Consider the following 57,671-nt stretch of genomic DNA (forward strand, 5'->3'; position numbering starts at 1 on the left):
CCACTCGCCATGCTCTTCTTCCGCCTCTTCCAGCACCAGGCAGCGCCCGATGAGCTGGCGCTGCGCTTCGCGCTCCCCGTTCAGGTCGCGCCGCGCTTGCACGGCCCGGCCCGCCACGTCGGCAAACACGCTTTCGGCGCCGCTGCCCGGCGCGTAATAGGCACCATTGTCGAGCAGCGGGCGCACGAGAATTTGCATCTTCAAGCCTTGCTGATACGGCAGCAGGTGCACGTGCAGGCGGTGGTCGGCCGTGATGGCTTCCGCGTCCCCGGTGCCGCCGCCGATGTCCGACTGCACGGTGACCATGGACGAGATGGCGCCGATGGCCTGCATGACCTGTTTTTCCGCATGCAGCGGCACGGACAGGCCCAGGCCCACGATGGCGCCGATGCGCCGGTGTTCGTCGAGGATGTGCACCACGCGCAGGCGCGTCGGCGTCTCGCGCTGCACCACCACATTGCTGCCGCTGTCGGGCAATGGCGGTTGCATGCCCAGCCACAGTTGCCCCTCGTGCGACTTGATCAGGAGCTCGGGCGCGCCGGCGATCAGTTCCACGCGCGTGTCCGGGTGGTCGAGCCAGAACACGAGCGGGTGACCCACCAGCAGCACGGCGGCCTTGTCCAGCTCCACTTCATAGCGGGGCGCCGACGAATAATACTGTTTGAAGGGCGCGATGCTGCCCGCCGCGCGCGCGTCCTGCGGCGTGAGGAAATCGATGTCGCCCGCCTCTTCGGCCAGGCGTTTCAAGCCCATGGCGCGGCCCTTGCTCCAGCCGCCCCGCGCGTCGCGTTTCTGCTCGCGCACTTCGACGGCCGTCAAGCCAAAGCGCGGGTCGAACGCCACCAGCCACACGAGGCGCGAGACGCCGCCGATGGCTTCGGCGGGCGCGTTCTGCTGCAGGTTGATCAGGGCGCTCAGCTGGCGCTGCCACGCTTCCTGGCGCTCGAACCACGGCGCCATGTCTGTCAGGCCGTGTAGCGCCCGCTTGGCCGTCGCATAGCGCTCCTGCTGCGGCTCGCTCATCAGGCCCAGCAAGCCAGCCGCCTGCGCGGCAATCAGGTCGTAACCAGCCGCATCCGCCTGCTGCACCAGCGATCGCAGCTGCTCCTTGCGTTCGCTCAATTGCGGTAGCGCCAGCCAGTAGTACAGCAAGGCCTGGAACAGCTGCGCCTGCAGTCCCGTTTCCCAGCTGCGCGTGGGGATGCTCTCCGCCTGCAGCACGCCGGCGCGTACCAGGCGCAGGGTGTTGAGCTGCTGGTAGACGATGCTGTCGTGGTTTGGTTGCGCATGCAGCGCGATATCGAGGTAGGCTTCCGCATTTTTCAGCAGCTTGGCGTCGTTGCTGCGCAGCAGGGCCAGCACATACAAATGGCCGCCGATGCCCGTAAAGCACAGCTTGCGCTTGCCCGCTTCCTTGCGCAGCCCCTTCAAGGCCGTTTCGAAGCCCGCCACGGCGTGCGCATGTTCGCCGCGCAACAGGGCGATGCTGCTGTCGATAAACAGCACCTGCGGCCCCTGCTGGTCCGCCAGGTAGCGGGCTGCTGCGTCGAGTTCGCCGCACAGCAGGGCATCTTCGGCCAGGGCCAGCGGCAGGGCCGCGCCGATATGATCGCCGGCCGCCGCCTGGCGCGCGTGGTGGGCGCGCGCGTACGTGCGGATGGCGTGCGCCGTGGCCGGCTCGCGGGGCGCATTGCCCAGCAGCACGGCGAGTATGTCGTCCTGCAATTGCGGCATGACGAAGGACAACATTTCCGGCTCGAACGGACGGCCGAAAATCTCGATCAGCGGATGCAGCTGCTGCGCTTCATAGCAGGCCATGCAGGCGGCCAGGATGGCGGCCACGTGGCGCACCTCGTCGTTGCGCAGCAGGGAGATGCGCAGGCGGGCCACGCCCTGCCGGTAGCTGCGCAATTCCACATAGCCATCCCAGTTGCGGCGCACGGGATTGATCAGCTCGATGGCCTGGCACAGGTCGCGAAACACCAGGTGCTCAATGGCGGCGCGCATGGCGGACCAGCGCAGCCTCGCCTCGCAGGCAAAACCGCGTCCCACGATTTCCGACGCCAGCGCCAGGCGCGTCAGCCGCAGCAGCATGTTCGTCACCACCAGCAGGGAAAACGGCGTGCCGTCCGGCTCGACGATATTAGCGCGCTGCAAGTGTTCGTACACGGCATGCTTGCCCACCGGCTCGCCCGTGATCGCCAGCAAGGCGAGGATCATCTGCTCGTGCTGCTCCAGTGCGGCAAATTCATCGAGCAGGTGCTGGTCGGCGTGCGCGTCGGTCATGCAGGCAGATTATCGATATGCACGGGCGGCTCGCCGGCCGCCACAGGCAGGCCGAACACGCGCTGGTAGAAATACAGTTCCGCGTCCAAGGTGCGCACGATGTTTTCCGCCTTGCGGAAGCCGTGTCCCTCGCCTTCCAGCGGCACGTACGCGACGGGCACGCCGCGCGCCTGCAGGGCATCGACCATCAGCTGCGACTGCTGCGGCGGCACCACCTTGTCGTCGAGGCCCTGGAAGAAGATCATCGGGCGCGACAGTTTATCCGTGTGGTGGATGGGCGACCGCTCGCGGTACAGCGCTTCGGCTTGCGGCTGCGAGGCGATCAGGTAGTCCGTGTAGCGCGATTCGAACTTGTGCGAATCGTTGTCCAGGCCCTTCAGGTCGGACACGCCGTAATAGCTGGCGCCCGCCTTGAAGACGTCGTGGAAGGTCAGGGCGCACAAGGTCGTCAAGCCGCCCGCGCTGCCGCCGCGGACGATCAGGCGCTCGGGGTCGGCCAGGCCGCTGGCGGCCAGGTAGCGCGCGCCGGCGATGCAGTCTTCCACGTCGACGACGCCCCACTGGCCGCGCAGCGCGTCGCGGTATTCGCGGCCGAAGCCGCTGCTGCCGCCGTAGTTGACGTCGAGCACGCCGATGCCGCGGCTGGTCCAGTACTGCGTCGCCAATTTCAAGGTATTGCTGGCCATGCTGGTGGGGCCGCCATGGCTGATGACGATGACGGGCGGCAAGGTGCCTGCCGGCGCCTGCACGTCATCGTTTTTCGGCGCATAAAAGAAGGCGTGGGCCGTGCGGCCATTGCTGCTGCTAAAACTCAAGCTGCGGGGCACGGACAGGTAAGCGAGCGCAGGCAACTGTTCGATCGACTGCGCCAGTACTTCCAGCTCATGGTTAGACAAATCGATGCGCGCCAGTTCCAGCGCGATGGTGGGGCTGCCGCCCAGCAAGGCCACGAAGCCGGGACCCACGCGCAGTTCGCGGATTTCCTGGTACGGGTGCGGTATCGGTTCCAGCTTGGCCGTGGCCACGTTCAATTGCGCCAGATAGCTGATGCCGGCCTGGATATACGTGCAGACGATCTCGTCGCTGGACAGGAAACCGTACATGCTGCCGCCGAAAGTCCAGTGCGGCGTGGCAAATTCCGCTTCCATCGGGCACAGCGCCTCGATATCGGCGCCGTGCAGGCGGTACAGATTCCACCAGCCGCTGCTGTCGGAAACGAAGTGCAGCAAGCCGCTGGGCGACCATTCCGGCTGGCAGATGGACTCGCGCGCGCCGCCGGCGATCAGGCGGGGAGAACCCAGGCTGCCGTCCGGGTGCACGTCGGCCAGCCACAGTTCCGTGCCTTGCCATGGCAGGCGCGGGTGATCCCAGCTGATCCAGGCCAGCTGGCTGCCGTCCGGCGACAAGCGGGGTGCCGCATAAAAATCGTGGCCCCGCGCCAGCACCGTTTCGCGGCCGTCGAAACCGACGGCCGCCAGGCTGTTTTCCGGATGGGCATGGCCTTCGTCCGGATGCTGCTCGCGCACGGCGATCAGGCGGGAACGGGCCGCATCGACGACGAAGTCCGCATGGCGCGTGTTGCCGCCCGTGGTGAACGCTGCGGGCGCGCCGTCGCCGGCCACGCGGTACAGGCAGTTATCGGCGAAATGCGAGAAGACCACGGTATCGCCGGCAATCGCATACGCGCCGCCGCCGTATTCGTGCACGCGGGTGCGCACATTGAACGGCGCCGGCGTCAGTTCATCGACGCGCGCGCCGCGCTGGCGCAGCAGGGTATTGCGGCCCGCTTCGCTGGCGCGCCCGGCCAGCCAGTACACGTCGGCGCCATCCGCCCCCCCCAGGGCCAGTTGCGTCAGCGGCGAGGCGCCAGCGGCGACGATGGCCGCGCTGATCGGCGATGGCCAAATGCCATAAGGGGTGCTGGATGCGGTCGAGGTCATGCGGGCTCCGTGTCGTGGTGGAAAGAGGGGGCCTCCAGGCGGCGTCAGGCAGCGCGGCGGCGTGCATCATCATAATGGAAGGGCAGGCACAACGAAAGACATCGCTGTGCATGGCAAATGCTGCAAAGCGGCACTGGAATCAATGAAATGGCAGCGATTGGATGCGATAATACCGCTTCTCCAAGCTATTGATTGCCTTCCATGCCACAATTTGCTCCGCTCCAGAACGATACTTTCCTGCGCGCCCTGCTGCGCCAGCCGACCGAGCACACCCCTGTCTGGCTGATGCGCCAGGCGGGCCGCTACCTGCCCGAATACCGCGCCACGCGCGAGCGGGCCGGCTCCTTCCTGGGCCTGGCAAAGAATCCCGATTACGCAACCGAAGTGACCTTGCAGCCCCTGGAGCGCTTCCCGCTCGACGCGGCGATCCTGTTTTCCGACATCCTGACGGTGCCCGACGCCATGGGCCTGGGCCTGTATTTCGCCGATGGCGAAGGTCCGAAATTCGAGCGTCCGTTGCGCACGGAACAGGACGTGAAGGCGCTGCAGGTGCCGGACCTGGCATCGCTCGACTACGTCTTCAATGCCGTCACGCAAATCCGCACGGAACTGAACGGCCGCGTGCCGCTGATCGGTTTTTCCGGCAGCCCGTGGACCCTGGCTTGCTACATGGTGGAAGGGGGCGGCTCGAAAGAGTTCCATACCATCAAGAAGATGCTGTACAACCGCCCGGACCTGATGCATCACATCCTGGCCATCAACGCCACGTCCGTGGCGCAATACCTGAATGCGCAAATCGATGCCGGCGCGCAAGCCGTGATGATTTTCGATTCCTGGGGCGGTGCGCTGGCCGATGGCGCCTACCAGGAATTCTCGCTGGCCTACATGCAGCAGGTGGTGGCGCAGCTGAAACGCGACAAGGATGGCGTCAAGATACCCGCCATCGTGTTCACCAAGGGCGGCGGCCAGTGGATCGAGCAGATCGCCGACATCGGCGCCGATGCCGTGGGCCTGGACTGGACCGTCAACCTGACGCGCGCGCGCCAGCTGGTCGGGCATAAGGTGGGCTTGCAGGGCAATCTCGACCCTGCCATCCTGTTCGCCAGCCCCGAGCAGATCCGCGCCGAAGTGGCGAAGGTGCTCAATGCGTTCGGCGCGCCATCGGCCGGCACGGGCCACGTGTTCAACCTGGGCCATGGCATTTCCCAGTTCACGCCGCCCGAATCCGTGGCAGCGATGGTGGAAGCCGTGCACAGCATGAGCCGCGCCATGCGCAGCGGCCAGTAAGCCTTCATTTCCCCTGGCGCAGGGGCAGACAAGGCAGGCTTTCCAGCGAAAGCCTGCCTTTTTCTTTGCTGCGCCCCAGCAAGAAATACCGACTTATGCACAATTTTTTTTGCTGCGGAAATAAGAGGCAGTGGAAAAGCCATGCCCGGGGAGGTGTTGCAAGTGCTTGATTATTAAGACATAAAAAAGGCATTGTTCGGCGGATTTTGTTGCATTTGATATGGTTATTCTTGCGCTGGTCCGTCTTGTTCCTTCATTGTCCACAAAGTTATCAACAGATTCTGTGGATAAAATTGAAAAGTAATTTGTTAACCGATACTTAGCGTAGATGTTCAGGTTTCACCTGAAGTGTATGTTGCAGCGCATGATAATTGAACAATGTTTCGCCACACAACAGGCAAAAACGAACGCTTGCCCGGCAATTGTCAACTTTACCTCATGCGGCAGGCATTTTTGCCGATGGCGTGCATCAAAATGGTGCTGATTCCTGTATAAAATAATCAGAAATGGTTCAGTTATGCACAGCCGCGGAAACGCGGGACGGATTTGCTGCCTCCCGGGCATCAATTTTTAAGTCATTGATTTTAAATAGTTAATTTTTCTTGCGTGCCCCTCTTGACGGCGATCAAAATTTTCTATCCACATTTTTCTGAAAGTTAATTTTGCTTTGTCCACAAAGTTATCCACAGAATTTTCTTCAGGCTTCCGGACTCGCTGTCGCGTCCGCCGTTAGGCATTTGACGGGCGAAACAAGTATCATGGCCCGCTGGCTTGACGCCTGACATCGTGCCGCGCCCTGCATCCTGCGGCGCGCTTTTTTATTGAGATAGGCCCTACCTCCATGTCGCAGTGCATTTTGACGTCGTGCATCCTGAAAATCGCGCTCGACACGCCCCTGAACGCCCTGTTCGATTACCGCTGGAACGGGGCGGCGGAGGCCGGCGCGGACGCGCCGCTGCCGCACGTGGGGCAGCTGGCGCTGGTGCCGTTCGGCCGGCGCGAAGTGATGGGGCTGATCGTCGGCGTGTCCGACAGCACCGACGTGCCCGCCGCGAAACTGAAGGACGTGCTGGCCGTGCGCAGCCAGTTGGCGCCGTTGTCGGAACAGTGGCTGGCGCTGGCCGCCTTTGCCGCCGATTACTACCAGCGTCCGCTCGGTGAAGTGGCGCTGCCGGGTTTACCGAAGAATTTGCGCGTGCTGACCACCGTGGCGCTGGACCGCGCCATCAAGAAGCTGGGCAAGCTGGCCGACGCGCACGACGGCACGCCGCTGAACATGCCGGCGCTCAACCCCGCCCAGCAGGAAGCGGCGGACGCCATCGGCGGCGCCCAGGGTTTCAAGCCCACCTTGCTGTACGGCGTGACGGGCAGCGGCAAGACGGAAGTGTATCTGCAGGCCTGCGCCCAGGTGCTGGCGCGCGAGGACGATGCGCAAATCCTCATCCTGGTGCCGGAAATTAACCTGACGCCGCAGCTGGAAGGCAATATCCGTGCGCGCTTTCCCGGCGTCATGCTGGCTACCCTGCACAGCAGCCTGTCCGAAGGCGAACGCATGCTGCACTGGCTGGCCGCCCACCAGGGCCAGGCGCGCATCATCCTGGGTACGCGATTGGCCATCCTGGCCTCGCTGCCCAAGCTCAAGCTGATCGTCATCGACGAAGAGCACGACCCGTCGTACAAGCAGCAGGAAGGCTTGCGTTATTCTGCGCGTGACCTGGCCGTGTGGCGCGCCTGGCAATTGCAGATTCCCATCGTGCTGGGCTCGGCCACGCCGTCGCTGGAAAGCTGGCACCATGCACAGACGGGGCGCTACCGCAAGCTGGAATTGCGCGAGCGGGCCGTCAAAAATGCGGTGCTGCCGCGCGTCAAGATTCTCGACATGGAACGCGACCGGCCGAAAGATGGCCTGACTTCGCATTTGGTAGCCGCGCTAAAACTGCGCATGGAGCGGGGCGAGCAGTCGCTGCTGTTCTTGAACCGGCGCGGCTATTCGCCCGTCATCTGCTGCGAATCGTGCGGCTGGATCAGCAATTGCACGCGCTGCACCTCGTTCATGGTGCTGCACAAGCCCGAACACCGGCTGCGCTGCCACCATTGCAGCCTGGAACTGCGCATTCCCCGCCATTGCCCCACCTGCGGCAACGTGGACCTGCAACCGCTGGGACGGGGGACGCAGCGGGTGGAAGAGGGCTTGCAGCAATTGTTTCCCGAGGCGCGTATCTTGCGCATCGATGCCGATTCCACGCGCAAGAAGGGCAGCGCGCAGGAAGCGTTCGACACCGTGCACCGGGGCGAAGTGGATATCCTGATCGGCACGCAGATGGTGGCCAAGGGCCACGATTTCAAAAAGCTGACCCTGGTCGGCATCCTGAATCCGGATACGGCCCTGTTTTCCCAGGATTACCGGGCCAGCGAACGCCTGTTTGCCCAGCTGATGCAGGTGGCGGGCAGGGCCGGCCGCGCCGCGCAGACGGAAGGGGGCAGCGTTTCCGAAGTGCTGATCCAGACGCGCTATGCGCGCCATCCGCTGTACGACGCCGTCGTCAACCACGATTACGACCATTTCGCCACGACCCTGCTGGAAGAGCGGGCCCAGGCGGCGCTTCCGCCGTATCTGTTCCAGGCCCTGCTGCGCGCGGAAGCGCCGGAGCTGGCCACGGCCATCGAGTTCCTGCAGGCGGCGAAAGAGTGCATGGAACACCCGCAGGTGACCATCAACGATCCGATTCCCATGAGCATGACGCGCGTGTACAACGTGGACCGCGCCCAGTTGCTGCTCGAGTCCCCCTCGCGCCCGGCGCTGCAGGCGTTTTTAAAGGAATGGCTGGCGGAGTTGCGCGCCATGAAGACGCGCGTGAAATGGTCGCTGGAAGTGGACCCGCTCGATATTTAAATTAATTCAGTTCAGATAATTGCGCGCGGACTTGACGATCTGCTCGGACAGCAGCTTGGTAAACGGCGTGTCCAGGGTCCACGCGTGCCAGCTCAGCGGTACGTCCAGGGTACGGCCCGGCATCAGATCGACGAGCCTGTCCATCGCCAGCGCCTGCGCGGCCAGGCGCTGCGGCATCAGGCCGTAGGCCAGGCCATCGTGGACGCAGCCGCGGCGCGCCGCTTCCACCGGTAAAGTATGGTGGGGGAACGGTTCACGCATGCTCAATTGTTCCGCGAGGAAACGCGCCAGCAAGCCGTGCTGGCCCACGACGGCCGGCGCCAGCTGTACCGCCTCGCTGCTGAAGCCGTCGCCGAACCAGTGGCCCGCAAACACGGGCGTGGCCACGCAGACATAGCGCAAGGTGCCCAGCGGCGTGACGCTGGTGGCGGCCGCCGCGTCCAGCGCTGTGCCGGACTCGGCTGCCACGCAGCCAAACACGGAGCCGTCGCGCACCATCTGCAAGGCGCTGTCGCTGTCGGCCAGGCGCACGTCGAGCTGGCAGCGGGGCGGCGCCAGCAGCGCCGACAAGGTGTCGGGAAACCACGTGGCCAGGCTGTCGGCATCGATGGCGATGGCGATTTCCGGCATGCTGACGCTGTTGCCCAGGTCGATGTCGAGCGACGCTTCCATCAGCTTGACGTTGCGGTGATGCACGATCAGGCGCTGGCCCAGTCCCGTCGGCACGGCCGGCTGGCCACGGATGATCAGCAGGCGCCCGCTGGCGTCTTCCAGCGCCTTGATGCGCTGCGAGACGGCCGACTGGGTGATGCCCAGCGCCAGGGCAGCCTTGTCGAAACTGCCATGGCTGGCCACGGCGTCCAGCACGGCCAGCGCGCGATAATCGAGTGATCCCATTAGCTCAGCTTATAAATTTTGAAAATGATTAGTTATACTAATGCATATATTGCTGCAAAGTAAAACCTTATTTTCGGCAAACGGGTAGTATCGAATGCTGTGAGCAACCTCAAACGGATGGACAGCAGCATGAAGACGATACGAGTGGATGTGGCCGTGATCGGCAGCGGCACGGCCGGCATGACGGCGCACAGGGCGGCGCGCATGCAGGGCAAGCGCGTGCTGATGATAGAAAGCGGGCCGTACGGCACGACGTGCGCCAGGGTCGGCTGCATGCCCAGCAAACTGCTGATCGCGGCGGCCGAGGCGGCCCATGCCGTCGCTGCCGCGCCGGCTTTCGGCGTGCATCCGGGACCCGTGCGCATCGATGGCCGGCAAGTGATGGCCCGGGTGCGCAGCGAGCGCGACCGCTTTGTCGGCTTCGTGCTCGACGGCGTCAACGCCATTGCCGACGAAGAAAAACTGCGCGGCCATGCGCGTTTTATTTCCCCTGGCAAATTGCAGGTGGATGAACACACGATCGTCGAGGCGGCCAGCGTGGTGATCGCCACCGGTTCCACGCCCATCGTGCCGCCCGAGTGGCAGGCGGCGGGCGAGCGCGTCATCACTAGCGACGCCGTGTTCGAATGGACGGACTTGCCCGCTTCCGTGGCCGTGGTCGGCAGCGGCGTGATCGGCCTGGAGCTGGGCCAGGCGCTGGCGCGCCTGGGCGTGCGCGTGACCCTGTTTGCGCGCGGCAATAAAGTGGCGCAGCTGACGGACCCGCTCGTGCTGCAGGAGGCGGGCGCCGTGCTGGCGCGCGAACTCGACATCCGCTTCCAGACCAGCGTGGCGCACGTGACCACAAGCTCGGACGGCAGCGGCATCGTGCTGACCAGCCGCGATGGCGCGGGCCAGGAAAAAACCGAGCAGTTCGAGTATGTGCTGGCCGCCATCGGCCGCCGTCCGAACGTGGACAAGATCGGCCTGGAAACGGCGCAGATCGCGCTCGACCGCCATGGCATCCCCGTGCATGACCCGCACACCATGCAGTGCGGCAAGAGCGCGATTTTCATCGCGGGCGATGCCGACAACGCCTTGCCGCTGCTGCCCGAGGCGGCCGACGAGGGCCGCATCGCGGGCGACAACGCGGCGCGTTTTCCTGACGTCAAACCGGGCTTGCGCCGCACGCCGTTGACGATCGCCTTCACGGAGCCCCAGGTCGCCACGGTGGGCGCCACCTACCAGCAACTGTGCGTGAGCCATGCGGGCCGCTTTGCCGTCGGTGCCGTGTCGTTCGGCAACCAGGGCCGCAGCCGCGTGATGCTGCAAAACCAGGGTGTGCTGCGCGTGTATGCGGAGTTCGGCAGCAAGCGCTTTCTCGGCGCCGAGCTGATCGGCCCGCGGGCCGAGCACCTGGGCCATCTGCTGGCCTGGGCATGCCAGGCGCAGCTGACGGTGCCCACCATGCTCGACATGCCGTTTTACCACCCCGTCGTCGAGGAAGGCGTGCGCACGGCCTTGCGCGAACTGGCGCTGCACCTGGAAAAAGATCCGGAACACGCGCCCGGCTGCGCCGACTGCACGCCCGGTCCTTGAATGCAACTTTGCGATTTACATAATTTTGTAGACAAGCTCACATGATTGCGCGATCATCGCTGCCACATTGAAATATTAATTAAAAGCAAAAAATATTTCAATCGGTACATACCGCTGATGCCAGGATGGTAAAAACAGGCGGGTGCAGGCGATGATGGAGACGATGTGAAAATTCGGCGCATTTACGCAGGAGAACTCGCACTGGGTGTGGCCCTGCCCTGGGACGTGCATGGCGAAACGGGGGGCTTGCTGGCCAGGCTGGGCCATGTCATCAGCAGCGAGAACCAGATCGCATTGCTGCTGGCGCGCGGCGTCATCGCCGATGCCAGTGCGGACGTGCCGCGCACGGCCACGGAAGCGCCATCGGCCCTGCGCATGCTGAACCTGGTCACGGCAGGCCTGGCACTCGTCTTGCCGACGATTGCCGCCGGGCAAGCGGGCAGCCACCTGCCGCTGGCCGCGCTGGCGCAGCTGGTGGAAGAGGCTGTCGTGCTGGACGCCGACGTGGCGCTGGCCTGCATCCTGCACAACCAGGGCGCGGGCGATTTTGCCGTGCGCCACAGCGTCGATACGGCCGTCATCACGGCCCTGCTGGCGCGCGCCCTGAAACTCGATGAGGGCGTGATCCGCAGCGTGGTGCTGGCCGCGCTGAGCATGAATGTGGGCATGCTGGAACGCCATGCGGATTTCCAGCACAAGGCGGGGCCGCTGGATGCGCAGGAACGCGCCTACCTGCGCGCCCATCCGCAAGCGGGGGTCGACTTGCTGCGCGCGGCGGGCGTGACGGACGCCGTCTGGCTGCAAGCCGTGTTGCAGCACCATGAAAATATCGACGGCAGCGGCTATCCGCTGGGCACGCAAGGCGCGGCGATCGGCATCGGTGCCCGCCTGATCATGCTGGCCGACCGCTATTGCGCGCGCGTATCGAAGCGCAGCTACCGCCAGCCCTTGCTGCCGAACGTGGCCCTGCGCGAAATGCTGATGGCCGACAAGGCCACCCTGGATGCGCCGCTGGCCTCGCTGCTGGTGCGCGAACTGGGCATCTACCCCATCGGCACCTACGTCAAACTGTTGAATGGAGAAATCGGCGTCGTCACGCGCAAGGGCTTGAATGCCACCACGCCCCATGTGCAGTCGCTGATCGGCCCCCGCGGCGCGCGCCTGGACGTGCCCTTGCGGCGCGACACGCGCGTGGACTTGCACGCCATCCGCGAGGTGCTCAGCGCGGAGCAGGCGGGCTTGCAGTTCCGACCCGACCAGCTATGGGGCCGCAGCGCCAGAACGTAGAGCGCCGGGAAGTACGCCCATGGCGTTGTTGCATTGCCTAGCCCTGAGCGTTTTCCAGACACTCTCTACATGAATAGCTTAATTCAGCAAACCCGCATCGAGCCGTCCCTCGAGCGCCAGTTCGCGCATGATGCGCACCGTGTCGATGTCGGATTCCTGGTAGGCAGAGCGGCGGAAGTCGTCGTACAGGGCGTTGGCCGCATCGGTGGCCGCGTCATGGCCGTCGTCGTACTGGAAGCGCACCCACAGGCTGGCCTCGTCGGGCATCTCGATGGTCATCACCAGCGACGAGGCGCTGATGTCTTTCTGCGCCGGCACTTCGTAGCGCACCTGCAGTTGCGGCACCAGCACCACCTTGTCGTTGATGACCAGCTCGCCATAGCGCAGGCTGCGGGCGAAACCTGCATCGCTGCGTTCGCTGATCTGGCATTCGTCCAGGTGGGGCACGAACAGCTTGGGCGACTCGGCGCGCAAGACGAGGCCGCGCCAGACTTGCTCCAGGGTCAAGGTGTCGATCAGCGGGTTCAGCGGATCGTTGATTTCAATCAGGTGTTCAAATTTCATGGGACTGCCATTCGGTAAGTGGGCGCGCACGGGCGATATAGGCGGAATGGTACTCCAGGCGTGGCCGCGCCGCACGCATTGCATGGCCCGAGATGGCGTCATATGGCGATATATCAATGCCGTTGCCTGTTTTTCAGGCATGGCCCGCCATGCAATTGGCCCACGCGACGCTGTTACAATGGGCTGCTGTTCCCTGCGGAAATACCCTGATGTCCAAAGCACCACAGTTCGGTCTGAATGCGCCCCAAAGCGAAGCGGTTACCTACCTCGACGGCCCTTGCCTCGTGCTGGCGGGCGCCGGTTCGGGCAAGACGCGCGTGATCACGCAAAAGATCGCCCACCTGATCGAAGACCGGGGCTACGACCCGCGCACCATCGCCGCGCTGACTTTCACCAACAAGGCGGCGCTGGAAATGCAGGAACGCATCGCCAAACTGCTGAAGCAGCCGCGCCAGGCCAAGCAGTTGACGGTGTCGACCTTCCACTCGCTGGGCGTGAAAATCCTGCGCCAGGAAGCCAATGGCGTGGGGCTGAAGGACCGCTTTTCCATCATGGACAGCGACGACTGCTTTTCCCTCGTGCAAGACCTTGCCATTACCACCGATAAACAGGTGATCCGCGGCATCCAGAACGCCATGTCCTTGTGGAAAAACGGCCTGATCGACCCGGACATGGCGCTGGCGCAAGCGAAGGACGAGGACGAGGCCAACGCGGCGCGCATCTACCGCAGCTATGTGGCAACCTTGTCCGCCTACCAGGCCGTCGATTTCGACGACCTGATCCGCCTGCCCGTGGAACTGTTCCGCAACAACGGGCCCGTGCGCGACAAGTGGCAGCGGCGTTTGCGCTACCTGCTCGTCGACGAATACCAGGATACGAACACCTGCCAGTACGAACTGGTCAAACTGATGGTGACGGGCATCGGCAAGAAGCCGATGTTTACGGCCGTGGGCGACGATGACCAGGCGATCTATGCGTGGCGCGGCGCCACCGTGGAAAACCTGAAGACCCTGGAAACGGATTTCCCCGACTTGCGGGTTATCAAGCTCGAGCAGAATTACCGCTCCACCATGCGCGTGCTGAACGCGGCCAATGCCGTCATCGGCAACAATCCGAAGCTGTTTGAAAAGTCGCTGTGGTCCGAGCACGGCCTGGGCGAGCCGATCAAGGTGCTGGGCATGCAGACGGACGAGCAGGAAGCGGAGCAGGTCGCCATCATGATCTCGGCCGACCATTTCGAGCGCAAGAACAAATTTTCCGATTACGCGATTTTGTACCGGGGCAACCACCAGGCGCGCATCATCGAGCAGTGCCTGCGCAAGGAGCGCATCCCGTACACGATTTCGGGCGGCCAGAGTTTCTTCGACAAGGCCGAGATCAAGGACATCATCAGCTACCTGCGCCTGCTGGCCAACGAGGACGACGACCCGGCCTTCATCCGCGCCGTGACGACGCCGCGCCGCGGCGTGGGCCAGTCGACCCTGGAGGTGCTGGGCGCGTTTTCGGGGCAGTGGCAGTGTTCGCTGTTCCAGGCCGTTTTCAAGGGCGGCATCGAGGCCAAGCTGACGGACCGCCAGCTGGGTCCCCTGCGCGACTTCTGCAACTTCATCAATGACCTCGAATCGCGCGCCAGCCGCCCGGGCGCGGCCGGCAGCGGAGATAACGCGGCCGAGGTGCTGGATGACATGATGAAGGAAATCCACTACGAATCGTATCTGTACGATGCCTTCGAGGAACGGCAAGCGCAAAGCAAGTGGCAGAACGTGCTGGAATTCGTCAACTGGCTCAAGGAACGGGGCCGGGGCGGCAAGGACCGCGATGGCGAAGAAAAGAACGTGCTGGAACTGACGCAGATGGTGGCCCTGATGACGATGTTGGAAGGCAAGGACGAGGAGCAGGACGCCGTGCGCATGTCCACCCTGCACGCGTCGAAAGGGCTGGAATTTCCGCACGTATTCCTGGTGGGCGTGGAAGAGGGTATCTTGCCGCACAAGGGCGACGCGGACGCGCCCGCCGAAACCATCGCCGCGCGCATCCAGGAAGAGCGGCGCCTGATGTACGTGGGCATCACGCGGGCCCAGCGCACCTTGCACGTCACGTGGTGCAAGAAGCGCAAGCGGGCGGGCGAACAAGTCCATTGCGACCCGTCGCGCTTCATCAAGGAAATGCAACTGGACGTGGGCGACGCCGTGCCCACGGAAGCGGAAGTGATTTCGCCCAAGGAACGCTTGGCGCGCATGAAGGCCTTGCTGGCCGCGCCGAAAGGGTAGGCGGCGCTCAGGCTTCCACGGTGCCGTCCGGCGTGGCCTTCGGCACGATGGCCAGCTGCATGCCCAGCGCATCGAGCATCTTTAAAATGGTTTCAAAGCGTGGCTTGCTGCCTTCGCGCAAGGCTTTATACGCGCCTTCGCGCGTGATATCGGCCCTGGCCGCCACCTTGCCCATGCCGTAGGCGCGCACCACGTCGTTCATGGCGGACTGGAACAGTTCCGCATTGCCCGTGGCGACGATTTCGCTCATGTAGGCGGCCACGGCGGCCTTGCTGGTCAGGTGTTGCGTCGGATCAAATTTGCTCAGGCCCAATGCTTCCAGGCCGTCGAGGTCGAAGGTGTCGTGGTCAATGTCGTGGTTCATTTCTGTCGTGCTCCTGTGGAGGCACTTGCCGCCGCTTTTTTGAGGGCCGCCTGCCGGGCTTTCAAGTCCCGAAGGATCGCTTGCGCCTGCCTGATGTCGCGTTGCTGGCTGGATTTATTGCCGCCCAACAGCAGCAAGATCAGGGTACCCCGGTTTGTCTCGTGAAAATACACGCGCCAGCCGGGCCCCGTTTGCAGGCACCGCAACTCGCACACGCCTTCGCCCACCGGCCGCCAGTCGCCCTTTTTGCCGTGCTGCAAGTGCTTGATGCGCGCGTCGATGGCGGCCGCCGCCACATCGTGCAGGGAATCTTCCCAGCGCCGGTATTCGGCCGTCTTGCGCGTGTCGATCAGCAGTGGTTCAGTTGGTGATGGTCGATTCATTGTAATCGGTTGTTCTCATTCGTCAAGCGATTTGAGGGGGCCAAACGAAAGAATAGGCAGCAATGGCCGTCTGACCGATGGCGAATGGACGAGGTTTGTCCTGGCTCACGTTGCTGCGGCGGTAGAATGCCCCCTTTCAGTCAGGAATCACCGAGAGCACCATGGACAATGCAGAACAGATGGAAACACGTTTCGTCGATATCGAAATCAAGCTGGCGCAGCAGGAGGACCTGGTCGAATCGCTGAACCAGATGGTGTACCAGCAGGGCAAGCGCATCGACCAATTGGAAGCGATGCTGCACAAGCTGGGCGAGCACGTGCGCGACGGGGCGCAGCAGGCAAATGGCGGGTTGGTCAACGAACGTCCGCCGCATTACTAAATCGGCATCGTGGTGCTGCGTACATGAAAACCGTTCATCACCGGCTGGCACGCTACCATCGGTAGTTGCGGGTGACGCAAATGTTTCTGGCTGTTATTATTTCAGGCTGGCCCGCGACACAATCGCGGCTCTCTTGCGTTTCTTGAAAGAAGACATGACCCGTCCAACAATGCTCGTCATCGCCGCCAGCCTGATGCTGGCGCCAGCCGCTTTTGCCGCGACCGCCACCACCGCGCCAACCACTGCCGCTACCGCGGCCGCAGCCTTGCCTGCTTCCAACCCGTTTGCGCAAGCGAGCAGCCTGCCATTCAACTATCCGCCGTTCGACAAGGTGCAGGACGCGGACTACGCGCCCGCCTTTACGGCTGGCATGGCCGCCAACCTGGCGGAAATCAACGCGATTGCGAACAACAAGAAGCCGGCCACGTTCGACAACACCATCGTGGCCATGGAGCGCTCGGGCCAGTTGCTGAGCCGCGTGCGCACCGTGTTTTCCGTGATGTCCGGTTCGAACACGAATGACACGATCCAGGGCCTGGAACGCGAGCTGGCGCCGAAAATGGCGGCCCACAGCGACGCGATCATGCTCAACGATAAATTGTTCAAGCGCATCGACACCCTGTACGCCAAGCGCGACAAGCTGGGCCTCGATGCCGAATCGAAACGTTTGCTGGAACGCTACCACACGGACTTCGTGCGCGCGGGCGCCAAGCTGTCGGCGGCCGACAAGGAAAAGCTGCGCGCCTATAACGGCCAGCTGGCGGCCCTGTCGACCAAGTTCGCGCAGAATGTGCTGAAAGAATTGAACGCCTCGGCTGTCGTCGTCGACACGCGCGAAGAGCTGGACGGCTTGTCGCCGGCCGCCATCGAAGTGGCTGCGGGCCTGGCCAAGAAGCGTGGCCTCGATGGCAAGTACGTGATCGCCCTCGTCAACACGACGGGCCAGGCGCCGCTGGCGCTGCTGACCAACCGCGCCTTGCGCGAACGCATCATGGCCGCATCGCAAGCGCGCGGCAGCCGCGGCGGCGAGTTCGACAACACCCAGGAAGTGCTGGAACTGGCGAAACTGCGCGCCGAACGGGCTGCACTGATGGGCTACCCGAACTACGCGGCGTACTCGCTGGAAGACCAGACGGCGCACGACACCACCGCCGTGAACGCCCTGCTGGGCGAGCTGGCCAAGCCGGCCGTCGTCAATGCGCGCCGCGAAGCGGACGATATCCAGAAGGTCATCGATGCGGGCAAGGGCGGCTTCAAGGTCGGCGCCGCCGACTGGGCCTTCTATAGCGACAAGGTGCGCGCCGAACGCTACAACTTTGATGAAAATCAGTTGAAACCGTACTTTGAAATGCACAGCGTGCTGACCAAGGGCGTGTTCTTTGCCGCTGGCAAACTGTACGGTTTGACCTTCAAGCAACGCACCGATTTGCCCGTCTACACGGCCGACATGCTGGTGTACGACGTCTTCAATGAAGACGGCACGCAGCTGGCCATCTTTACCTTGGACCCTTACGCGCGCAGCAACAAGCGCGGCGGCGCCTGGGCGAATGCCTACGTGGGCCAGTCGACCTTGCTGAACCGCAAGCCGGTGATCGCGAATAACCTGAACATTCCGAAGCCGGAAGCGGGCCAGCCGACCCTGATGACGTTTGACGAAGTCAACACCATGTTCCACGAATTCGGCCACGCGCTGCACGGCATGTTCTCGAACGTGAAATACCCGCGCTTTGCCGGCACCAGCGTGCCGCGTGACTTCGTCGAATACCCGTCGCAAGTCAATGAAATGTGGGCGCTGTGGCCGGAAGTGCTGCAAAACTATGCCAAGCACTATCAAACGGGCGCGGCCATCCCGGCCGAGCTGCTGGCGAAGGTGACGGCGGCCGACAATTTCAACCAGGGCTATAAAACCACGGAATACCTGGCGTCGGCCTTGCTGGACCAGCGCTGGCATCAGCTGACCCCGGCACAGATCCCCACCGACGTGCTGGCGTTTGAAAAAACCGCCTTGACGGATGCGGGCGTCGATTTCGCCCCGGCGCCGCCGCGCTACCGCACCACGTATTTCTCGCACGCATTTGCGGGCGGTTATTCGGCCGGCTACTACGCCTACCTGTGGTCGGAAAAGCTCGATGCCGACACGGTCGAGTGGTTCAAGGAAAACGGCGGCCTGACGCGCAAGAACGGCGACTGGTTCCGCAGCAAATTGCTGTCGCGCGGCGGCAGCGCCGATGCGCTCGACATCTACCGCAACTTCCGCGGCCGCGATGCGAAGATCGAGCCATTGCTGGAACGCCGTGGCTTGAACGGCAAGTAATCCGCGTCATTCCCGGCCGCAAAGCCGGGTCAATGAAAATGGCTGCCAAGCAATTGGCAGCCATTTTTATTTGGAGATTTTGATTGAAAACCGTGGTAAACCGCGCATTTGGCGGGATGCACCACAGGATTGCCCATGTTGGATGACGCCTGTGTGACAGGCTGCTATGATCTGCCACTGGCCCGCGACGCGATCGCGGTTCTTCCCCGCGCTTCCTGAAAGATGTCATGATCCGTCCACAACTGCTCGTCATCGCCGCCAGCGTCATGCTGGCCCACGCCGCTCCCTCCGCCTTGGCTGCCGCCACGGCCAACGCCGCACCGGCTGCCGCCGTCAGCGCCCAGAACCCCCTGCTGAAAGCCAGTCCGCTGCCGTTCCAGATGCCGCAATTCGGCCTGATCAAGGATGCGCACTACGCGCCCGCGTTTGCCGAAGGCATGAAACGCCAGCTGGCCGAAGTCAATGCGATCGCCAACAATCGCCAGGCACCCACGTTCGAAAACACCATCGTGGCCCTCGAGCGTACGGGACAGCTGTTGCACCGCGTGCAAAGCATCTTCAGCAACATGACGTCGACCAACACCAACGCCGCGCTGGAAGCGGTGGAAGTGGATGTATCGCCGAAACTGGCCGCGCATGGCGACGCGATCACCCTGAATCCGAAACTGTTTACCCGCATCGACACCCTGTACGCCAAGCGCGACAAGCTGGGCCTTGACGCGGAATCGTTGCGCCTGCTGGAACGCTATCACACAGATTTCGTGCGCGCCGGCGCCAAGCTGTCCGATGCGGACAAGGAAAAACTGAAAGCCTACAACGCCGAGCAGGCGGGCCTGGAAACGGCCTTCGCGCAAAACGTGCTGAAGGAAACGAATGCCAAGAGCATCGTCGTCGACACGCGCGCTGAACTGGCTGGCATGACGGACAGCGATATCGACACGGCCGCCACGGCTGCCAAGGAACGTGGCTTGAACGGCAAGTTCGTCATTGCCCTCGTGAACACCAGCGGCCAGCCGGCACTGGCCGTGCTGACCAACCGCGCCACGCGCCAGCGCCTGATGGATGCGTCGCTGAACCGCGGCAGCCAGGGCGGCGAGTTCGACAACCGCGCCATCGTGCTGAAGCTGGCCAAGCTGCGCGCCGAACGGGCCACCTTGCTCGGTTACGCCAATTACGCCGCGTACTCGCTGGAAGACCAGACGGCCAAGACGACCACGGCCGTCAACACCCTGCTGTCGGAACTGGCGAAACCGGCCGTCGCCAATGCGCGCCGCGAAGCGGCCGACCTGCAGCAAGTGGTCGACGCAGAAAAGGGCGGTTTTCAGGTGGCAGCAGCCGACTGGGCCATCTACACGGACAAGCTGCGCAAGCAACGCTTCAATTTCGATGAAAACGAGCTGAAACCGTACCTGGAATTGAATAGCGTGCTGAACAACGGCGTCTTCTTTGCCGCGAACAAGTTGTATGGCATCAGCTTCAAGCAGCGCACTGATCTACCGGTGTACAACCCGGACGTGCGCGTCTACGACGTGCTCGATGCCAACGGCAAGCCGCTGGCCCTGTTCATCGCCGATTTCTATGCGCGCGGCAACAAGCATGGCGGCGCGTGGATGAATGAATACGTGTCGCAATCGTCGCTGCTGGGCACGCATCCGGTGGTGGCCAACCAGTTGAACATTCCGAAGCCGCCTGCCGGCCAGCCGACCCTGCTGACGTTCGACGAAGTGACGACCATGTTCCACGAATTCGGCCATGCGCTGCACGGCATGTTTTCAAACGTGAAATACCCGCGCTTTGCCGGCACTAGCGTGCCCAGCGACTTCGTCGAGTATCCATCGCAAGTCAATGAAATGTGGGCGATCTGGCCGGAAGTGCTGCAAAACTATGCCAAGCACTACCAGAGCGGCGCGGCCATGCCGCAGGAATTGCTCGACAAGGTGACGGCGGCAAAGAAATTCAACCAGGGTTTCATGACCACGGAATACCTGTCGGCAGCCCTGCTGGACCAGCGCTGGCACCAACTGGCGCCAAGCCAGATCCCGACCGACGTGCTGGCCTTTGAAGCGGCATCGTTGAAGGATGCGGGCGTCGACTACGCACCCGTGCCGCCGCGCTACCGCACGGCATATTTCTCGCACAGCTTCTCGGGCGGCTACTCGGCGGCTTACTACGCCTACCTGTGGTCGGAAAAGCTGGACGCGGAATCGGTCAACTGGTTCAAGGAAAACGGCGGCCTGACGCGCAAGAATGGCGACTGGTTCCGCAGCAAATTGCTGTCGCGCGGCGGCAGCGTCGATGCGCTGCAGCTGTTCCGTGACTTCCGCGGCCGCGATGCCACCGTGGAACCCTTGCTGGAACGCCGGGGCTTGAACGCCAAGTAAGTCGTCCTCAGCCGAAGCTTGCGTTGCGTTGACCTGGCGCACGCAAGCTTTCTGTGCCGGCGGCGTAGAATTGAGTAAGATGTAAACAAGAAGGCAGTCGAAAGAGTATATGAGTCAGCAAGATTTGAATGGCATCACCCTGGAAGCGATTGTGACGCGCCTGCAAGCCCACTACGGTTGGGATGGCCTGGCCAAGCACATCGATATCAATTGCTTCATCAGCGATCCCAGCATCAAGTCGAGCCTGAAGTTTTTGCGCAAGACCCCGTGGGCCAGGAGCAAGGTGGAACAGCTGTACCTGGACACGCAATTTACTGACTGACAGGAAAAAACATGGATAGCAAACTCAAGGAATCGCTGCAACAGCTGCATTCGACACTAGCAACCAGCGGCCCCGTCGATGAGGAACTGCAGGGTTTGCTGCAAAAGCTCGATGTCGATATCAAGCTGCTCATGGAAAAGCGTGCTGCGCAGGAACAGGAAGAAGAGTCGACCACCTATGGCCTGGCCGAGCGCAGCCAGGAATTGTCGGCCAAGTTCGCCGTCAAGCATCCGAAACTGGAGCCTGCCTTACGCGAATTGGGTGAAATTCTCGCCAATATGGGTATCTGATGCGCCTCTGAAAACCTACTGCGCAGCCCACTGCCGGGCATCCGTTGCTCACCGTACCTTCGTACGGTTCCGCTACTCAACCCGGCATTGAGCTTGCTCGCTACGGTTTTGAGAGGCGCCGAGACGGTATTGATGTAATGATAAAAAACTGCTCCTCAGTCACAATTTCTCGATGGGAATTTCCCAAGTGATTGAAAAATAAACGTTTTTTGTACTGAAATCCAACAGTAAAAAGCAGGCCGTCAGGTTGGAAATGGCCAATTCCGGTACAATCCGTACCCTATGAGCTCCCCTACCAATTTATTTGCGACCGTTCCCAAGCGGTCTGCCCGCGCTGCCGTGGCGCCTTTCCTGCCGATGTCGCGTGCCGAGATGGACGCGCTGGGCTGGGACCAGTGCGACGTCATCCTCGTCACGGGCGACGCCTACATCGACCATCCGAGTTTCGGCATGGCCCTCGTTGGCCGCCTGCTCGAAGCGCAGGGTTACCGCGTCGGCATCATCAGCCAGCCGGACTGGCTGTCGGCCGACGCGTTCCGCATCCTCGGCAAGCCGCGCCTGTACTACGGCGTGACCGCCGGCAACATGGATTCCATGGTCAACCAGTACACGGCCGACCGCAAGATCCGCTCCGACGACGCCTACACGGCCAACGCGGAACCGAATAAACGCCCGGACCGCGCCGTCACCGTGTACGCGCAGCGTGCGCGCGAAGCGTATCCCGACGTGCCCATCGTCATCGGCAGCATCGAAGCCTCGCTGCGCCGCATCGCCCATTACGATTACTGGTCGGACAAGGTCCGCCGTTCCGTCTTGCCCGATTCCAAGGCCGATTTGCTGATCTTCGGTAATGCCGAGCGGGCGCTGGTGGACCTGACGCACCGCCTCGCTGCCGGCGAAGCCATCAAGGATATCCGCGACTTGCGCGGCACGGCTTTCATGGTGCCGTCCGGCTGGCTGCCTGGCGACGACTGGGGCGTGCACAATTCCACCCGCGTCGACGTGCCCGGCAAGATCGATCCGCACTACAGCCCGTACGAGATGGTGCAGGAAGACAAGACCGCCTGCGCGACCGAGAATGCGTCGAAATCGGCCGAAGTGATCAAGCCCATCCGCATCATGAGCCGCGAAGAGCGCCTGGCCATGGCCAAGGAAAAGCACGACAAGACGGTGGTGCGCCTGCCTGCGTACGACGTCGTCAAGGATGATCCCGTCATGTATGCGCACGCGTCGCGCGTGTTCCACCTGGAATCGAATCCCGGCAATGCGCGCGCCATGGTGCAGGCGCACGGCGAACGCGACGTGTGGCTCAATCCGCCGCCGTTGCCGCTGGCCATGGACGAGATGGATGGCGTGTACGACATGAATTACGCGCGCGCCCCGCACCCCAGCTACGGCAAGGCGCATATCCCCGCGTGGGAAATGATCCGCTTTTCCGTCAACATCATGCGCGGCTGCTTCGGCGGCTGCACCTTCTGCTCGATCACGGAGCACGAAGGCCGCATCATCCAGAGCCGTTCGGAACCGTCGATCCTGCGCGAAATTGAGCATATCCGCGATAAAACCAAAGGCTTTACGGGCACCATTTCCGATATGGGTGGTCCGACGGCGAATATGTACCGCCTGGCCTGCAAGGAAAAAGAGATCGAAGTGTCGTGCCGCCGCTTGTCCTGCGTGTACCCGTCCATCTGCGTCAACCTGGGCACGGACCACAGCAAGCTCATTTCCCTGTATCGCAAGGCGCGCGCCATTCCTGGCATCAAGAAAGTGCTGATCAGCTCGGGCTTGCGCTACGACCTGGCCGTGCGTTCGCCCGAGTACGTGAAGGAACTGGTCACGCACCACGTGGGCGGCTTGCTGAAGATTGCGCCCGAGCACACGGAAGAGGGCACCTTGTCGAAGATGATGAAGCCCGGCATCGGTGCGTATGACGAATTCAAGGAAATGTTCGATCGCTTCTCGCTGGAAGCAGGCAAGAAGCAATATCTGATTCCGTACTTCATCGCCGCGCACCCGGGCACGACGGACCTGGACATGCTGAACCTGGCCCTGTGGCTGAAGAAAAACAATTTCAAGCTGGACCAGGTGCAAACCTTCATGCCCACGCCGATGGCCATGGCCACGACCATGTACCACACGCGCAAGAATCCCTTGCGCAAGGTGACGGCGGACTCCGAAGTGGTGGAAACGGCGCGTAGCGGCAAGATCCGCCGCACGCATAAAGCCTTCCTGCGCTACCAGGACCCGGCCAACTGGCCTATCCTGCGCGAAGCGCTGGTCAACATGGGCCGTGGCGACTTGATCGGCAATGGCGACAAGCATTTGATTCCCGCCTGGACTTCGTCCGAGTCGGGCGGCCTGGCCGCAGGCGAACGCAGCCGCCAGACGCATGGCGCCGGTACGCCGGACAAGTTCAAGGTCACGCCGGGCAAGAACCGTATCGCCCTCGGTGGCACGGCCGCCGCGCCCAAGGCCACGGCTGTCGAGTCGAAGGTGCGTCCTTCGATCCTGTCGACCATCAAGACCAAGGCCAAGCCCGCCGCCGCACCGATGGGACGTGGCGCCAAGCCGCCGGCCAAGGGCGGTACGCCGGCCCGCAGCGGCCGCAGGTAAGCCTGCTGCATCCAGAACCCGGCCTGCGCGCCGGGTTTTTTTATGGCTGGCAGCATTCTCCAGGCTGGCGTATTTATCTTGACATCAAGATAGTATGCGTCCACACTGGAATTATCTTAGCGTCGAGATAGTTTATGCCCACCTCTGCTGTCCGCCCCGCCTGGGGCGATATCGTGCTCACGGCGCTGGCGCCCCTGATCTGGGGTTCCACGTATATTCGTCACGTCCGAACTGCTGCCGCCGCACCGGCCCTTCACGGCGGCCCTGATCCGCGTGTTGCCGGCCGGTCTGCTGTTGCTGCTGCTGATGCGGCGCCTGCCCGCGCGGCGCGACTGGGGCCGCGTGCTGATCCTGTCCGCCCTGAATATCGGCGTGTTCCAGGCCTTGCTGTTCGTGGCCGCCTACCGCTTGCCGGGCGGTTTGGCGGCCGTCGTGGGCGCCATCCAGCCGCTGCTGGTGATGGGCCTGGCCTGGGGCGTGGAAGGGCGCCGCCCGGCCCGCCTGGCCCTGGGCGCCAGCGTGCTGGGCGTGGCCGGCATGGGCGTCTTGCTGCTGTCGCCGCGCACCGTGTGGGAACCCATCGGCATTGCCGCAGCGCTGGGCGGCACGGCTTGCATGGCGGCCGGCACCTATCTGACGCGGCGCTGGAAGCCGGACTTGCCCGTGCTGGCGCTGACGGGCTGGCAATTGCTGCTGGGCGGCCTGATGCTGGCGCCCGTCGCCTGGCTGGCCGACGCACCGTTGCCGGCGCTATCCCTGCAGCAAGTCCTGGCCTATGCCTACCTGTGCCTGGCCGGTGCCTTGCTCGCGTACGCCTTGTGGTTCCGCGGCATCGCCAGGCTCTCGCCCGTGGCCGTGTCCTCGCTGGGACTGCTCAGTCCCCTGATGGCCGTCGTGCTGGGCTGGGCCTTGCTGGGCCAGGCCATGACGGGCTGGTCGATGCTGGGCCTGCTGCTGGTGCTGGCCAGCGTGCTGGCTGTGCAGTGGGCGAGCGCCCGTCCCGCAACAAACCCCTGATTTCCGCGCATTTCTCCCAGGCAGGCCGATCGCATCGGCCTGTCTGCTTCCCTCTGAACGTCCCCTTTTTGCTGCACCGCACATACAGTTTTGCTTGCACTGGTATGGGGCATTGAGGCACTATTCGCTTCGCGCAAACGTTTGCGCGCAATGAAATTCCACAAAAGCATGCAGTACACGTGCTTGACCAACAACTCTGGAGACGCTCATGACATCCCGTATTCGCCTGAAAATGATTGCCGCCGCTGTCCTGGTGTGTGCCTTGCCTGCCGTGCCGGCGATGGCGCAGACGCCTGCAAAGCCGAAAGTGGCGCTGGTGATGAAGTCGCTCGCCAACGAATTTTTCCTGACCATGGAAAACGGCGCCAAGGCGCATCAGAAGGCCAATGCCGCCAAGTACGACTTGCTGTCGAACGGCATCAAGGATGAAACGGATACGTCGAGCCAGATCAAGCTGGTCGAGCAAATGATCGTCTCGCGCGTCAATGCGCTGGTGATTGCGCCGGCCGATTCGAAAGCGCTGGTGCCGGTGCTGAAGAAAGCCATCGACGCGGGCATCATCGTCGTCAATATCGACAACAAGCTCGACGCGGGCGCCCTGAAAGAGAAGGGCATCACCGTGCCGTTCGTGGGCCCGGACAACCGTAAGGGCGCCAAGGTGGTCGGCGACTACCTGGCCCAGCAAATCAAGAAGGGCGACCCCGTCGGCATCATCGAAGGCGTGTCCACCACCTACAACGCGCAGCAGCGCACCCTGGGTTTCCAGGACGCCATGACGGCAGCCGGTGCGAAAGTCGTCAGCGTGCAGTCGGGCCAGTGGGAAATCGCCCCTGCCAACACGGTGGCGGCCGCCATGCTGAACGCCAACCCGAACATCAAGGCTTTGCTGTGCGGTAACGACAACATGGCCATCGGCGCCGTGTCCGCCATCAAGGCGGCCGGCAAGACGGGCAAGGTGCTGGTCGTCGGCTACGACAACATCAATGCCATCAAGCCGATGCTGGCCGATGGCCGCGTGCTGGCCACCGCCGACCAGTTCGGATCGCAGCAAGCCGTGTTCGGCATCGACACCGTGCTGAAAGCCTTGGCGCAGAAGAAGAAACAGGCCGATCTGGGTGGCGTCATCGAAACCAAGGTCGAACTGGTCGCCAAGGGCGCCAAGTCCTGATCGTTTGATCCCGCCGGGGCCGGCGCCTGCTTGCTCACCGAGCAGGCGGTGCCGGCCCCGCCGCCACTACCGCGGAGTTTTATCATGCCTACCGACATTCCCCCGGCGCCCTCGGCCGCCCTCCCTCTATTGACCCTGGATAACATCGGCAAGTCCTATGTCGGCCCCGTGCTGGGCGGCGTGGGCTTGCGCTTTGCCCCTGGCCAAGTGCTGGCGCTGACGGGAGAGAACGGCGCGGGCAAGAGCACCCTGTCGAAGATCATCTGCGGCCTGGAGCAAGCCACCACGGGCACGATGCTGCTCGACGGCAAGCCTTACCAGCCCGCCTCGCGCGGCGCCGCCGAGGCGCTGGGCATCCGCATGGTGATGCAGGAACTCAACCTGATTCCCACCCTGTCGATCGCGGAAAACCTGTACCTCAAGAATTTGCCGCAGCGCTTCGGCTTCATCGACCGCACCCGCCTCGAACGCGACGCGCGCGAACAGATGGAGAAAGTGGGCCTGGGCGGCCTCGACCCGTGGACTTTGGTCGGCGAACTGGGCATCGGCCACCAGCAGATGATCGAGATCGCGCGCAACCTGATCGGCGCCTGCCGCCTGCTGGTGCTCGATGAGCCGACTGCCATGCTGACGCACCGCGAAGTGGAATTGCTGTTCCTGCAGATCGAGCGCCTGAAGGCCGAAGGCGTGTGCATCATCTATATCTCGCACCGCCTGGAAGAACTCAAGCGCGTGGCCGACCGCATCGCCGTGCTGCGCGACGGCCAGCTCGTGTGCGACGACGACATCGCGGGCCACTCCGCCGCCGACCTGGTCAGCCTGATGGTGGGCCGCTCGGCCGACGACGCCGTCGACCTGAGCGGACGCACCATCGGCGCGCCGCTGCTGCGCGTGCGGGGCCTGGCGCGCGGCAAGGTGGTCAACCCCACCTCGTTCGACTTGCGCGCCGGTGAAATCCTCGGCATCGCCGGCCTGATCGGCTCGGGCCGCACGGAATTGCTGCGCCTGATCTTTGGCGCCGACCGCGCCGATGCGGGTGACATTTTCCTCGGCGACAGCGCCACGCCTGCTGCCTTGCACTCGCCGCAGGCGGCCGTAAAAGCCGGCATCGCCATGATCACGGAAGACCGCAAGGGACAAGGCTTGTTGCTGCGCCAGTCCATCGCCGTCAACACGACCCTGGCCTCGCTCGACACCGTCAGTGGCGCCGGCTGGCTCAACGACACGGCCGAAGCGACGGTGGCTGACGACTACATCCAGCGCCTGGGCATCCGCTCGCGCAACAGCGCGCAAACGGTGGCCGAGCTCTCTGGCGGCAACCAGCAAAAGGTGGTGATCGCCCGCTGGCTGTACCGCGACTGTCCCGTGATGCTGTTCGACGAGCCCACGCGCGGCATCGACATCGGCGCCAAGTTTGATATTTATCAGGTGCTGGCGGAGCAGGCGCGCCAGGGCAAGGGCCTCGTCATCGTCTCGAGCGACTTGCGCGAGCTGATGCTGATCTGCGACCGCATCGCCGTCATGAGCGCGGGCAGCATCGTCGACACCTTCGAGCGCGGCGCCTGGAGCCAGGACGCGCTGCTGTCGGCCGCGTTCTCCGGCTATTTGACCCCCACTTCCACCCCAGCTGCGGCCTGATCCGCCGGAAAGATTCCCATGACCACCAATTCCTCTCCTTCGTATCTGCAGCGCAGCCTGGCCGACCTGAAAAACTACGGGGGCCTGATCGGCGCCCTGCTGGCCATGTGCGTACTGTTCTCGTTTGCCAGCGAAAACTTCTTTACCCTGGCCACCCTGAGCACCCTGTCCAACAACATCCCCACCCTGGTGGTGATGGCCGTCGGCATGACGTTCGTGCTGATCATCGGCGGCATCGATCTGTCCGTCGGTTCCGTGATGGCGCTGGCCGCTTCCGTGCTGTCCCTGGCCGTCGTGCACTGGGGCTGGCCCGTGTGGAGCGCGGCCCTGCTGGGCATGTTCGTCGCGGCCCTGTGCGGCGCCACGACGGGCCTCATTTCCGTCGGCTGGCGCATCCCCTCGTTCATTGTGTCCTTGGGCGTGCTGGAAATGGCGCGGGGGCTGGCCTATCAAGTGACCAATTCGCGCACGGAATACATCGGCAGCGCCGTCGACGGCATCAGCTCGCCGATCGCGTTCGGTCTGTCGCCTGCCTTCATCGCTTCGATCGCCATCGTCGTCATCGGCCACCTGGTGCTCACGCGCACGGTGCTGGGACGCCACTGGATCGGCATCGGCACGAATGAAGAAGCCGTGCGGCTGTCCGGCATCAACACGAAGCCGTCGAAAGTGCTGGTGTTTGCCTTGATGGGCTTTCTCGCCGGCGTGGGCGCGCTGTTCCAGGTGTCGCGCCTGGAAGCGGCCGACCCGAACGGCGGCGTGGGCATGGAATTGCAAGTGATCGCCGCCGTGGTGATCGGCGGCACCAGCCTGATGGGTGGTCGCGGTTCCGTCATCAGCACGTTTATCGGCGTATTGATCATTTCCGTGCTGGAAGCGGGCCTGGCGCAAGTGGGTGTGTCGGAACCCGTGAAACGCATCGTCACGGGCCTGGTGATCGTCGCTGCCGTGGTGCTCGACACCTACCGCCGCCGCGGCGAACGCGCCTAAGCGCCACATCGCCCATGGCAACCATCAAGCAAGTGGCGCAGGCGGCGGGGGTGTCGTTCACCACCGTGTCGCACGTCCTCAACAATACCCGCCCCGTCAGCGACGAGGCGCGCCGCGCCGTGCTGGCGGCGGCGGAGCAATTGCATTACGTGCCCAGCGCGCTGGCGCGTTCCTTGCGCAGCCGCAGCACGGGCACCATCGGCCTGATCATTCCGAATAATACGAATCCGTATTTCTCGGAAGTGGCGCGCGGCATCGAGGACAGCTGCTACGCGGCCGGCTACAGCGTCATTTTGTGCAATTCCGATGACGACCCCGTCAAGCAGCGCGACTACCTGAACGTGCTGCTGACCAAGCGCTGTGACGGCCTGATCCTGTCCGCGCTGGCCGACAGCGATGGCGAATTGCTGCGCAAGATGAAGGTGCCGGCCGTGCTGCTCGATCGCGCGCCCAGCGACCTGTCCATCGATGCCGTGGCTGTCGACAACCGGGCCGGCGGCGTGCTGGCCGCGCGCCACCTGCTGGGGCTGGGACGCCGGCGCCTCGCCTGCATCGCCGGTCCCCGCGAAGTGAGCATTTCCAACGACCGCATCGCCGGCGCGCGCAGCGCCATGGCGGACGCGGGCGTGGCCCTGGCCGACGCGCTGTGCCGCCATAGCGATTTTACGAGTGCGGGCGGCTATGCGGCCGCGCTGGATTTGCTGGCGCTGCCGCCAGGCCAGCGCCCCGACGCCTTGTTCTGCTGCAATGACTTGATGGCGTTTGGCGCCCTGCGCGCCGCCGCCGAGCGCGGTATCGCCGTGCCCGGCGAACTGGCCGTCGTGGGCTTCGACGATATCGACCTGGCCAGCTTCGTGCATCCGGCCCTGAGCAGCGTGGCGCAAAACACGCGCGAGCTGGGCCACATCACGGCTGCCTGCCTGCTGGCGCGCATCGCCGACCCCGCCTTGCCGCGCCAGCAGCGCAGCATCGCACCCGCGCTGCACGTGCGCGGCTCCAGCGTGGCTGCCACTGTAACTTCTTCCGCACCTACTTCTTCACCTGCAACTGAACTGATGGGAATGACATCATGATCGTGGTTATCGGCAGCATCAATATGGACCTGGTCTTGCGCGTGCCGCGCATGCCCCTCCCCGGCGAAACCCTGACGGGCGGCGCTTTTAGAACCATCCCTGGCGGCAAGGGCGCCAACCAGGCCGTCGCATGCGCGCGCATGAGCGGCAAGGTGGCGGGCGCCCAACAAGTGGCCATGGTCGGCTGCGTGGGCGACGACGCGTTCGGCGCGACGTTGCGCGCGGCGCTGGTGGGCGACGGCATCATCGACAGCCACATCACCACCTTGCCCGGCGTCGCGTCCGGCATCGCTTCGATTCTCGTCGACGACAACGGCCAGAACAGCATCGTCATCGCGGGCGGCGCCAACGATCTGTTGAGCCCCGCGCACATTGATGCGGCGCAAGGTTTGATCGAACAGGCTGATATCGTCGTGCTGCAGCTGGAAACGCCGATGGACACCGTCGTGCACGCGATCAAGCTGGCCCGTTCGCTGGGCAAGACCGTGGTGCTGAACCCGGCTCCGGCCGCCAGCCTGCCGGACGGCGTGCTGGAACTGGTCGACTATCTGATTCCAAATGAAATCGAAGCGGCCATGCTGGCAGGCGTCAGCCCGGATGGCGCGGATGCCAAGGCGCTGGCCGCCGCGCTGCAAAAGCTGGGCAGCGACAACGTCATCATCACCCTGGGTTCCAAGGGCGTGCACGCGGCCCTGTATGGCGGCGATTACACCTTCCCCGCCGAAGTGGTGCAAGCCGTCGACACGACGGCCGCCGGCGACACGTTCATCGGCGGTTTTGTCGCGGGCCTGGCGTCCGGCATGGACGAGGCCGAATCCATCCAGCAAGGCCAGCGCGCGGCCGCCTGGAGCGTCACCAAACCTGGCGCGCAAACCTCGATTCCCCACTTGCACGAGCTGTTCTAAGACCATGAAAAAGACTCCGCTGCTCAATATCGCACTGTCGCAACTGATCGCCTCGCTGGGCCATGGCGACATGCTCGTCATCGGCGACGCGGGCTTGCCCTCGCAGCCGGGCGTGCCCCTGATCGACCTGGCCCTGACGCGCGGCATTCCCGGCTTCGTCGATACCGTGAATACCGTGCTGAGCGAAATGCAGGTGGAATACCATCTGCTCGCCAGCGAATTGCCGCAGCACAATCCCGCCATGGCGGCGCAGGTGGCGGCCCTGGCCTTGCCCGATGCGCGCCAGATCACGCACGAGGAGTTCAAGCAACTGTCCAGGGGGGCGCGCGCCATCGTGCGCACGGGTGAATGCAGTCCGTATGCCAACATCATTCTGGTGGCCGGCGTCGTGTTCTAACGCAAACAAAGCTCAGACTGTTTGCCAAAAACATCAACGGTATTGTCCTCACTGAAATAGTTATCCTTCGGCAAAAGGGGCGGCTACAATAGCCTTATTCCTGCCAACTCGGCAGATCCCTGTGGTGTCTTGCCATGCCGATGGAAGCATCTTGCGCTGTCCGCTGCCCCTTGTCGCCGAGCACAGGCAGGCGCGTGTTCGGCTGGCTGGCGCTGCTTGCCCTGCTGTATTGCTGCGCCACGCCGGCACGGGCGCTGGAACCCATTTCCCTGCAACTCAATTTCACGCACCAGTTCCAGTTTGCCGGCTATTACGCGGCCATCGAGCAGGGCTATTACCGCGAGGCGGGGCTGGAAGTCCGGCTGCGCGAAGGCGGCGGCGGGCCGCTGGCCGAGGCGGCCGTGCTGGGCGGCCAGGCCGAATATGGCGTGGGCAACAGCACCTTGCTGCTCAGCCGCCTGGCGGGCAAGCCCGTGGTGGTGCTGGCCGTGGTGTTCCAGCATTCGCCCAGCGTGCTGCTGATGCGCCAGCAAGGCGGCGCGCCCGACGTGCGCAAGCTGGTGGGCGCGCCCGTGATGATAGGCGCGCCTGGCAATGTAACGGCCGCCTCCGATGAAGTGTCGTTGTTCCTGCAAAAAATGGGCGTCGCGCCGCAGCAGATGCGCCACTTGCCGCCCAGCTACCGGGTCGAGGATTTAATCGATGGCAAGGTCGACGCCATCGCCGCGTATTCCACCAACGAACCGGACTACCTGGACCGGGCCGGCTTTCCCTACTATCAGTTTACGCCGCGCACGGCGGGCATCGATTTTTACGGCGACAACCTGTTTACCAGCGAACAGGAATTGCGCCGCCATCCCGAGCGCGTGAAAGCGTTCCGCGCGGCCAGCCTGCGCGGCTGGCAATACGCGATGGCGCACCGCGAGGAAATGGCGCAGCTGATCCATGCCAAATACAGCCAGCGCCACGACCGCGCGCATCTGCTGTACGAGGCGCAGCAGATGGAATTGCTGCTGCAGCCCGTGCTGGTGGAGCCGGGCTACATGAATCCCCAGCGCTGGCAGCACATCGCCGATACCTATGCGGCCATGGGCGTGCTGCCGCGCAATGCCACGGACAGCCACGCCTACCAGGGTTTCCTGTACCACCCCGTGCCCGGCGCCGACCTGGGCTGGCTGTACCTGTCGCTGGGCGTGGCGGGCAGCCTGCTGGCCGTGTCGGCGGCCTTTCACTTCAGCAACCTGGCGCGCGAGCGCCGCCGCACCGAGGAAACCATCCGCCAGGGGGAGTTGCGTTTTCGCACCATGTTCGAGGAAGCGCCCATGGGCATTGCCCTGATCGATACTGTGAGCGGGCAGTTTCTTGACATCAATCCGCGCTATCTGGCCATCGCGGGGCGCACGCTGGAGCACATGAAGCAAACGAGCTGGATGGAGATCAGCCATCCCGACGACGTGGCGGGCGAGCAGGTGCACGTGGCGCAGCTGCTGGAGCGACGCATGCAGGGTTTCCGCCACGCCAAGCGCATCGTGCGGCCCGATGGCGGCGTGGTGTGGGTCGATGCCTCGGTGACAGCCATCGCCACGACGCGCCACGGCGGGCCGCACCATCTGTGCATGCTGGAAGACGTGACGGACAAGCGGCAAACGGAAGCGCTGATCTGGCAGCAAGCCAATTTCGATACCTTGACGCAATTGCCGAACCGGCGCATGTTCCACGAGCGGCTGCGCCAGGCGCTGGCCCAGGGTCGGCGCGATACGAGCCGCGTGGCCATCCTGTTCATCGACCTCGACCATTTCAAGGAAGTCAACGACACCCTGGGTCACCACCAGGGCGATATCCTGCTGATCGAAGCGGCGCGGCGCATCCGCGTGGGCGTGCGCGAGACGGACACGGTGGCGCGCCTGGGCGGCGACGAATTCACGGTGATCCTGTCCGACCTCGATGACCTGCAGCAAGTCGACCGCATCGCGCGGCAGATACTCGACGGCTTGCTGGCGCCGTTCCTGCTGGGGCAGGAGCAGGCGTTCGTGTCGGCGTCGATCGGCATCACCCTGTATCCGGACGACGCGGGCAATATCGAGGACTTGCTCAAGCATGCGGACCAGGCCATGTATGTGTCGAAGGGCGCGGGGCGCAACCGCTACAGCTACTTTACGCCCGCCATGCAGGTGGCGGCCGTCAACCGCATGCGCATGGGCGCGGACTTGCGCACGGCCCTGCGGGAGCAGCAGCTGCAGCTGCATTACCAGCCCGTCGTCGAGCTGCATAGCGGCAATATTGTTAAAGTGGAAGCCTTGCTGCGCTGGAACCATCCGCAGCGGGGCATCGTGTGTCCGCCCGATTTCCTGGCGCTGGCCGAAAGCAGCGGCTTGATCGTCGATATCGGCGACTGGGTGCTGCGCACGGCGGCCGCGCAACTGCTGCGCTGGCGCGCGCAGGGGCAGGCCATCGGCTTGCCGGGGCTGCAGCTGTGCCTGAACCAGTCGCCGCTGGAGCTGCAGCGCGAAGCCGAGGCGCCCGGCACCTGGCTGCGCCAGCTGATGGCGCTCGATGTGCCGGCCTCGGCCATCGTGCTCGACATGCGCGAAGATGCGCTGCTGGGGCCAGGCGCCGGCAGCAGCATGGCGCAGCGGCTGCAGCACTTGCGCGAGGCGGGCATGCAGATCGCCCTCGACGACTTCGGCAGCGGCCATGCCTCGCTCACGCAATTGCAGCAATGCGGCATCGATTACCTGAAGATCGACGGCGTGCTGGTGCGCAAGCTGGCGGCCGGCGCCAGCGAACTGGCGCTGTGCGAAGCCATCGTCACCATGGCCCACACGCTGGGCTTGCAGGTGATTGCCGAAGGGGTGGAGACGCCGGAGCAGCGCGCGCGGCTGCTGGAGATCGGCTGCGATTTCGCGCAAGGCGATCTGTTTGCGCCGCCGCTGGCCATCGAAGCGTTCGATGCGCTGCTGCGCGCCCAGCGGCCCTTGCACCCTTGAAACAGGCAAGGCCCGCCACCAGATCTGGCGCAAGCCTGCGGGACAGGGCTTCCGGCTTGAACGGGCTTATACTCGACCGGCTGGCGCCTGCGCCCGGCTTTGCTGTCATGGGTCCTGGACCCAGTGCGCAGGCAAACCTTCTTCCATTCACTCAACTCGAGGTGACCTCATGGGCATTTTCAGCAATATCTACAACAAAATCTTCCACCATTCGTCCGATGCCGCTCCGGCAGCCACGCCCGCCGCCGCTACCGACGCGCCAGCGGCGGCCGCCCCGGCAGCAGCACCTGCACCGGCGGCTGCCGTGCCGGTGGTGGACGTGGAAGTGGTGCTGGTCGACCTGGCCAGCAAGAACGCGGAAAAACTCAATTGGCGCACGTCCATCGTCGACCTGATGAAACTGCTTCAACTGGACAGCAGCCTGGCCGCGCGCAAGGAACTGGCGCAAGAGCTGCACTTCACGGGCGACACCAACGATTCGGCCAGCATGAATATCTGGCTGCATCGCCAGGTGATGATCAAGCTGGCGGAAAACGGCGGCAAGGTCCCGGAAGAACTCAAAAATTAAACACCTGGCGGCGGCAGGGGTATCCACTGCTGCCGCTATCCAATCCCGCGGGAACTGCCTATGATGGAGTTCCCATGGCGTCATGATAGCTAAAACTAATTGAAACTATTGCGACAATCAATTTTGCATATGGGTTAAAACCCCTTACACTAGAGTCTTACTGATTCACCACACGAGAGGAAATGACTATGTCGCTCATCAATACCCAAGTTAAACCATTCAAGGCAACCGCATACCACAATGGCAAATTCGTCGACCTGACGGAAGCGTCGCTGAAAGGCAAGTGGTCGGTATTCGTGTTCTACCCAGCCGACTTCACCTTCGTTTGCCCAACCGAACTGGAAGACCTGGCCGATCACCACGCCGAGTTCCAGAAGCTGGGCGTCGATGTCTACGGCATCTCGACCGATACCCACTTCGCGCACAAAGCCTGGCACGACACCTCGGACGCCATCAAGAAAGTGCAATACGCACTGATCGGCGACCCAACCGGCGCCCTGTCGCGCAACTTCGAAGTCATGATCGAAGAAGAAGGCCTGGCACTGCGCGGTACCTTCGTCATCAATCCTGATGGCTTCATCAAAGTGCTGGAAGTGCATGACAACGGCATCGGCCGTGACGCTGCAGAACTGCTGCGCAAAGTCAAAGCCGCCCAGTACGTGGCGAACCACCCAGGCGAAGTGTGCCCAGCCAAATGGACGGAAGGCGCAGCAACCCTGACCCCATCGCTGGACCTGGTCGGCAAGATCTAAGGTGTGAAGCAGCAAGCAGCAAACAAGTAGTTACCGCGATGCCGGCCCGGGTGTCCGGCCCGGCATTCGCCTAAATATTTGTAGAAAAGGAAAAAATCATGTTAGACGCCACCCTCAAAACCCAACTGAAATCCTACCTGGAAAAAGTGGTGTATCCGCTTGAGCTGGTCGCTTCTCTCGATGACAGCGCAAAAGCCCGCGAGATGAAGGAATTGCTCCAGGAGATAGTCCTGTTGAGCGACAAGATCACGCTGGTCGAGCGCATGGACGCTGGCGTACGGACCCCGTCGTTCAGCATCAACCGTACAGGCTCCGACATCGGCGTGCGTTTCGCCGGTGTGCCGCTGGGCCATGAATTTACCTCGCTGGTGCTGGCGCTGTTGCAAGTGGGCGGCCACACCATCAAGTTCGACGATGCCGTGATCGAGCAGATCCGCAACCTCGACGGCGATTACGAGTTTGAAACGTTTATTTCGCTCTCCTGCCACAACTGCCCGGAAGTGGTGCAGGCATTGAATGCCATGGCGGTGATCAACCCGCGCATCAAGGTCACCACCATCGATGGCGGCGTCTTCCCGCAAGAAGTGGAAGCGCGCCAGATCATGGCCGTGCCGATGATGTTCCTGAACGGTGAACACTTCGGCCAGGGCCGCACGAATGTCGAGGAAATCCTCGCCAAGCTCGACACCAACGCCGGTGCCCGCCAGGCCGAAGCGCTGAACAAGAAAGACGTGTTTGACGTGCTGATCGTCGGCGGCGGCCCTGCCGGTGCGGCAGCGGCCATCTACGCGGCCCGCAAAGGCATCAAGACGGGCGTGCTGGCCGAACGTTTCGGTGGCCAGGTGCTCGATACCCTGGCGATCGAGAACTTTATTTCCGTCAAGGAAACGGATGGTCCGAAGTTCGCCGTGGCGCTGGAGCAGCACGTCAAGGAATACGAAGTCGACATCATGAACACCCAGCGCGCCACGAAACTGACGCCGGGCAAACTGGTGGAGATTGAAACGGCGAATGGCGCCGTCCTGAAAGCCAAGACCGTCATCCTGGCCACCGGTGCCCGCTGGCGCGAAATCAACGTGCCGGGCGAGAAGGAATACCGCAACCACGGTGTGGCCTACTGCCCGCACTGCGATGGCCCGCTGTTCAAGGGCAAGCGCGTGGCCGTGATCGGCGGCGGCAACTCGGGCGTGGAAGCGGCGATTGACCTGGCCGGTCTCGTGAAACACGTGACCCTGATCGAGTTCGGCGCGGAACTGCGTGCCGATGCGGTGCTGCAACGCAAGCTGCACAGTCTGCCTAACGTGACCGTGATCACGTCGGCGCAAACGACGGAAATCCACGGCGACGGCAAGATCGTCAATGGCCTCAGCTACACGGACCGCGTCAGCGGCGAGTCGAAAAAGGTCGAGCTGGAAGGCGTCTTCGTGCAAATCGGTCTGGTGCCGAACACGGAATGGCTGAAGGGCACGCTGGCCCTGTCGCGCCACGGCGAAATCGAAGTGGACGCCCGCGGCCAGACGTCGATCCCTGGCGTGTTTGCGGCCGGCGACGTCACCACGGTGCCGTACAAGCAGATCATCATCGCTACGGGCGAAGGTGCGAAGGCCGCCCTGTCTGCCTTTGACCACCTGATCCGCTCGGACGACGAGGAAGTGGTCGATGAAGCGGCAGCGAAAGAAGCATTGACGGCGTAACTGTCCACGCTGAAAAAAAACCGGAACGGCCGCGAGGCCCTTCCGGTTTTTTTATGCGCAGAGGAAACTTAGCTGCCCGCGTACAGCGGGTTGCCGGCTACATACACTTGAATGCCGTCGACGGCCATGTCCTTCGGCGCGATCTCGGCCAGGGCAAAGACGGTCTTGTTGTGGAAGGTTTGCACGTGCCACGTAAAACGCTGGCCCGCGCGCGCGATGGTGACGGTTTCGCCGCGCGTCACGTTGATGTGGCGCGTGTCGGGCTGCAGGTCGATGCTGCGCTGGGCGGCGCCATGGTGGGCCGGGGTGCCATAGTCGGCGGCCGTGCCTGTGGGGCCGGCCGCGATGGCGGACGTCGCGAGGATGGCGCACAGGATGGCCAGGGCGCTGCGGTGGGTATTGAACATGCGGATCTCCAAGAATAGGCTGGACGCGGTGGTAAGCGCGCCGTTTTATCGTAGTGGCTGCACCGGGATCGCCGGTTTTGCAACACGGCATCCTAAGCGCTTCTTGTCTGATCTGCAAAGTCCTATTTCACAGCTGCACCGTTGCCGCCAGCGGCACGTCCGGCGCCAGGTGGCTGGTCAGCACGATGCACTGGCGCGCCAGCCGGGCCGGTTCGGCCAGGCGCGCGCGCAAGTGGGCCATGGCAGCTGCATCGAGGCCATTGAACGGTTCGTCGATCAGCAGCAGGCGCACGGGCAAGGCGAGGGCCAGCGCCAGTTGCAGCTTTTTGTGCTGGCCCAGGGACAGGGCGGTGATGCTTTGCTGCAAGGTCGACGTCATGGCAAATGCGCCCAGCTCTGCATTCAGCATGGCCTGGTCGGTGCCCGGATACAGGGCCAGGTGCAGGTCGAGAAATTCGTGCACCTGCAGCCAGGGCAGGGCGGGCGCGTCGCCGCCGCAATAGAAGGCAAGCGCGCGGTAGGCCAGCGGCATGGCGCCGCTATCGATATCGTTCAGGCGGATGGCCCCGCGCGCGGGCAGCAGGGCGCCGCCCGCCAGCTTCAGCAGGGTAGTCTTGCCGGCCCCGTTGGCGCCGCGCAGCCAGGTGATGCCGGGACCGAATTGCTGGTTGAAGCACTGGAACACGCTGTGCGTGGCAAAGTGGAAATCGAGCTGCTCGACGTGCAGCATGGGAGTAGGGGCAGTCAATTCCATAATTCGCTTCCGATGGCGCTCAAGGCAAGGATGGAGAAAACGACGAGGGCGACGCGGCCCCGCGCCGTCAGGCGGGGCAGGCCGACGATGGCCAGCAGGGCTGCGCTGGCGGTGACGGCGTACACGCTGGTCACGCGCCGCTGCAGGGCGGCTGGATCGATGCAGTACAGCAAGACGCCAGCACCGAGCAGCACGGCAAAGGCGGGCAGCAGGCTGGCGGCGCAGGCCAGGCGCGTCAAGGCCTTGCCGGCCAGGGGCCAGGCGTTCAGCGATGGAGACAGCAAGCCGATCTGTTCGCGCACGGCCTTGTCGCCCCGGTCCGTCACGATGACGAGGCTGGCGCTGGCCAGCAAGCCGAGCAAGGGGGCGGGCACGAGGGGCGCGTGCAGCAGCCAGGCCAGCATGCTGGCGCCAGCGCCGGCCAGCAAGATGCTTTGCTGCCGGCCAACCACGTTCTCGTTGCGCCAGAACGGCAGCCAGAACAGCTGGCGCCACAGGAATGCGGTGCGCCAGCGGGGCAGCCGCGGCACATAGGCGGTCATCGTGGGCGGGCGCGCCCTTGATGCGGGACGCGGCGCGCGCAGGTGCTGCGCCACGATGAGCGTCGTCAGCAGCCAGGCCAGCAGCCAGGCGGCGACGGTGGCGGCCATGCCGGGCGCGGCAATGGGGCGCAGCCAGGGCGGTGGCTGCAGCAGCCAGATGGCGGCCGAGACGGCATAGGCGAGGCCCAGCGGCAGCATCAGCAGGCCGGCCACGGCGATATCGGCTTGCCAGCGCAAGCGGCGTGGCAAGGGCAGCTGGCGCAGCCAGGCGGCAATGCTGGCCGGCAGCAGCCGCTTGCGCAGCAGCCAGGCGGGCAGGCAGGTCAGCAGGGCTTGCGCGCTGACGATACCCAGGGCGGCGGGCCAGGGCAGGCTCATGGCGAGAAAGCCGGGCAGGGCGATGACGCTGAGTAAGCCCAGCAGGACGGGACCGGCCAGGAACACGAGGATTTCCATGGAACTGGCCAGGCTGGCGGCAAATTGCAGCGAAGCATGATGGGCCAGGCGCAAGCGCAAGGCGAGGTAGGGGGAAAGACTGCGGGGCAGGCGCATCAGGCAGGAGCGGCAGAGTCGGCAAGAGCGCTGATTCTAACAGCCGGGGTCAGACCCCCGGAGAAGTTAGCGTTGAGCTTGACGTTGGCGGTGTTGAGGGTCTGACTCCACAATGGGAAAAGCCCTTCGGTTCAGAGAACCAAAGGGCTTTTCTTTTATTGGCGGAGCGGACGGGACTCGAACCCGCGACCCCCGACGTGACAGGCCGGTATTCTAACCAACTGAACTACCACTCCAAGCTCGTATGATCTGTGTTGCTGATCCATGAAGCACTGGATAATTTTCTGTTTGGTGGTGGGTGCTGAGAGGCTCGAACTCCCGACCTACGCCTTGTAAGGGCGCCGCTCTACCAACTGAGCTAAGCACCCGCATACCCAGAAAACTATCCCGACGTTTGTCACCACGTCTGGAAGAGGCACTATTATAGGGGGCGCCTTCCTGCTTGTGCAACTATTCTTGGGGGCTAAAAGCAGTTTTTTTGCTGAAAAGCGCAAAAATGTTCAAGTGCGGGGAGGATGATGCCTTTTCCGGCGCATTTGTGGCCCGGAAATGGGAAAAGCCCTTCGGTTCAGAGAACCAAAGGGCTTTTCTTTTATTGGCGGAGCGGACGGGACTCGAACCCGCGACCCCCGACGTGACAGGCCGGTATTCTAACCAACTGAACTACCACTCCAAGCTCGTATGATCTGTATTGCTGATCCATGAAGCACTGGACAGTTTTCTGATTTGGTGGGTGCTGAGAGGCTCGAACTCCCGACCTACGCCTTGTAAGGGCGCCGCTCTACCAACTGAGCTAAGCACCCATTGCTTGTCTCAGAAAACCATCCCGACGTTTGTCACCACGTCTGGAAGAGGCGCTATTATAGGACGACGGAAATCCTTGTGCAAGCGCTTTTTTCACATTAATCCGTGATATTCCATTGCGACAGCATCCACGCCATATTGAACGCATTTTCGGCGATGGCGTTATAGCGGCCCGATGCGCCGCCGTGGCCGGCGCCCATATTCGTTTTCAGCAGCAAGGGATTGCCATCCGTTTTATACGCGCGCAGCTTGGCCACATACTTGGCCGGTTCCCAGTACATGACCTGGCTGTCGTTGAGGCCCGTCGTCACCAGCATGGCCGGATAATTCTTGCGCGCAATGTTGTCGTAGGGCGAGTAGCTGAGCATGTAGTCGTAGGCCGCCTTCTGGTTCGGGTCGCCCCATTCCAGGTACTCGCCCGTGGTCAGGGGCAGGCTGGCGTCCATCATGGTGTTCATCACGTCGACGAACGGCACGGCCGCGTGCACGGCATGGAACAGCTCGGGGCGCATGTTGACGACGGCGCCCATCAGCAGGCCGCCCGCGCTGCCGCCCTGGATGATGAGGCGGTTCGGGCTCGTCCATTTTTCGCGCACCAGGTAGTCGGCGCTGTCGATGAAATCATTGAAGGTATTTTTCTTCTTCATCAGCATGCCGTCTTCATGCCACGCTTCGCCCATGTCCGTGCCGCCGCGGATATGCGCCTGCGCATAGATGACGCCCCGCTCCAGCAGGCTGATGCGGGACAGGCCAAAGCTCGCTTCCGTCGAGATGCCATACGAACCGTAGGAATACAGCAGCAGCGGCGCTGAACCGTCGAGCTTGACGCCTTTCTTGTAGACGATCCACAGCGGCACTTGCACGCCATCGCGCGCCGTCACCCACAGGCGCTGCGTCGTGTAGCGGCTGCCGTCGTAGCCGCCCACGATGGCTTGCTGCTTCAGTACCGTGCGCTTGCCGTCCTGCATGCTGACGTCGATGACGGTGGGCGGCGTGACGGGCGACTGGTAAGACATGCGAAATTGCGTAGCGGAAAATTCCGGTGTATCGGCCGCCGCGGCCAGGTAGACCGGATCGTCGAACTGCACGGTTTTCCAGTTCTTATGGGCGAAATCGTAGATGCGCGCGCGGTTCAGGGCGCGCGTCTTTTCCATCACCACCAGGTAGCCCTGGAAGGCGTCGATGGATTTAATGACGGTATCCTTGTCGTGCGGCACCAGCGTGGTCCAGTTTTTGGGCTGCGGCGCAGACAGCGGCGCGCTGACGACGCGGAAGTTCTTCGCCCCCTTGTTGGTGACGATATACAACTGGCCGTCGCGGTGTTCGATGCCATAGCGGTGGCCTTTTTCGCGCGGCAGCACGCTGCGGAAGCTGCCGTTCGGTGTGCTGGTCGGCAGCAGCAGCACTTCGCTGGTATCGGTGCTGCCGGAAGTGAGCACGAAGAAGCGCCGGTCGCGCGTGCGCTCCACCCCGATGGAAAACTGCTCCACCGGTTCGTGGTAGACCTGTTGCGGCGTACCGCCCAGGGCCAGGCGGAACAAGCGGTCCGAGCGCTTGGTGGTGGCGTCTTCCTGCGTCAGCATCAGGGTGGCATTGTCCGCCGCCCAGGCCAGCGAGGTAACTCGCGGCAGGCTGTCGGTCAGCAATTTACCCGTCTTCAAATCCTTGACGTGCAGCTCGTACTGACGGAAACCCGTCGTGTCGGTGGTGTAGGCCAGCAACTGCTCGTTCGGGCTGATGGCAAACGCGCGCACGGCAAAGAATTTCTGGCCTTCGGCCAGCTGGTTCTGGTCCAGCAGGATTTCCTCGGGCGCCTGCGCATCATAGGCGCCGCCGGCGCCGACGGGGCGGCGGCAATTGAGCGGATACTGCTTGCCCGCTTCCGTGCGCGTGTAATAGTAGAAATTGCCCAGGCGCGCAGGCACGGACAGGTCCACTTCCTGCATGCGGCCCTTGATCTCCGCATACACCTTGTCGGCCAGCGGCTGGATCGGGGCCGTGACGGCAGCCGTATAGGCGTTTTCCGCATTCAGGTAATCGATCACGGCAGGATCGGTCTTCTTTTGCAGCCAGCGGTAGTCGTCCGTGACGACGGTGCCGTGGCGCGTTTCCTGCCAGGCTGTCTTGGCGGCCACCGGTGCGGTAGCGAGGGGGGCGTCGGCGGCCAGCGCGGATGGCGCCAGCGTGGACAGCAGCAGGGCCGGCACGATGGATGAGCAGGCGGCCAGGCGGCGCAAGGCGTGATGTGCTGTAGACAAGGCAACTCCTTTAAATAGTTGTGTCAGGATTGTAATCTTGCCATTGGGAAAAGCAACCGCTGATCGCCGCCATCGGGTCCCGTGCGGTTCAACTTGCATCCTGGCCCATTTCCGGTAATACTGTATGCATGCACAGTATCTTGCCGCAATGAAGGCAAGCCGATCCGCCGCGAGGTGTTTTTTGATTCCATCTGCCCCTACACTTGCCGAAGCACCCGCCGTGCGCCGCTGGATCGCCCACCTGGACATGGATGCCTTCTTTGCTTCCGTGGAATTGCTGAAATATCCGGAATTGCGGGGCGAAGCCGTCGTCATCGGCGGCGGGCGCCTGCAGCAGCCCGTGCTGCAAGCCGACGGCACGCGGCAGTTTGCGCGCATGCGCGACTACGTGGGGCGCGGGGTCGTCACCACGTCCACCTATGCGGCGCGCGCGTTCGGCGTGTTTTCCGCCATGGGCATCATGAAGGCGGCCAAGCTGGCGCCCGACAGCATCCTGCTGCCCGCCGACTTCGAGGCGTACCGCGAATATTCGGCCCGCTTCAAGCAAGCCGTGGCCCATCTGTGTCCCGTCATCCAGAACGTGGGCATCGATGAAATCTATATCGACCTGACGGAACACGGCGAGCAGGCGCCGGCCATGGCGGCGCGGCTGAAGGCGGCCGTCTTCGAGGCGACGGGTTTGTCGTGCTCGATCGGCCTGGCGCCCAACAAATTGCTGGCGAAAATCTGTTCCGACCTGGAAAAACCCGACGGCTTGACCATATTGCAGCCCGAGGATATCGCAACGCGCGTGTGGCCCTTGCCGGCGAAAAAGATCAACGGCATCGGGCCGAAAGCCACGGCCAAGCTGGAAGCGCTGGGCATAGTCACCATCGGCCAGCTGGCGCAAGCCGACATGGCCATGCTGCGCACGCAGTTCGGCGACCTGTACACGGGCTGGCTGCGCCAGGCGGCGCTGGGCATCGACGAGCGTCCCGTGCAGACGAGCCGGGAAACCAAGTCCGTCAGCCGCGAAACGACGTTCGAGCGCGACTTGCAGGTGGTGCGCGACCGCGCCACCCTGTCGGAAAAGCTGGAAAGCCTGTGCACGCGCGTGGCGGGCGACCTGGACAAACAGTCGCTGGCGGGGCGCACGGTGGGCGTCAAGCTGCGCTTCGAGGATTTCAGCACCGTCACGCGCGACATTACCTTGCCCCGCGCCACGGCGGACGCGGCCGCCATCCTGCGTGCCAGCCGCGATTGCCTGCGGCGCGTGCCCTTTGAAAAGAAAATCCGCCTGCTGGGCGTGCGTATCTCGACCTTGTCCGATCCGGCCGTCGCGACGCGGCAGGCGCCGGCCCAGGCGGAGCTGTTTCCCGCCCTGTAGCGGCATTCCCCACGCATCAACAACACCGCGCCAGTCCGCGCTTTTGACGGCATTCCCGTGTCGAAAGTGTAGAATGGCGTTCCCCTGGCACTACTGAAACAAACGGAAGACAAAAACTATGTGGTTCAAGAATCTTCAGATTTACCGCCTGCCCGCACCATGGGCTTATACGCCAGAACAACTGGAAGAGGCCTTGTCCTCGAACAAATTTACGCCGGCGACCAGCATGGATCTGATGCGCCAGGGCTGGGATACGCCACGCCCGAACGGCGGCCTGGTCCACGTGGTCAACAAGCAGATGCTGATCTTGCTGGGCACGGAAAAGAAATTGCTGCCAGCGACCGTCATCAACCAGGTGGCCAAGGCCCGCGCTGCCGAGATGGAAGAAGCGCAAGGCTTTGCGCCTGGCAAGAAAGCCATGAAAGAATTGAAGGAACGCGTGGCCGACGAGCTGCTGCCGCGCGCCTTCAGCATCCGCAGCAACGTCTGGACGTGGATCGACCCCGTCAATGGCTGGCTGGTGGTCGATGCCGCCAGCCCGGCGAAAGCCGATGAAGTCATCAAGCTGCTGTTGAAAGCCGTGGATAAATTGCCGCTGGAAAGCCTGCGCGTGCAGCGCTCGCCCGTGGCGGTGATGACGGAATGGCTGCAGGCGGACGACGCGCCGGCCGGCTTCACGGTGGACATGGACACGGAATTGCGCGCCACGGGCGAAAGCAAGGCCACCGTGCGCTACGTGCGCCACACCCTGGAAGCGGACGACGTGCGCCGCCACATCGCGGCCGGCAAGCAGTGCACGCGCCTGGCCATGACGTGGAACGACAAGATCTCGTTCGTGCTGACGGAATCCCTGGCCATCAAGAGCGTCAAGCCGCTGGACGTGATCAAGGAAACGGAATCGAGCACGAAGAACGACGAAGAGCGTTTCGACGGCGACGTGATGCTGATGACGGGCGAGCTGAGCAAGCTGATGGCCGACGTGGTCGAAGCGCTGGGCGGCGAAGCGACGGCGTAAGCACGTCATGCAGTAACAAGAAAAGGAGCTGAGGCTCCTTTTTTTTCGCCTGCATAATGCGAGGAAGGGCGATGCGAGGAAGATAAAAAAAGCGCCTTGCACGGTGAAGTGCAAGGCGCTTTTCAGACAAGCTAATTTAGGACGTCAAATTAGAACTTGTAGTTGCCGGTGATGTAGAACGAACGCATCATTGGATCGGCGTAGCGTGGGTCGAAACCGATCTGGTGGCCCGACGAAGAGCGCAGCGACAGCGGTGGTGCACGGTCGAACAGGTTTTTGATGCCTGCGCGGATCGTGGTTTGCTTGTCAAAGGCGAAACGTGCTTGCCAGTCGAACGTGGTGTACGACGGAACTTGCAGGCGGAAGTTTTTCTCTTCTTTTTGGGCTGCCACGTCGTACACGGTAGCGGCAGCATCGGTGTAGCCGTTACGGTAGTTGACCGTGACCGTGTTGCTCAGGCGGCCCGTATCCAGGGTCGTCGTCAGCTTCATCAGGTTGCGGAACGTGACTTCGTTGGTGTCGCCGAAGAAGTTCATGTTGCTGGTGTAGATATTGTCGCTACCGGCTTTGGTGTAGTTAGCGTGCAACATGTGCGTACCGCTCAATTGGGCGGTCAGCTTGCCGAAGTCAAACTTGTGGTTGGCCGACAGATCCCAGTCGATACCACGGTATTCCTTCTTGCCGATGTTGACCGACAATTTCTTGAATGCGTAGTAGGTATTGCCGGTCGACGGTTCGATATATTGCGTGAAGCTCGTTGCGTACTTGACCGGATCGGCAAATGCTTGCTCTTCGGTGATTTCCGATACGGCATTGCGCAGTTTCACATCCCACAGGTCGGCGCCGAACGAGAAGGCCGCGCTAGGCTCGACACGGAAGCCCAGGGTGAACTGTTTCGATTTTTCCGATTGCAGGTCCGGATTGCCTTGCGATACGGCGTTGTATTGCGTCGCTTCTGCGCGGCACAGTGCGGTACCTGGGTATGGGCAGTCGAATTTCTTGGCAGTAAAGCCGGCGTTGACCAGTGGCTGGGCAATGTCCAGCATGCTTGGCGCCTTGAAGCCCGTGCCGTAGGAACCGCGGATCAGCACGGTTTGTACAGGCTGCCAGCGTGCCGATACCTTGTAGGTATTGGCGCTGTCTTTCTTGCCGACCGTTTTGTTGGTCAGCTTGTCATCGATCGCCTTGACGGCATCGTAACGGCCGCCAACGGTCATTTCAAACGACTTGGTCAGCGGTGCCAGCAACTCGACGAAGGCGCCGTAGGTATCGCGGCTCAAGTCGTAGGCAGGCGAGGTGTTGAAGTTGTAGATATCCTTCGACGTGCCGTTGCTGTCTGGCGACTGCTCATAGCGGTAGGTGCGGTAGTCACCACCGATACCCAGGCTGGCCTTGCCGCCTGGCAGGTCGAACAGTTCACGCGAACCGTGCGTGTCGACGCCGCGCATCGTGGTCGATGCGGTACGGATCGAACCGACGAATTGCGCGCCAGCGATTTGCGACTGGATGGCAGCCGATTGCTTGCTCGCAAACGGGTTGAATTCCGGATTGGCGATCATATCCTTGAACGCCTGGTTTTTCGCGTAGCCGCCCGTGTAGCGCTCGTCGATCGCGTTTTGCGACCAGGTCAGGCCGCTTTCGAAGTTCCATGCGCCCAGTTCGCCTTCCACACCAACGACCATGTGTTTGGTTTCGGTGATGGTGTTGCTGGCGCGCAGGCCGAAGTCCGTCGTACGGTAGTTGGCGGTGACCGATTTGACATCGGCGCGTTGCGCTGGCGTCAGGTATGGCGACACATAGGTGTTGTACAGCGCGCTGTCCTTGGCGATCGAAATCGGGATCGGATTGGCGGCGATACGCGCGGTCAGGTCGAAGCGCGAGTAGGCGACTTCAGCGAACGCGTTCAGGTTGTCGTTCAGCTTGTACGTGCCTTTGGTGAACAGGCTGTCGCGTTTCGATTGCGGTACGATTTCCACGGTGGAGCCGGTGTCGAAACCGCAAGCGCGTGCATTGCTGGTGGTCTTGTACGAGTTTTCTGGGCATCCGCCGTTCATCAACAGGTAAGGCGTGAATGCGGTCGACTTGCTATCCGGGTTGTTATAGGCAACGGTGGCGCCAGCTGGTGCAGCCGAGGTGCTGGTACGGTCCCAGAGGTAGTTCTTGCCGTTGCGGGCGAATTTCAGGTACGAGCTATCGGCGAACGTGCGATCGGTCGCTTTCAGTTTCGACTGCTCGTCGTGGCGGTACGAAATCAGCACGTTGAAACGGTCTTCTTCCAGGTCGCCGAAACCATAGGTGACGCTGGTATTCCAGGCGTTGCCGCCCTTGTCTTCCGGACCGCCGTAGGTGGCCTCCAGGGTGGCGCCTTGCTGGTTTTTCTTCAGGATGAAGTTGACTACGCCGGCGATGGCGTCCGAGCCGTACAGTGCCGAAGCGCCGTCGGTCAGGATCTCGACGCGCTCAACGGCGCTCATCGGGATGGCATTCAGGTTGACCGTGGTGCCGGAACCTTGTGGCGCGATACGGCGGCCGTTCAACAGCACCAGGGTGTAGGTTTCGCCAATGCCGTGCAGCGATGCACTGGTATTGCCGCCCGAATTCGAACCAGCGGCGACGGCGCCGATGGTGAAGCCTTGCATGGCAGGCAGGGCCTGGATCAGGTCGGCTACCGAAGTGGCGCCCGATTTGGCGATCGCTTCTTGCGACAGGCGCTGCACGGGCAAGGCGCCTTCGACAGCGATACGCTTGATACTCGAACCGGTGATTTCAACTTTTTGAATTGCTTCGTCCGCCATGGATTGGCCAGAGAACAAGACGCTACCTGCCAGTACGGTCAGGGCCAGGCGTACGCTGCGTACGCCGATTTTTTCTTTAAATGCCATTGTAACAATTACTCCGTAGTAGTTTTAATAACGACAAGCAGTACACGAGCACCGATGAAGCCATCGGATAGATGGCCAGCGGAGGCGTGTACGGTAGGCGGAACCACGTCGGTGGGAGGTGGAAGACTACTTAGCGCAATATTGTTATAAATGCACTTTTGACTTGTCGAGGCAAACATTATGTCGTCTCAGCAAGGAAAAATGCACCTCAACCGTGTCGGATTTGGCAATAAATTATGGATACAGAAGAATGTTCAATTTAATTGTTAAATGACAGTTTTATATTTATTGATATCGATGTTTTTAAAAATGTTTAATGGTGTTTTTTTACAACATAAAATTATTGTATTGGCAATTCGATGTTTTACCTACAATAATTCGATGAAAACTGTTGCCTCGCAGAATTTGTGACAGGTGAAAAAACGTAAAAAAAGCCCGTTGAAAACGGGCTTGTGGAATTGTGACGGCGCGTCAGTCAGGGCGTATGCCGGTCTGCCGTTTGCGCCCTGCCAGCTATTGGCTTACAAGGGCTGGAATACGCCGGCGGCGCGGTTCTTTTGCACATTGTCCCAGGCAAAGATCTGGCCATTCATGGCCACGTACACGCCGGCGGGCAAGGTTTGCGCCACGCCGCAGGCAAAGCCCAGGTTGAACAGGGCATCGGAGTTGTCGATTTCGTAGGGAATCATGGCGCCCGTCAAAATCACCGTTTGCTGCAGGTTGGCTGCGCCCAGCACTTGCGCCGTTTCGCGCATGGTATCGGTGCCGTGGATGATGACGATGGCTTTTTCCTGTGCCGCGCGGCACGAGGCCAGCACGCGCTGGCGGTCTGCATCCTGCATGTCGAGCGAGTCCAGCAGGGGCAATTGCTCCAGCGCCACGGGTGCCGTCATGCGTGCGCGGGCTATCGCTGCCGGCAAATGACTGTCGGAAAAGCCCAGGGTACCGTTCAATTCGTTGTAGTGCTTGTCGAAAGTGCCGCCAGTGGCGAGTATGCGCAAAGTCATGATGTGGTCACGATGTCAGTGGAGAATGACGCGCATGATATCGTGGATTGGCACCGTTGCGTGAATGGCGCTGCAGATGGGGACGTGCTTGTTGCCCCGCGCTTGCGCCGCATCTGGAAAATCCGGCCATCTGTGAGTACACTGGTTTCTTTGTTTGCCTATCGCCCCGACTCCGTATGAAAGCGCTCGCTCCCGGCACCGTCATTTTTCACCGCCACCGCGGCTACGGGGTGATCACGTCCGTCAATTTGCTGACGGGCTGGATCGCCGCCCGTTTCGGCAGCGAAGCGCGCACCCTGGACTTGAACCTGTCGACCGACGACGTGCAGTTTGCCGATGGCGAAGCAATCCTGTTTCGCCGCGCGCCGCCCGACCGCATGCCGCACGCGCGCCTGATGGCCATGGTGCGCGAGCTGCATCAGGCCGGTTACCAGAAACTGTATCTGTATTCCTGGCCGAAACCGTCGGGCCTGCACTGGCGCTGGCATTTGTTTACGGGGCCGCGCGACTGGATGCAGCGGCCCTGGCGCGAGGGGTGGTACGGTTCGGGCGCCGATTACAACGTCAACCCCGTGATGGGCTGGGGCGATACGCCGGGCGCCTCCACTGCTGAGCTGATCGATGCGCTGGCCCGTTTCGACCCGCAGGGGCTGGCGCAGGCGCTGGGGCGCGACGACGACCATAGCGAGTGGTTTGGCCGCGTCTGCGATGCCTTGTTGCCCGATTATATGTACAGCCTGGACATGCAGCGCAGCGACGGTGGCCCCTTGCCCGACATGCCGCCCGTGCCGGTGGTTGCCGTACGCGCCGGCGTGGCGCCGTATGCAGGGCCGCAGATCGCCTGGCCGCCCGGCTGGGCCGGCCTGTGGCGCGGCCGGCACGTGCTGCCCGCGCCGGCCATCGGCATCACGGGCGAGCCGGACCTGCTGAAGGGTTTTCAGCGCTCCTGAAACGCCTGACAAAACCGTTGTGCGCGCAGCAGGTTTGCTCAGGTGTTCTCCGGCGTTTGCCGCGCATGCTGCAGCACCTGGGGATTGAGCAGGCGCGTGCATTGGCCTTGCGCAAAATCGACGATGTTTTGCAAGGCGTAGCGGAAATACAGTTCATAACTGTCACGCTCGACGTAGCCCAGGTGTGGCGTGGCCAGCACGTTCGGCAGCAGCAGCAATGGCGAGCCGGGCGGCAGCGGCTCGTCCGTAAATACGTCCAGCGCGGCGGCGCCCGGGCGTCCCTGCGGCAGCGCCGCTTCCAGCGCGCCATCGGCGACCAGCTCGGCGCGGCTCGTGTTGACGAACAGGGACGTTGGTTTCATGCGCGCCAGGTCCTCGGCCGTTACCAGGCCCCGCGTGGCGTCGGACAGCCGCAGGTGCAAGGTCAGCACGTCGGCCTGTGCAAAAAATGCCTCGCGCGATACCGCTGCCGTATCGCCGGCCGCCACGGCCGCCGCGCGGCTCGCTTCGCTGCCCCACACGAGGATGCTCATGCCGAAGGCGCGGCCATAGCCGGCGATCAATTGCCCGATCTTGCCGTAGCCCCAGATCGCCAGGGTGCGCCCCTTGAGCACCGTGCCCAGGGTGTTGCGCGCCGGCTCCAGCGACGCCGTCTGCCACAGCCCTTCCTGTAAATGTTGCGCGTACGGCACGATCTTGCGCTGCGCCGCCATGATCAGCGCCCACGTCAGTTCGGCCGGCGCCGTGGGCGACCCGATGCCTTCCGCGATGGCGATGCCCAGTTCGTTGGCGGCCGGCACGTCGATGTGTCCGCTGACCTTGCCCGTTTGCGAAATCAGTTTCAGATTCGGCAGTTTCGACAGCAAGGCCCGGTTGAAACTGCTGCGTTCGCGGATCAGCACCAGCGCATCGAACGGCGCCAGGCGGATCGCCAGCTGGCCCAGGCCCCGCGCCGTATTGCTGAACACTTTGACCTCATGTCCATCGAGCAACTGAAAGCAATCGAGGCCGCGCACGGCATCCTGGTAATCATCGAGTATGGCAATTTTCATGGTGGATGGCCGATTTTAGTAAGGATTTGGTAGGGAAATAACAGGATACGGGAAATGCTGAATAGCCTACTACATTAGTCAAGCTATTCTCCTACATTTTTGCGAGAATAGCCGTTATGCGGGTGTACAATCGCCGGCACTTTTGAAGCTTCCTGATTATAGTTATAGCGCAAACTGTTCCTGCAACCTGGGTGCATGATCCAGGTAAACGACACCAGAGCCCTGTCCGCGTGAACACGCCGCCTGCAGTGAGCCGCAGCCACCTCTCGACGATGCTGCCTGTCTTGCCGGAACGACCAGAATTTCTTTTATTGGTATTGGAGGTAATATGAATCAGCCCGTCATGGGTGGCGTCGCCGCACTCAACGTCCCAGCTTATATTAAACAACAGAAACTGATCAACTGGGTGGCCGACATTGCCGCGCTGACCAAGCCGGACCGCATCTACTGGTGCGACGGCTCGCAAGAAGAGTACGAGCGCCTGTGCGCCGAGATGGTTGCCAGTGGCACCATGAAAAAACTGAATGCGGAAAAGCGCCCGAATTCCTACCTGGCCTGCTCCGACCCGAGCGACGTGGCCCGCGTCGAAGACCGTACCTATATCTGCTCGGCAACGAAAGAAGCGGCCGGCCCCACGAATAACTGGACCGAGCCTGGCGAGATGCGCCACACCCTGAACGGTCTGTTCGATGGCTGCATGCGCGGCCGTACCATGTATGTCGTGCCCTTCTCGATGGGCCCGCTGGGTTCGCCCATCGCGCACATCGGCGTGGAACTGTCCGATTCGCCGTATGTCGCCGTCAACATGAAGATCATGACCCGCATGGGCCGTGCCGTGTACGACGTGCTGGGCACCGACGGCGAGTTCGTGCCGTGCGTGCACAGCGTGGGCGCACCGTTGGCTGCCGGCCAGCAAGACGTGAAATGGCCGTGCAACAGCACCAAGTACATCGTGCATTTCCCGGAAACGCGTGAAATCTGGTCTTTCGGTTCGGGCTACGGCGGCAACGCCTTGCTGGGCAAGAAATGCTTCGCCCTGCGCATCGCCTCGAACATGGGCTACCAGGAAGCGCAAGCATCGGACAACAACCCGGGCTGGCTGGCCGAACACATGCTGATCCTCGGCGTGGAATCGCCGGAAGGCAAGAAGCACTACGTGGCGGCAGCGTTCCCGTCGGCTTGCGGCAAGACCAACTTCGCCATGCTGATTCCGCCGGCAAGTTTTAACGGCTGGAAAGTGACCACCATCGGCGACGATATCGCCTGGATCAAGCCGGGCGCCGATGGCCGCCTGTACGCGATCAACCCGGAAGCGGGCTACTTCGGCGTGGCGCCGGGCACGAACGAAAAGACCAATTACAACTGCATGGCGTCCATGCGCGACAACACGATTTTCACCAACGTGGCGCTGACGGACGACGGCGACGTGTGGTGGGAAGGCTTGACCAAGGAAGCGCCTAGCCATTTGATCGACTGGCAGGGCAAGGACTGGACGCCGGCGTCCGGCACCAAGGCTGCGCACCCGAACGCGCGCTTCACTGTTGCGGCAACGCAAAACCCAGTGATCGACGGCGCCTGGGACGATCCGGCCGGCGTGCCGATCTCGGCCTTCATCTTCGGTGGCCGCCGCTCCACCACCGTGCCGCTCGTCACGGAAGCGCGCAACTGGGTCGAAGGCGTCTACATGGCTGCCACCATGGGTTCCGAAACGACGGCGGCTGCCGTGGGCCAGATGGGCGTCGTACGCCGCGATCCATTTGCCATGCTGCCGTTTATCGGCTATAACATGAGCGATTACTTCCAGCACTGGCTGGACATGGGCGTCAAGGTAGGCAAAGTCAACCCGGCCGCCCTGCCGAAGATCTACTGCGTCAACTGGTTCCGTACGGACGAGGCAGGCAAGTTCGTCTGGCCTGGTTTTGGCGACAATATGCGCGTGCTGAAGTGGATGCTGGACCGCATCGAAGGCAAGGCCGGTGGCGTGGAAAACCTGTTCGGCACGACGCCGCAGTATGGCGACCTGAACTGGGATGGCTTGCCATTCACGCAGGAACAGTTCGACACCATCACCTCGATCGACAAGGCTGCATGGGTGGCAGAATTGAAATTGCATACGGAGTTGTTTGAAAAACTCGCGTATCATCTGCCGCAAGAATTGGCAGACAACAAGGCTGCGCTGGAAAAGCGGCTGGGTGCATAAGTAAGTGCGCATCAAGCAGCACCTGACCAGCCTAGCGCGCCGCGCAGCAGCTTGTCAGGTGTGGAGAGTTGTAGTGGGGGGAGAAACACGCCGGCAAAGACTGGCGTGCGATAAATGACACGCCGGCAATGACTGGGGTGCTAGCAAAAAGAGAAACGGCGCGGATTGCATGAGCAATCCGCGCCGTTTTTTTGTGGCTTTTTGGGTTCAGCGAAACATGGCCGGCACGAAATAGCGCAGATTGATGTCATCTTTCATTTTCGGGCATTGGCCAAGTTTTGCTGCCGGAAAGGATATCGGCAGTAGCGTCGTTTCGTGCAGGCGGTCCTCTACTTCCAGCACGCCGGCAAACGCTTTCACCTGGCGTGGCGCGGGCGACTGGCAATCACCGATTGCCAGTTCGCGTCCTTCGCCATGAAAGCTGCCACCGTAGGCAATACTGGTGCACAGGGCCGGCCAATAATGAAATGGAGTAAATTGTCCTGCCGCCGCCATGTGTTGTTGATCTGCCTGCTGCAATTTTTGCTGCATGAAATATAGGAGCAGTGAGGCATGCGGCTCGTAGGACGGCGGCAGTACCAGGCGCAATGGCTGGGTTGCTACCTTGATCCGCCTGCCGCAGCTGCCGTCGTTGCTCGCCATGGGCAGGATTTCACGCCCCGGTGCCCCCTGCGGATGGATCGCAAACGGGGCGGGCTGGTTCAGACTCAACGGTAGCGATTCCATGCGCAATGCAAGTTGCAGGCGCCGTGCGCCATCGTGGTATTCAATATCATATTGTTTGCCGGGCTTGAAGCCCTCGCGGGCCTCGATCCGATACAAGCCGTAGGCTGCATCGACTTCCTCGCTGATGTCGCGCAAGCCTTGCTGCAGGGCGAAGCGCTTGATCTTGTCGCCAGTTCGTTGTTGCTCCTGTTCGTTCCAATCCTCGGTCGCGGCGTTCAAGCTGCGGCATATCGGCAGGGAAGCGTTTTTCTGTCCCGTGCATTGCTGCATTTCTGGGCTCGCCAGATAATAGCCTTGCAGTTGTTGCCCCATTTGCTTTTCCACGCGCAGCCGTACCACGACCGGTGTCAGCTTTCGACCCACACCATGCTCCTGGATACGAAAATTCTTCGTGGACAGGGCGACGGGTAGCCTGACTATGCTATACCTTCCTTCATCTCTGAGTACGTAATCGGGATATGTTTCAGGGAGAAACAGGACGCCGCGCGCATTGGCAGGCAAGCTGATGGTGGCGGAACTGGCGCTTGTTGCCGCTGATACATGCAGGAATTTTCCTCGCTCATCCGCCATGCAGGAACAGGCCAGTGCAGCGCCCGGCAGCAGCAAACAGGTCAGCGCCACGCAGCGGGTCCAGGTACATGGCGATGGTCTGGTTTGCATGGTCTCTCTTGAAGAAACGGCTTGATTGCCGAGCAAGATAGTTTCCCATAGAAAAATCCCCCGGGCAAGACAACTGGCCGGGGGAGCGTGAGGGAAATTGGAACTTACTGCTTCAGCAGCGGCCCCAGGTATTTACCCGTCACGCTGGCCGGATTGATGGCCACGTCTTCCGGTGTGCCCGTGGCGATGATTTGTCCGCCGCCGGCACCCCCTTCGGGGCCCAGGTCGACGATCCAGTCGGCCGTCTTGATGACGTCCAGGTTGTGCTCGATGATGACGAGGGTGTTGCCCTGGTCGCGCAGGCGGTGGATGACCTTGAGCAGCAAATCGATGTCGTGGAAATGCAAGCCCGTCGTCGGTTCATCGAGGATGTACAGGGTACGGCCCGTGTCGCGCTTGGACAATTCCAGCGACAGTTTCACGCGCTGCGCCTCGCCGCCGGACAGGGTGGTGGCGCTCTGGCCCAGCTTGATGTAGCCGAGGCCCACGTCGAGCAGGGTTTGCAGCTTGCGCGCGATCAATGGCACGGGCTTGAAGAATTCATGCGCCTCTTCCACCGTCATGCCCAGCACTTCCGTGATGTTCTTGCCCTTGTATTGCACTTCCAGGGTTTCGCGGTTGTAGCGCTTGCCGTGGCACACGTCGCACGGCACATACACGTCGGGCAGGAAATGCATCTCGACCTTGATCACGCCATCGCCCTGGCACGCTTCGCAGCGTCCGCCCTTCACATTGAATGAGAAGCGGCCCGCGCTGTAGCCCCGTTCCTTGGCCGTCGGCACGGTGGAGAACAGGTCGCGGATTGGCGTAAACAAACCCGTGTAGGTGGCGGGGTTCGAGCGCGGCGTGCGGCCGATCGGCGCCTGGTCGACGGAAATAACCTTGTCGAAGTGTTCGAGGCCGCTGATCGAGTCGTGCAGCGCCGGTTCCGTCTGCGAACCGTACAGATGGCGCGACAGGGCCGGATACAAGGTATCGTTGACCAGCGACGACTTGCCGGAGCCGGACACGCCCGTCACGCACGTCATCAAGCCTACCGGCAAGCTCAGCGACACTTTTTTCAGGTTATTGCCCGTTGCGCCCGTGATCACCAATTGCTTTTCAGGATTGCTGGCGTGGCGCTTGGCCGGTACGGCGATCTTCAGCTTGCCGTTCAGGTACTGCGCCGTCAGCGATTTCTTGTTCTTCAAAATGTCTTGTAGGGTGCCTTCGGCGATGATTTCGCCGCCGTGCACGCCCGCACCGATGCCCATGTCGACGATGTAGTCGGCCGTGCGGATGGCGTCTTCATCGTGCTCGACCACCAGCACGCTGTTGCCGATGTCGCGCAAGTGCTTTAACGTTTCAATCAGGCGGTCATTATCGCGCTGGTGCAAGCCGATCGACGGCTCATCGAGCACATACATGACGCCCGTCAAACCGGAGCCGATCTGCGATGCCAGGCGGATACGCTGTGCTTCGCCGCCGGACAAGGTGTCGGCGCTGCGGTCCAGCGACAGGTAGTCGAGGCCCACATTGTTGAGGAATTTCAGGCGCGAAATGATTTCCTTGACGACGCGGTCGGCGATCTCTTTCTTGGCGCCCGTCAGCTTCAGTTTTTCAAAGAATTCCAGCGTTTCGCGCAGCGGTTTTTCCGCCACTTCATAGATGGCGCGCTGCTGCTTGCCCGTGCCTACCTTGACGAAGCGCGCTTCCACGCGCAGGCGCGCGCCATCGCATGAGGGGCAGCATTTTTCATTGATGAACTTGGCCAGTTCTTCCTTGACGGCCATCGAGTCCGTTTCGCGGTAGCGGCGCTGCAGATTGTTGACCACGCCTTCGAACGTGTGTTCCTTGATGACGGTGCGGCCCCGTTCGTTGACATAGCTGAAGGGAATGACTTGCTTGCCGGAACCGTACAGCACGGCTTGCTGCGAATTCAAGTCCAACTGCTCGAACGGTGTGTCCAGGTCGAACTCGTAAAAGGCGGCCAAGTTCGTGAGCATCTGGAAATAAAACTGGTTGCGGCGGTCCCAGCCCTTGACGGCGCCCGAGGCCAGCGACAGGTTCGGGAACGCGACGATGCGTTTCGGGTCAAAGAATTCAATGTGGCCCAGGCCGTCGCATTCGGGGCAGGCGCCCATGGGGTTGTTGAACGAGAACAAACGCGGTTCCAGTTCCTGCAGGGAATAGCCGCACACATTGCAAGCGAACTTGTTGGAGTACACGTGTTCCTGGGCCGTATCCATTTCATAGGCAATGGCGCGGCCGTCGGCCAGGCGCAGGGCCGTCTCGAAACTTTCCGCCAGGCGCTGCTTGATGTCCTGGTTCACCTTGACCCGGTCGATGACGACATCGATCGTGTGTTTTTCCGTTTTCTTTAATTTCGGGAGGTCATCGACTTCATAGATTTTGGCCGCATGCGTGCCGCTCTGCACGCGGAAGCGCACGAAGCCCTGCGCCTGCATCTGCTCGAACAGGTCCACGTGTTCGCCCTTGCGGTTGGCGACGACGGGCGCCAATATCATCAGCTTGGTGTCTTCCGGCATGGCCAACACGGCATCGACCATTTGCGACACGGACTGGGCCGCCAGCGCGTTTTCCGGGTGGTCGGGGCAGTAGGGCGTGCCGACGCGTGCGTACAGCAGGCGCAGGTAATCGTGGATTTCCGTCACGGTGCCCACGGTCGAGCGTGGGTTGTGCGAAGTTGCCTTCTGTTCGATGGAGATGGCGGGGGACAGGCCCTCGATCAGGTCGACGTCCGGCTTTTCCATCAATTGCAGGAATTGGCGCGCGTAGGCCGACAGCGATTCGACGTAGCGGCGCTGGCCTTCCGCGTACAAGGTGTCGAAGGCCAGCGAAGACTTGCCGGAGCCGGACAAGCCGGTAATCACGATCAGCTTATTGCGCGGCAAATCGAGACTGATATTCTTGAGGTTATGCGTGCGAGCGCCGCGAATGCGGATCTGTTCCATGTGATTGCCTTGCTTTCAGTGAGTGTGCGGCCGGCGCATCGGGCCAGGATACGGATGAGTGGCCACAACGGGTCAACCTGTTACTATAGCCGGGTTTTGTTCTGCATGCCTGAGGCGCCCTTGGGCGGATTGCGCCGCCAGGGGAACGTGCCCCGATAAAGTTTGATACAGATGCGTTCAGAGGGTTAAACACTGTATATAATACCAGTATTCAATCTTGCTGTTTTTCTCGCAGCAGAAAAAATTTATACCGTGCAACGTTCAATGCATGGCAAGACCTGTGCCTGAAACGGAAGTCGCATTG

The 57,671-nt window shown here is 62.4% G+C and carries 40 protein-coding genes, 4 tRNA genes and 1 pseudogene (1 of these 45 only partly in view); 26 read left to right on the forward strand and 19 right to left on the reverse strand.

Annotated features, from left to right (window positions below; all coding sequences use genetic code 11):
* On the reverse strand, positions 1-2,286 hold the 5' portion of the coding sequence (locus GCN75_RS09040) for a DEAD/DEAH box helicase (protein ID WP_152282245.1). 1,896 nt of this gene lie to the left of the window's left edge; 2,286 of the gene's 4,182 nt are visible here — the first part of the coding sequence; its start codon is at positions 2,284-2,286; the stop codon falls past the left edge of the window.
* Entirely contained in the window at positions 2,283-4,226 is a 1,944-nt protein-coding gene (locus GCN75_RS09045) for a dipeptidyl-peptidase 5 (protein ID WP_152282246.1), read from the reverse strand. Before GCN75_RS09045 ends, GCN75_RS09040 begins: the two co-directional genes overlap by 4 nt.
* 201 nt (positions 4,227-4,427) lie before the next feature.
* Here GCN75_RS09045 and hemE point away from each other — a divergent pair, with 201 nt between their 5' ends.
* Together hemE and GCN75_RS09055 are read left to right on the forward strand one after the other, a co-directional pair.
* Positions 4,428-5,513, forward strand: coding sequence for a uroporphyrinogen decarboxylase (gene hemE / locus GCN75_RS09050; protein WP_152255899.1), 1,086 nt, complete (start codon positions 4,428-4,430; stop codon positions 5,511-5,513).
* A gap of 841 nt (positions 5,514-6,354) precedes the next feature.
* Positions 6,355-8,406 (forward strand): primosomal protein N', encoded by a 2,052-nt coding sequence (locus tag GCN75_RS09055; protein WP_152282247.1) that lies wholly within the window; start codon positions 6,355-6,357, stop codon positions 8,404-8,406.
* Between the two features lie 6 nt (positions 8,407-8,412).
* Here the strand turns inward: GCN75_RS09055 and GCN75_RS09060 are convergent, their stop codons facing one another.
* Entirely contained in the window at positions 8,413-9,303 is an 891-nt protein-coding gene (locus GCN75_RS09060) for an ArgP/LysG family DNA-binding transcriptional regulator (RefSeq protein ID WP_152282248.1), read from the reverse strand.
* Positions 9,304-9,432: 129 nt separating this feature from the next.
* Here GCN75_RS09060 and GCN75_RS09065 point away from each other — a divergent pair, with 129 nt between their 5' ends.
* Together GCN75_RS09065 and GCN75_RS09070 are read left to right on the forward strand one after the other, a co-directional pair.
* Positions 9,433-10,881, forward strand: a complete 1,449-nt coding sequence (locus GCN75_RS09065) for a dihydrolipoyl dehydrogenase (protein WP_152282249.1) — start codon at positions 9,433-9,435, stop codon at positions 10,879-10,881.
* A gap of 165 nt (positions 10,882-11,046) precedes the next feature.
* Positions 11,047-12,168 (forward strand): HD-GYP domain-containing protein, encoded by a 1,122-nt coding sequence (locus GCN75_RS09070; protein WP_226941215.1) that lies wholly within the window; start codon positions 11,047-11,049, stop codon positions 12,166-12,168.
* 78 nt (positions 12,169-12,246) lie between these two features.
* Here GCN75_RS09070 and GCN75_RS09075 read toward each other — a convergent pair whose 3' ends face one another.
* On the reverse strand, positions 12,247-12,732 hold the full coding sequence (locus GCN75_RS09075; RefSeq protein ID WP_152282250.1) for an SRPBCC family protein: 486 nt from the start codon (positions 12,730-12,732) through the stop codon (positions 12,247-12,249).
* Positions 12,733-12,941: 209 nt separating this feature from the next.
* On the opposite strand from GCN75_RS09075, the gene GCN75_RS09080 reads away from it, so the two are divergent.
* Positions 12,942-15,002 carry a UvrD-helicase domain-containing protein gene (locus GCN75_RS09080; RefSeq protein WP_086148157.1) on the forward strand — a complete coding sequence of 687 codons (2,061 nt, stop codon included), beginning with the start codon at positions 12,942-12,944 and terminating at the stop codon, positions 15,000-15,002.
* A gap of 7 nt (positions 15,003-15,009) precedes the next feature.
* Here the strand turns inward: GCN75_RS09080 and GCN75_RS09085 are convergent, their stop codons facing one another.
* On the reverse strand, positions 15,010-15,366 hold the full coding sequence (locus GCN75_RS09085; RefSeq protein ID WP_152282251.1) for an addiction module antidote protein: 357 nt from the start codon (positions 15,364-15,366) through the stop codon (positions 15,010-15,012).
* Complete coding sequence (locus GCN75_RS09090; RefSeq protein ID WP_226941217.1) at positions 15,363-15,749, reverse strand: type II toxin-antitoxin system RelE/ParE family toxin; 387 nt, start codon at positions 15,747-15,749, stop codon at positions 15,363-15,365. The genes GCN75_RS09085 and GCN75_RS09090 overlap by 4 nt, the downstream gene beginning before the upstream one ends.
* 161 nt (positions 15,750-15,910) lie before the next feature.
* On the opposite strand from GCN75_RS09090, the gene GCN75_RS09095 reads away from it, so the two are divergent.
* The 17 genes and pseudogenes from GCN75_RS09095 (at position 15,911) to ahpF (ending at position 37,238) form a co-directional block, all read left to right on the forward strand.
* Entirely contained in the window at positions 15,911-16,129 is a 219-nt protein-coding gene (locus GCN75_RS09095; RefSeq protein ID WP_070290273.1) for a SlyX family protein, read from the forward strand.
* A 169-nt stretch (positions 16,130-16,298) separates the two neighbouring features.
* Positions 16,299-18,443, forward strand: coding sequence for a M3 family metallopeptidase (locus tag GCN75_RS09100; protein WP_152282350.1), 2,145 nt, complete (start codon positions 16,299-16,301; stop codon positions 18,441-18,443).
* Positions 18,444-18,670: 227 nt separating this feature from the next.
* Positions 18,671-20,824, forward strand: a complete 2,154-nt coding sequence (locus GCN75_RS09105; protein WP_152282252.1) for a M3 family metallopeptidase — start codon at positions 18,671-18,673, stop codon at positions 20,822-20,824.
* A 109-nt stretch (positions 20,825-20,933) separates the two neighbouring features.
* Positions 20,934-21,146, forward strand: a complete 213-nt coding sequence (locus GCN75_RS09110; RefSeq protein ID WP_152255907.1) for a VF530 family protein — start codon at positions 20,934-20,936, stop codon at positions 21,144-21,146.
* 11 nt (positions 21,147-21,157) lie between these two features.
* Positions 21,158-21,436 (forward strand): DUF4404 family protein, encoded by a 279-nt coding sequence (locus tag GCN75_RS09115; RefSeq protein ID WP_152255908.1) that lies wholly within the window; start codon positions 21,158-21,160, stop codon positions 21,434-21,436.
* Positions 21,437-21,793: 357 nt separating this feature from the next.
* Positions 21,794-24,049 carry a YgiQ family radical SAM protein gene (locus GCN75_RS09120; RefSeq protein WP_226941234.1) on the forward strand — a complete coding sequence of 752 codons (2,256 nt, stop codon included), beginning with the start codon at positions 21,794-21,796 and terminating at the stop codon, positions 24,047-24,049.
* A gap of 134 nt (positions 24,050-24,183) precedes the next feature.
* Positions 24,184-25,066, forward strand: a pseudogene (locus tag GCN75_RS09125) (EamA family transporter).
* Positions 25,067-25,274: 208 nt separating this feature from the next.
* Positions 25,275-26,234: a sugar ABC transporter substrate-binding protein gene (locus GCN75_RS09130; RefSeq protein ID WP_152282254.1), complete on the forward strand. Its 960-nt coding sequence runs from the start codon at positions 25,275-25,277 to the stop codon at positions 26,232-26,234.
* An 84-nt stretch (positions 26,235-26,318) separates the two neighbouring features.
* On the forward strand, positions 26,319-27,872 hold the full coding sequence (locus GCN75_RS09135; protein WP_152282255.1) for a sugar ABC transporter ATP-binding protein: 1,554 nt from the start codon (positions 26,319-26,321) through the stop codon (positions 27,870-27,872).
* 18 nt (positions 27,873-27,890) lie between these two features.
* Complete coding sequence (locus tag GCN75_RS09140; RefSeq protein ID WP_152255913.1) at positions 27,891-28,862, forward strand: ABC transporter permease; 972 nt, start codon at positions 27,891-27,893, stop codon at positions 28,860-28,862.
* Between the two features lie 14 nt (positions 28,863-28,876).
* Complete coding sequence (locus GCN75_RS09145; RefSeq protein ID WP_152282256.1) at positions 28,877-29,935, forward strand: LacI family DNA-binding transcriptional regulator; 1,059 nt, start codon at positions 28,877-28,879, stop codon at positions 29,933-29,935.
* Positions 29,932-30,840, forward strand: a complete 909-nt coding sequence (gene rbsK, locus GCN75_RS09150) for a ribokinase (protein ID WP_152282257.1) — start codon at positions 29,932-29,934, stop codon at positions 30,838-30,840. Before GCN75_RS09145 ends, rbsK begins: the two co-directional genes overlap by 4 nt.
* Before the next feature lie 4 nt (positions 30,841-30,844).
* On the forward strand, positions 30,845-31,237 hold the full coding sequence (rbsD, locus tag GCN75_RS09155) for a D-ribose pyranase (RefSeq protein WP_152282258.1): 393 nt from the start codon (positions 30,845-30,847) through the stop codon (positions 31,235-31,237).
* Positions 31,238-31,431: 194 nt separating this feature from the next.
* Entirely contained in the window at positions 31,432-34,224 is a 2,793-nt protein-coding gene (locus GCN75_RS09160) for an EAL domain-containing protein (protein WP_226941219.1), read from the forward strand.
* 169 nt (positions 34,225-34,393) lie between these two features.
* Entirely contained in the window at positions 34,394-34,792 is a 399-nt protein-coding gene (locus tag GCN75_RS09165) for a DUF3597 domain-containing protein (RefSeq protein ID WP_099411946.1), read from the forward strand.
* Positions 34,793-34,980: 188 nt separating this feature from the next.
* Positions 34,981-35,544 (forward strand): alkyl hydroperoxide reductase subunit C, encoded by a 564-nt coding sequence (ahpC, locus tag GCN75_RS09170; protein WP_077398190.1) that lies wholly within the window; start codon positions 34,981-34,983, stop codon positions 35,542-35,544.
* Positions 35,545-35,642: 98 nt separating this feature from the next.
* Entirely contained in the window at positions 35,643-37,238 is a 1,596-nt protein-coding gene (ahpF, locus tag GCN75_RS09175; RefSeq protein ID WP_152282260.1) for an alkyl hydroperoxide reductase subunit F, read from the forward strand.
* 68 nt (positions 37,239-37,306) lie between these two features.
* Here ahpF and GCN75_RS09180 read toward each other — a convergent pair whose 3' ends face one another.
* From GCN75_RS09180 to GCN75_RS09215, 8 genes are all read right to left on the reverse strand, one after another.
* The gene (locus tag GCN75_RS09180; protein ID WP_152282261.1) at positions 37,307-37,645 is read right to left on the reverse strand and encodes a CzcE family metal-binding protein; all 339 of its coding nucleotides are present in this window, start codon (positions 37,643-37,645) and stop codon (positions 37,307-37,309) included.
* 127 nt (positions 37,646-37,772) lie between these two features.
* The gene (locus GCN75_RS09185; protein WP_152282262.1) at positions 37,773-38,399 is read right to left on the reverse strand and encodes an ABC transporter ATP-binding protein; all 627 of its coding nucleotides are present in this window, start codon (positions 38,397-38,399) and stop codon (positions 37,773-37,775) included.
* The gene (locus tag GCN75_RS09190) at positions 38,390-39,493 is read right to left on the reverse strand and encodes a hypothetical protein (protein WP_226941220.1); all 1,104 of its coding nucleotides are present in this window, start codon (positions 39,491-39,493) and stop codon (positions 38,390-38,392) included. The genes GCN75_RS09185 and GCN75_RS09190 overlap by 10 nt, the downstream gene beginning before the upstream one ends.
* 159 nt (positions 39,494-39,652) lie before the next feature.
* Positions 39,653-39,729 (reverse strand) — tRNA-Asp (locus tag GCN75_RS09195).
* 56 nt (positions 39,730-39,785) lie between these two features.
* Positions 39,786-39,861 (reverse strand) — tRNA-Val (locus tag GCN75_RS09200).
* A 228-nt stretch (positions 39,862-40,089) separates the two neighbouring features.
* Positions 40,090-40,166 (reverse strand) — tRNA-Asp (locus tag GCN75_RS09205).
* Between the two features lie 54 nt (positions 40,167-40,220).
* Positions 40,221-40,296 (reverse strand) — tRNA-Val (locus GCN75_RS09210).
* Between the two features lie 99 nt (positions 40,297-40,395).
* A complete protein-coding gene (locus tag GCN75_RS09215; protein WP_152282263.1) occupies positions 40,396-42,555 on the reverse strand; it encodes a S9 family peptidase in 2,160 nt (719 codons plus the stop codon).
* 181 nt (positions 42,556-42,736) lie between these two features.
* On the opposite strand from GCN75_RS09215, the gene dinB reads away from it, so the two are divergent.
* Positions 42,737-43,921: a DNA polymerase IV gene (gene dinB / locus GCN75_RS09220; RefSeq protein WP_152282264.1), complete on the forward strand. Its 1,185-nt coding sequence runs from the start codon at positions 42,737-42,739 to the stop codon at positions 43,919-43,921.
* A gap of 118 nt (positions 43,922-44,039) precedes the next feature.
* Entirely contained in the window at positions 44,040-44,936 is an 897-nt protein-coding gene (locus GCN75_RS09225; RefSeq protein WP_034754435.1) for a recombination-associated protein RdgC, read from the forward strand.
* A gap of 149 nt (positions 44,937-45,085) precedes the next feature.
* Here GCN75_RS09225 and GCN75_RS09230 read toward each other — a convergent pair whose 3' ends face one another.
* Together GCN75_RS09230 and GCN75_RS09235 are read right to left on the reverse strand one after the other, a co-directional pair.
* Positions 45,086-47,818: a TonB-dependent receptor gene (locus GCN75_RS09230; protein ID WP_152282265.1), complete on the reverse strand. Its 2,733-nt coding sequence runs from the start codon at positions 47,816-47,818 to the stop codon at positions 45,086-45,088.
* Between the two features lie 521 nt (positions 47,819-48,339).
* Entirely contained in the window at positions 48,340-48,825 is a 486-nt protein-coding gene (locus GCN75_RS09235) for an asparaginase domain-containing protein (RefSeq protein WP_034781194.1), read from the reverse strand.
* A 176-nt stretch (positions 48,826-49,001) separates the two neighbouring features.
* Here GCN75_RS09235 and GCN75_RS09240 point away from each other — a divergent pair, with 176 nt between their 5' ends.
* On the forward strand, positions 49,002-49,775 hold the full coding sequence (locus GCN75_RS09240; protein ID WP_152255926.1) for an L-asparaginase: 774 nt from the start codon (positions 49,002-49,004) through the stop codon (positions 49,773-49,775).
* A 38-nt stretch (positions 49,776-49,813) separates the two neighbouring features.
* Here the strand turns inward: GCN75_RS09240 and GCN75_RS09245 are convergent, their stop codons facing one another.
* Complete coding sequence (locus GCN75_RS09245; RefSeq protein WP_152282266.1) at positions 49,814-50,827, reverse strand: D-2-hydroxyacid dehydrogenase family protein; 1,014 nt, start codon at positions 50,825-50,827, stop codon at positions 49,814-49,816.
* 328 nt (positions 50,828-51,155) lie between these two features.
* Between GCN75_RS09245 and GCN75_RS09250 the strand changes: the two genes are divergently transcribed.
* Positions 51,156-53,027: a phosphoenolpyruvate carboxykinase (GTP) gene (locus GCN75_RS09250; protein ID WP_152282267.1), complete on the forward strand. Its 1,872-nt coding sequence runs from the start codon at positions 51,156-51,158 to the stop codon at positions 53,025-53,027.
* Positions 53,028-53,234: 207 nt separating this feature from the next.
* Here the strand turns inward: GCN75_RS09250 and GCN75_RS09255 are convergent, their stop codons facing one another.
* Both GCN75_RS09255 and uvrA read right to left on the reverse strand, forming a co-directional pair.
* Complete coding sequence (locus GCN75_RS09255) at positions 53,235-54,413, reverse strand: hypothetical protein (protein ID WP_152282268.1); 1,179 nt, start codon at positions 54,411-54,413, stop codon at positions 53,235-53,237.
* 104 nt (positions 54,414-54,517) lie between these two features.
* Positions 54,518-57,367: an excinuclease ABC subunit UvrA gene (uvrA, locus tag GCN75_RS09260; protein ID WP_152282269.1), complete on the reverse strand. Its 2,850-nt coding sequence runs from the start codon at positions 57,365-57,367 to the stop codon at positions 54,518-54,520.
* Between the last annotated feature and the right edge of the window lie 304 nt (positions 57,368-57,671).

The organism is Janthinobacterium violaceinigrum, assembly GCF_009208555.1.
Classification (GTDB): domain Bacteria; phylum Pseudomonadota; class Gammaproteobacteria; order Burkholderiales; family Burkholderiaceae_D; genus Janthinobacterium; species Janthinobacterium violaceinigrum.

Bases quoted from the DNA above. Each gene is read 5' to 3' on its own strand.
- GCN75_RS09255 (WP_152282268.1), bottom strand. From the start codon at position 54,413: ATGCAAACCAGACCATCGCCATGTACCTGGACCCGCTGCGTGGCGCTG.
- GCN75_RS09075 (WP_152282250.1), bottom strand. From the start codon at position 12,732: ATGAAATTTGAACACCTGATTGAAATCAACGATCCGCTGAACCCGCTG.
- rbsD (WP_152282258.1), top strand. From the start codon at position 30,845: ATGAAAAAGACTCCGCTGCTCAATATCGCACTGTCGCAACTGATCGCC.
- GCN75_RS09115 (WP_152255908.1), top strand. From the start codon at position 21,158: ATGGATAGCAAACTCAAGGAATCGCTGCAACAGCTGCATTCGACACTA.
- GCN75_RS09095 (WP_070290273.1), top strand. From the start codon at position 15,911: ATGGACAATGCAGAACAGATGGAAACACGTTTCGTCGATATCGAAATC.
- GCN75_RS09245 (WP_152282266.1), bottom strand. From the start codon at position 50,827: ATGAAAATTGCCATACTCGATGATTACCAGGATGCCGTGCGCGGCCTC.
- GCN75_RS09065 (WP_152282249.1), top strand. From the start codon at position 9,433: ATGAAGACGATACGAGTGGATGTGGCCGTGATCGGCAGCGGCACGGCC.
- GCN75_RS09140 (WP_152255913.1), top strand. From the start codon at position 27,891: ATGACCACCAATTCCTCTCCTTCGTATCTGCAGCGCAGCCTGGCCGAC.
- GCN75_RS09145 (WP_152282256.1), top strand. From the start codon at position 28,877: ATGGCAACCATCAAGCAAGTGGCGCAGGCGGCGGGGGTGTCGTTCACC.
- uvrA (WP_152282269.1), bottom strand. From the start codon at position 57,367: ATGGAACAGATCCGCATTCGCGGCGCTCGCACGCATAACCTCAAGAAT.
- GCN75_RS09180 (WP_152282261.1), bottom strand. From the start codon at position 37,645: ATGTTCAATACCCACCGCAGCGCCCTGGCCATCCTGTGCGCCATCCTC.
- GCN75_RS09240 (WP_152255926.1), top strand. From the start codon at position 49,002: ATGAAAGCGCTCGCTCCCGGCACCGTCATTTTTCACCGCCACCGCGGC.
- ahpC (WP_077398190.1), top strand. From the start codon at position 34,981: ATGTCGCTCATCAATACCCAAGTTAAACCATTCAAGGCAACCGCATAC.
- ahpF (WP_152282260.1), top strand. From the start codon at position 35,643: ATGTTAGACGCCACCCTCAAAACCCAACTGAAATCCTACCTGGAAAAA.
- GCN75_RS09225 (WP_034754435.1), top strand. From the start codon at position 44,040: ATGTGGTTCAAGAATCTTCAGATTTACCGCCTGCCCGCACCATGGGCT.
- GCN75_RS09090 (WP_226941217.1), bottom strand. From the start codon at position 15,749: ATGAATCGACCATCACCAACTGAACCACTGCTGATCGACACGCGCAAG.
- GCN75_RS09055 (WP_152282247.1), top strand. From the start codon at position 6,355: ATGTCGCAGTGCATTTTGACGTCGTGCATCCTGAAAATCGCGCTCGAC.
- GCN75_RS09045 (WP_152282246.1), bottom strand. From the start codon at position 4,226: ATGACCTCGACCGCATCCAGCACCCCTTATGGCATTTGGCCATCGCCG.
- GCN75_RS09130 (WP_152282254.1), top strand. From the start codon at position 25,275: ATGACATCCCGTATTCGCCTGAAAATGATTGCCGCCGCTGTCCTGGTG.
- GCN75_RS09060 (WP_152282248.1), bottom strand. From the start codon at position 9,303: ATGGGATCACTCGATTATCGCGCGCTGGCCGTGCTGGACGCCGTGGCC.
- GCN75_RS09235 (WP_034781194.1), bottom strand. From the start codon at position 48,825: ATGACTTTGCGCATACTCGCCACTGGCGGCACTTTCGACAAGCACTAC.
- GCN75_RS09135 (WP_152282255.1), top strand. From the start codon at position 26,319: ATGCCTACCGACATTCCCCCGGCGCCCTCGGCCGCCCTCCCTCTATTG.
- GCN75_RS09120 (WP_226941234.1), top strand. From the start codon at position 21,794: ATGTCGCGTGCCGAGATGGACGCGCTGGGCTGGGACCAGTGCGACGTC.
- GCN75_RS09165 (WP_099411946.1), top strand. From the start codon at position 34,394: ATGGGCATTTTCAGCAATATCTACAACAAAATCTTCCACCATTCGTCC.
- GCN75_RS09230 (WP_152282265.1), bottom strand. From the start codon at position 47,818: ATGGCATTTAAAGAAAAAATCGGCGTACGCAGCGTACGCCTGGCCCTG.
- GCN75_RS09185 (WP_152282262.1), bottom strand. From the start codon at position 38,399: ATGGAATTGACTGCCCCTACTCCCATGCTGCACGTCGAGCAGCTCGAT.
- hemE (WP_152255899.1), top strand. From the start codon at position 4,428: ATGCCACAATTTGCTCCGCTCCAGAACGATACTTTCCTGCGCGCCCTG.
- rbsK (WP_152282257.1), top strand. From the start codon at position 29,932: ATGATCGTGGTTATCGGCAGCATCAATATGGACCTGGTCTTGCGCGTG.
- GCN75_RS09190 (WP_226941220.1), bottom strand. From the start codon at position 39,493: ATGCGCCTGCCCCGCAGTCTTTCCCCCTACCTCGCCTTGCGCTTGCGC.
- GCN75_RS09110 (WP_152255907.1), top strand. From the start codon at position 20,934: ATGAGTCAGCAAGATTTGAATGGCATCACCCTGGAAGCGATTGTGACG.
- GCN75_RS09085 (WP_152282251.1), bottom strand. From the start codon at position 15,366: ATGAACCACGACATTGACCACGACACCTTCGACCTCGACGGCCTGGAA.
- GCN75_RS09105 (WP_152282252.1), top strand. From the start codon at position 18,671: ATGATCCGTCCACAACTGCTCGTCATCGCCGCCAGCGTCATGCTGGCC.
- GCN75_RS09100 (WP_152282350.1), top strand. From the start codon at position 16,299: ATGCTCGTCATCGCCGCCAGCCTGATGCTGGCGCCAGCCGCTTTTGCC.
- GCN75_RS09250 (WP_152282267.1), top strand. From the start codon at position 51,156: ATGAATCAGCCCGTCATGGGTGGCGTCGCCGCACTCAACGTCCCAGCT.
- GCN75_RS09080 (WP_086148157.1), top strand. From the start codon at position 12,942: ATGTCCAAAGCACCACAGTTCGGTCTGAATGCGCCCCAAAGCGAAGCG.